Below are 52,765 nucleotides of genomic sequence, written 5' to 3' on the forward strand. Positions count from 1 at the left end.
GCGGTGCCAACCAGGCAGGCCACAAAAGGCATCCCAGCCCAGCACCAGGAACAGCTGGTCGTTGCCGGCCAGTTCGGCGCGGATCGATTCCAGCGTATCGATGGTGTACGACGGCTTGTCCCGTTCCAGCTCGCGGGCATCGACGCTCAGGCAAGCAACGCCTTGCACCGCTTCGCGGACCATGGCCAGGCGATCCTGCGCGGCCACCTGCGGGGTGTCGCGGTGCGGCGGCCGGGCATTGGGCAACAGGCGAAGCTCGTCCAGCCCCATGAACTCGGCCACTTCCAGCGCGCTGCGCAGGTGGCCGATGTGCACGGGGTCGAAGGTGCCGCCTAGAATGCCGATGCGCCGGACTGCCTGGGCCTTGCTCAACTCAGCAGGACTCCTGACCGCGCAGCTGGCCGTCGCCGATCACTACGTACTTCTCGCAGGTCAGGCCTTCCAGGCCGACCGGGCCACGGGCATGCAGCTTGTCGGTGGAAATACCGATTTCCGCACCCAGCCCGTACTCGAAACCGTCGGCGAAGCAGGTCGGGGTGTTGAGCATGACCGACGCCGAGTCGACCTCAGCCATGAACTGGCGGGCTTCACCCTGGTGTTCGCTGATGATCGAGTCGGTGTGGTGCGAGCCATAGTGGTTGATGTGCTCGATGGCCTGGTCCAGGCCATCGACGACACGGATCGACAGGATCGCGTCCAGGTACTCGGTGTGCCAGTCGTCTTCAGTGGCCGGCTTGGCCTCGATCAGCGCGCGGGTACGCTCGCAGCCACGCAGCTCCACGCCCTTCTCCTGGAAGCGGCGGGCCATTTCCGGCAGGAAGCGCTCGGCCACTTGCTGGTCGACCAGCAGGGTTTCCATGGCGCCACAGATGCCATAACGGTAGGTCTTGGCGTTGAAGGCCACGTTCCAGGCCTTGTCCAGGTCGGCATGCTGGCTGACATAGATGTGGCAGATGCCGTCCAGGTGCTTGATGACCGGAACGCGGGCATCGCGGCTGATGCGCTCGATCAGCCCACGGCCGCCACGCGGCACAATCACGTCGACAAACTGCGGCATGCTGATCAGCGCACCCACGGCTTCGCGGTCGGTGGTCTCGACCACCTGCACCACGGCGGCCGGCAGGCCCGCAGCAGCCAGGCCACGCTGGATGCAGGTGGCGATGGCGCGGTTGGAATGGATGGCTTCGGAGCCGCCACGCAGGATGGTTGCGTTACCCGACTTCAGGCACAGGCTGGCGGCATCGATGGTCACGTTCGGGCGCGACTCGTAGATGATCCCGATCACCCCCAGCGGTGCGCGCATCTTGCCGACTTGAATACCGGATGGGCGGTAGCTCATGTCGCGGATTGCACCGACCGGGTCCGGCAGGCTGGCGACCTGACGCAGGCCGGTGATCATGCCGTCGATGCGCGCGGGGGTCAGCGCCAGGCGGTCGAGCAGCGCCGGCTCAAGGCCATTGTCGCGGCCGGCGGCCAGGTCCAGCTCGTTGGCGGCAGTCAGTTCGGCACGGGCAGCATCCAGTGCATCGGCAGCGGCTTGCAGGGCGCGGTTCTTCTGCGCGGTGCTGGCACGGCCGATCACCCGGGAAGCCTCACGGGCAGCGCGACCCAAACGGGTCATGTAGTCAAGAACGGACTCAGTCATGGGTTCGGTGTCTTGGCGAAGGGGAAATCGGCTGATTATAACTGCCGCGCAGGTGTACGCCCAGCGGCGGGTGGCGGATGGTAGAAAATGGCTGGGGCAATGCGCAGGAAAGATGTAACCAGGGTTATCGAAATTTCTTTCTCCTGTTGCGGCCCTTTCGCGGGCGCGCCCGCTCCCACAGGGATTTCACAAGGCCTGGGGCTATGCAGTACCTGTGGGAGCGGGCATGCCCGCGAAGAGGCCGGCACTGCCAAGATCACACTCGATTCAGCCTCGATTAAGCCATTCATTGCTATCATCCCCGCCTCCCCAGCCACGAACTGCCCGCATGCCAGCCCTGCCCGACAGCTTTTTCAACCGTGATGCCCAGACCGTGGCCAAGGCACTGCTGGGCAAGGTAATCCGCCATCGCCACGGCGACCTGTGGCTGGCTGCGCGCATCATTGAGACCGAGGCCTACTACCTCACTGACAAGGGCAGCCACGCCTCGCTCGGCTACACCGAAAAGCGCAAGGCATTGTTCCTCGATGGCGGGCACATCTACATGTACTACGCCCGCGGCGGCGACTCGCTGAACTTCAGCGCCCAAGGCCCGGGTAACGCGGTGCTGATCAAGTCTGCCTACCCTTGGCAGGACGCCCGCTCGGGCCCCGACAGCCTGGCGCAGATGCAACTGAACAACCCCGACGCCAGCGGCAAGCTGCGCCCGGATGCGCGCCTGTGCGCCGGCCAGACCCTGCTCTGCCGGGCGCTGGGCCTGAAAGTGCCCCACTGGGACGCCCAGCGCTTTGACGCCGAGCGGCTGTACGTGGACGATTGCGGCAATGCCGTACCGAGGGTGATCCAGACCGCAAGGCTGGGCATCCCGCACGGGCGCGACGAACACCTGCCCTACCGCTTCGTCGACGCCGAGTACGCCCGGTTCTGCACGCGGAACCCGTTACGTCGCGGCCAAGTCGAAGGCCGTGACTTCTTCATTCTCGAACAAGGAAGCTGAACATGGGCCAATGGCTCGACAGCCTGACCGGCTGGCTCAGCGCCAACCCGCAGTGGCTTGGCCTGGCGATTTTCCTGGTGGCCTGCATCGAATGCCTGGCCATTGCCGGCATCATCGTGCCTGGCACCGTGCTGCTGTTCGCCGTCGCGGTACTGGCCGGCAGTGGCACCTTCAGCCTGGGCGAAACATTACTACTGGGTTTTCTCGGTGGTTTGCTGGGCGACGCGGTGTCGTACACGTTGGGCAAGTACTTCCACCAGAACATTCGCCGCCTGCCATTGCTGCGCCATCACCCTGAGTGGATCGGCAGCGCCGAAAGCTACTTCCAGCGCTACGGCATCGCCAGCCTGCTGGTCGGGCGCTTCATCGGGCCGCTGCGGCCCATGCTGCCAATGGTCGCCGGCATGTTCGACATGCCCCTGCCGCGCTTCATCGCCGTCAGCCTGGTGGCCGGCGCCGGCTGGTCGGTGGCCTACCTGCTGCCAGGCTGGGCCACCGGCGCGGCCATGCGCCTGCCGCTGCCGGAAGGCTTCTGGCTGGATGCGGGCATCCTCGCCGGCGCCCTGGCAGTCATCATCGGCCTTAGCCTGACCACCAGCATTCGCGACCAGCGCCATGGAACACGACTGATCGCCGGTATGAGCTTCGCTGCCCTGGCCGGGGTATTCCTTGGCTGGCCTTACCTGCACGAGTTCGACCAAGGCGTGATGACACTGGTACAGGAACATCGCAGCCAGGCCATCGATGGCGCCGTGGTACTGGTAACCCGGCTGGGTGACTTCCGCACGCAACTGTTTCTTGGCGGCCTGCTGACCGGCCTGCTGCTGCTTGCCCGGCAATGGCGGCACGCCTTTTTTGCCGCTGGCGCGCTGATGGGCACGGCAATCGCCAACGGTACGCTGAAATGGCTGTTCGCCCGCGCAAGGCCGGAAGTGTTGACCGACCCACTGACCAGCTACAGCATGCCCAGCGGGCACAGCTCGGCGTCGTTTGCGTTCTTTCTGGTGATGGCGGTGCTGGCAGGGCGCGGCCAGCCGCCACGGATGCGCCTGACCTGGGTGATGCTGGGTTGTATTCCGGCGCTGGCGATTGCCCTGTCACGGGTGTACCTGGGGGCGCACTGGCCGACCGATATCCTGGCTGGGGCGCTGCTGGCGTGCTGCGTGTGTGCGCTTAGCCTGGCAGTGGTGCAGCGCCAGCAAACACTGCCGGCCCTGCCGCTGCGGGTGTGGTGGCTGGTGTTGCCGGCATGTATCGCGCTGCTGGCGTTCTTTGCCATGCATGCGCTGCCGCAGGCTTTGCTCAGATACCAATATTGATATCGCCTGTGCTGGCCCCTTCGCGGGTAAACCCGCTCCCACAGGGGTTTCACCAGCCCCGAGACCTGCGCAGTACCTGTGGGAGCGGGTTTACCCGCGAACGGGCCGGCACAGACAACACATCAGTGTCAGGCAAACAGCTCACCCTGAATCCGCTCCAGCAATTTCTGAATCTCCCCCAATCGCTGCTGCGGCGAGTCAAGGGTCAGCAGGTCCAGCTTGTCTTCTTCCATGAATGGCAGCAGGTACGCCAGCTGATTGGCCAGCGCCTGGCGCCCGTCCACCGGGCGCGGCATGTCCAGCGCCTCGACCATCGGGTGCTCGCCCAGCGCCACCAGCAGCGCCAAGAGGTCGTCATCGGCCTCGAGCAACGGGCTGTCCGCCTGCTCCGGTAGCCATTGCACCTGCCCCAGCAGCAACTGGTCCTTCTGCACCTCGGTGCTTTCCAGGTTGAAGCGCCGTACGCCCTCGACGCGGATCCCCAGCAAACCGTTGTCCTGCTGCACGAAGTCGCGGATCACTGCTTCGCAGCCGATCGACGCGACCATCGGTGGCGCCTTGCCAACCTGCTCGCCCTCCAGGATGCAGACCACCCCAAAGCCTTCGCCCTGCTTCATGCAGCGCCCGATCATGTCCAGGTAGCGCGCCTCGAAAATCTGCAAATCGAGAAAGCAACCCGGGAACAGCACGGTATTGAGCGGAAACAGCGGTAGTGTCATCACAACTCCTCAAGCCACCAGGCTGACCGCCAACGGCAGGAACACTGCCGTGGCTACCCCCATCAAGCTCATCGCCAGCGCGGCAAAAGCGCCGCATTCGTCACCTTCCTGCAGGGCGACCGAAGTACCCACCGCATGCGCGGTCACACCCAACGACATGCCGCGCGCCTCAGGGCTGTGCACGCCGAAGCGGCTCAGCAGCGCCGGGCCGAAGATCGCGCCGATCACCCCGGTGATCAGTACGAACACTGCCGCCAGCGCCGCCACACCGCCAATCTGCTCTGCCACCAGCATGGCGATTGGCGAGGTCACCGACTTGGGTGCCATGGTCATCAGGATCATGTGCTCGGCACCGAACCACCAGCCGAGCAACAGGCAGCAGAGCGTGGCGAACAGCCCCCCGATTACCAGCGTAGTAAATGTGGGCCAGAACAGCTGCCGGATACGCCGCAGGTTGAGATAGAGCGGCACGGCCAGCGCCACGGTGGCGGGGCCCAGCAGGATGTTCATGATTTCGGTGCTCTTGCGGTACTCGCTGTATTCGATGCCGCACAGCAGCAACACGCCGATTACCAGCAACATCGACACCAATACCGGCTGCAGGAAGATCCAGCGGGTTTTCTCGTAGGCCGCCAGCACCACCTGGTAGGCACCGAGCGTGATACCGATACCGAACAAAGGGTGGTGCACCACGGCATTCAGCGCGCCTTGCCAATCGAGCATCATGGCTGCTCCTCGCGCTTGCCCTGGCGATGCATGAGCTTTTGCATCAGCACACCAACAAACACCAGCGTCACCAGGCAGGAAATCAGCAGGGCGCCGGCAATCGCCCAGAAGTCAGCGGCAATGTCCTTGGCGTATACCATCACCCCCACTGCCGGCGGCACCAGCAATAGCGGCAGGTAGCGCAGCAGGCTGCTGGCCGCCTCGTTCAGCGGCTTGCCCACCTCACCACGGGCCATCAGGAAGAACAACAGCAACACCAGGCCAATGATCGGCCCCGGCAGAAACGGCACCAACAGGTGATTGATCGCCGTCCCCAGCAGCTGGAACAGCACCAGCCAGGTCAAACCACGCAACAGCATAAGCATCTCCCTCGGGCATGGCCGCCATTATAAGCACGCGCAGCTATAGACCGATATTCGCCGAAAAGCAGACAACTTGACTGAAACGGTTCGCCGTGCTGATCTTGCACTTTCGTACCAACTGACAACCTGGAGAGTCCGCGATGCCCTATGTACCGGTTACAGAGCTTTCGCAATATGTTGGTAAGGAACTGGGCCGCTCCGCCTGGCTGAAAATCGACCAGCAGCGCATCAACCTGTTCGCCGAGGCGACGGGCGATTTCCAGTTCATCCATGTCGACCCTGAAAAGGCGGCCAAAACCCCGTTTGGCGGCACCATTGCCCACGGCTTCCTGACATTGTCACTGATCCCCAAGCTGATCGAGGACATTCTGGTCCTGCCTGAAGGGCTGAAGATGGTGGTGAACTATGGGCTGGACAGCGTACGGTTCATTCAGCCGGTCAAGGTCAACAGCCAAGTTCGGCTGAAAGTGGACCTGGCCGAAGTGGTGGAGAAAAAGCCGGGGCAGTGGTTGCTCAAGGCGATTGCCACGCTGGAAATAGAGGGTGAAGACAAACCTGCTTATATAGCTGAGTCGCTCTCGCTCTGTTTCGTCTGATTTATCCCCGGGGGCGCTATGCGCCCCATTCGCAGCACAAGGCTGCTACAGGGGTATGCGATCTCCTGTAGGAGTAGCCTTGTGCTGCGAATGGGCTGCACAGCAGCCCCCGATCCACAAATCTTCCGCACTCGCGTAGACTGCCAGCCTCCGCGCAGCCTAGGGCTGCCCCTGTCGATTTACCAAAGGTGCCCGCCATGCCCTGGCTGCAAGTACGCCTGGCCATCAGCCCGGAACAAGCCGAAACCTACGAAGATGCCCTGCTCGAAGTAGGCGCCGTCTCGGTCACGTTCATGGACGCCGAAGATCAACCGATCTTCGAACCAGACCTCAACACCACCCCGCTGTGGTCGCACACCCACCTGCTGGCCCTGTTCGAGGCCGATGCCGAGCCCGAGCAGGTGTTTGCCCACCTGCGCCTGCTGACCGGCGCCGAGCTGCCACAGCACCAGGCCGAGGTGATCGAGGACCAGGACTGGGAGCGCAGCTGGATGGACAACTTCCAGCCCATGCGTTTCGGCCGCCGCCTGTGGATCGTGCCAAGCTGGCACGAGGCCCCGGAAAAGGACGCCGTCAACCTGCTGCTGGACCCGGGCCTGGCCTTCGGCACCGGCACCCACCCCACCACGGCCCTGTGCCTGGAATGGCTCGACGGCCAGCAACTCGAAGGCACCCAGGTGCTGGACTTCGGCTGCGGCTCGGGCATCCTGGCCATCGCCTCGCTGCTGCTGGGCGCCCGTGAAGCAGTCGGTACCGACATCGACGTGCAGGCCATCGAGGCCTCGCGCGACAATGCCCAACGCAACGGCATCGCCGATGAAAAGCTGGCCCTGTACCTGCCCGAGCACATGCCGGCCATGCAGGCAGACGTGCTGGTCGCCAACATCCTCGCTGGCCCGCTGGTGTCGCTGGCGCCGCAGTTGTCCGGCCTGGTCCGCCCTGGCGGCCTGCTGGCACTGTCCGGCATTCTGGCCGAACAGGGCGAGGAGGTGGCCGCGGCCTACGCCGCCGACTTCGAGCTGGACCCGATCGTTGTCCGCGACGGCTGGGTGCGCATCAGTGGTCGTCGCCGCTAAGCGGGCCTAGAATATCTCTCTGCACAGCTCCCGGATTGCCGCATGACCGACAGTTTCGTCACCCAGTGCCCGCATTGCCAGACCAGCTTTCGCGTCACCCATCACCAGTTGAGCGTGGCCCGCGGCGTGGTTCGCTGCGGCCATTGCCTGCAGGTGTTCAATGCAGCCAAGCAACTGCTGGAACAGAACCGCGCAAGCGCACCTGAGGTGCCGGTACCGGCGCCTGTGCCAGCGGCACCTGCCGAGCCAGTGGTCGAGCCGCCGGTTACCCCCGAGCCTGTCACCCGCGAGCGCAGTATCACGCCTGACGAGGACTGGGCCCTGACCGCCCAGGCGCTGGACGCACTCGACCTCGACCAGGAACTGGCACGCCTGGAGCGGCGCGGTCAGCCGGCCCCGGCACGCCCCGCCAACCTGGATGGCGGGCTGCAAGCGCGGCGTGACGAACTGCACCCGGACGAGCATGCGGACGACCTGTTCGGCAACGCCACCGATGAGCCCTTCGAGCCGCAAACGCCAGCAGAGCCCGCACCTGTGTTGCTGGAGCCGCAGCCGCTGGAGCTGGACCTGGAGCCCGTACCCGGCGAGCGCACCGAGCCGACCCTGGGCCGTAACCTTGACCTAGACATCGATGACGAGCCGCCCGTACACCGCGCAGCTGAAATCGACGACCAGCCCGCCTTCAGCGAACCGCTGCGCACCCGTGATGACGAAATCCCGGAAAAAGGCCTGAGCGCCCGCGACGATGAACCGCTGGCGCTGCACCTGTCGGCGCGCGACGACGACCCTGTCGAGCCGCTGCCGGGTGAACGCCTGGAGCCAGGCCTTGCCAGCAAGCCCGAGCGCCCGGCGCGCAAGGAGCCGCTGGTCGATGTAGTCGACGACCCGCTGCAACTGGGCTGGGAAAAACCCGCGCCCAACTGGGGCAAGCGCCTGCTGTGGGGCTTCCTGGCCCTGCTGGCCGCTGGCCTGCTGGCGTTCCAGTATGTGTGGTTCCACTTCGACGAAATGGCCCGCCAGGACCAGTACCGGCCGATCTTCCAGCAAATTTGCCCGATCGTCGGGTGCCAGGTGCCGACCCGCGTCGATATCGCAAGAATCAAGAGCAGCAACCTGGTGGTGCGCAGCCACCCGGACTTCAAGGGCGCACTGATCGTCGATGCGATCATCTACAACCGTGCACCGTTCGCCCAACCGTTCCCGCTGCTGGAACTGCGTTTTGCCGACCTCAATGGCCAGCTGATCGCCAGCCGGCGCTTCAAGCCCAGCGAGTACCTGTCCGGCGAGTTGGCCGGGCGTGGCGACATGCCAAGCCAGACGCCGATCCATATCGCCCTGGACATCCTCGACCCGGGGCCAAAGGCCGTGAACTACAGCCTCAGCTTCCGCTCGCCGGAATAGTCAGCACAACCCAGTGGGAGCGGGCATGCCCGCGAACCCGGGCAAAGCCCGTGCCATGCACCGCGGCGTCTGCTTCGCGGGCGCGCCCGCTCCCACAGGGGTCCGCGCGATACCCGGGTCTTGGCTCATACCAAAAGTCATAAGCCGACAACTGTTCAGATTTTATCCAAATCCATCTTTATCCGGTCACCGAGAGCGGGTATCATGCCCACCCTTTTTCGAACTCCAAGATTCGGCCCCACAACAGGGATCACCTATGTCGGCGGTACGCATCGGCCCATACACACTACGTAACAACCTGATCCTCGCGCCCATGGCCGGGGTCACGGACCAGCCTTTCCGTACACTTTGCAAGCGCCTGGGCGCGGGCATGGTGGTGTCGGAGATGGTCTCCAGCGACATGAGCCTGTGGAACAGCCGCAAGTCGAGCCTGCGCCGCATCCATGAATGTGATCCCGAGCCACGCTCGGTGCAGATCGCCGGTGGTGATGCACAGATGATGGCTGCGGCAGCAAAGGCCAACGTCGAAGCGGGTGCCCAGATCATCGACATCAACATGGGCTGCCCGGCAAAAAAAGTCTGCAACAAAGCTGCAGGCTCTGCTTTATTGAGAGATGAAGCCTTGGTCAGCGAGATCCTCCACGCCGTGGTCGGCGCTGTGGACGTCCCGGTGACCCTGAAGATCCGCACCGGTTGGGACCGGGCAAACAAGAACGGCCTGAACGTGGCGAAGATCGCCGAACAGGCCGGCATCCAGGCGCTGGCGGTGCATGGCCGCACACGCGCCGACCTGTACACGGGCGAAGCCGAATACGACACCATCGCGGCCATCAAGCAAGCGGTGTCTATCCCGGTTTTTGCCAACGGCGATATCACTTCGCCAGAAAAGGCCCGGGCGGTGCTGGATGCCACCGGGGTCGACGGCCTGTTGATCGGCCGGGCTGCCCAGGGGCGGCCATGGATCTTTCGCGAGATCGAGCATTACCTGCGCACTGGCGAATACCTGCCAGCGCCGCAACTGGACGAAGTGGAACGCATCCTGCTGGAGCACCTGGCCGCGTTGCATGCCTTTTATGGCGATGTGATGGGCGTACGTATCGCCCGCAAGCACGTGGGCTGGTACCTGGCAACACGACCCGGCGGCAAGGAGTTTCGCTCCCGGTTCAACGCTTTGGAAGACACACAAGCGCAGTGCGCCAACGTTCGTGCATTTTTCAGCGAGCGTCGACAGAGCCTTGAGACAGAGGACGGACAAGGGGTGGCCGCATGACGATGATGACCGAGAATTTTGTGAGTGGAACAACGCCCGTGAGCGACAACGCCAACCTGAAACAGCACCTCAACACGCCGAGCGAAGAGGGCCAGACCCTTCGCGACAGCGTCGAGAAGGCGCTGCACAACTACTTCGCCCACCTGGAAGGCGCGACCGTGACGGACGTGTACAACCTGGTGCTCTCCGAAGTGGAGGCGCCCCTGCTCGAAAGCGTGATGAACTACGTGAAGGGCAACCAGACCAAGGCCAGCGAGATGCTCGGACTGAACCGAGGCACCCTGCGCAAGAAGCTCAAGCAGTACGACTTGCTGTAAGCCAGAATCCCAACCAGAAAAGGCGGCTCCCTGAACAGAGGCGCCTTTTTTGCAGACTCCACCGCGTTATTGGAACCCGAAATGACCGACCAGACTACCCGCCTGCCAGTCCGCCGCGCCCTGATCAGCGTCTCCGACAAGACCGGTATCCTCGAATTCGCCCGTGAGCTGCAGCAGCTCGGTGTCGAGATCCTGTCCACCGGCGGCACCTACAAGCTGCTCAAGGACAACGGCGTGAACGCGGTGGAAGTGGCCGACTACACCGGCTTTGCCGAAATGATGGATGGCCGGGTCAAGACCCTGCACCCGAAAATCCACGGTGGCATCCTCGGCCGTCGCGGCACCGACGACGCCATCATGAACGAGCACGGCATCAAGCCGATCGACCTGGTTGCGGTCAACCTGTACCCGTTCGAAGCCACCATTTCCAAGCCTGGCTGTGACCTGCCGACCGCCATCGAGAACATCGACATCGGCGGCCCGACCATGGTCCGTTCGGCAGCCAAGAACCACAAAGACGTCGCCATCGTGGTCAACGCCAGTGACTACGCCGGCATCGTCGAAGGCCTCAAGGCCGGCGGCCTGACCTACGCCCAGCGCTTCGACCTGATGCTCAAGGCGTTCGAGCACACTGCTGCCTATGACGGCATGATCGCCAACTACATGGGCACCATCGACCAGGCCAAGGACACCCTTTCGACTTCCGCACGCAGCGAATTCCCGCGCACCTTCAACAGCCAGTTCGTCAAGGCCCAGGAAATGCGCTACGGCGAGAACCCGCACCAGAGCGCGGCGTTCTACGTAGAAGCCAAAAAAGGCGAAGCCAGCATTTCCACCGCCACCCAGCTGCAGGGCAAGGAACTGTCGTTCAACAACGTGGCCGACACCGACGCCGCGCTGGAGTGCGTGAAGAGCTTCGTCAAGCCCGCCTGTGTCATCGTCAAGCACGCCAACCCGTGCGGCGTGGCCGTTGTGCCTGAAGACGAAGGCGGCATCCGCAAGGCCTACGACCTGGCCTACGCCACCGACACCGAGTCGGCCTTCGGCGGCATCATTGCCTTCAACCGCGAACTGGACGGCGAAACCGCCAAGGCCATCGTCGAGCGCCAGTTCGTCGAAGTGATCATCGCCCCGAAAATTTCCCAGGCTGCCCGCGACGTGGTAGCTGCCAAGCAGAACGTACGCCTGCTGGAGTGCGGCGAGTGGCCAGCTGAGCGCACTGCCGGTTGGGACTTCAAGCGCGTCAACGGTGGCCTGCTGGTGCAAAGCCGCGATATCGGCATGATCACCGCAGACGACCTGAAGATCGTCACCAAGCGTGCCCCGACCGAGCAAGAAGTCCACGACCTGGTGTTTGCCTGGAAAGTGGCCAAGTTCGTCAAGTCCAACGCCATTGTCTACGCCAAGCAGCGCCAGACCATCGGCGTCGGCGCTGGCCAGATGAGCCGCGTCAACTCCGCCCGCATTGCTGCAATCAAGGCCGAGCATGCTGGCCTGCAAGTGCAAGGCGCAGTCATGGCATCGGATGCGTTCTTCCCATTCCGTGATGGCATCGACAATGCGGCTAAAGTGGGTATCAGCGCCGTGATCCAGCCGGGTGGCTCGATGCGTGATGCCGAAGTCATTGCCGCTGCCGATGAGGCAGGTATCGCGATGGTATTCACCGGTATGCGCCACTTCCGCCACTGATTTACGGCAATCGGCCGCACTGAAGCAGGCATCTGCTGCGTTGGGGCCGGTTCCGCTGATGCTCATTGCCAGAAGGCAACTCCGCTCATCGGAACCGGCCCCGCCTTGCATCTACCTGCTTCATTGCGACCTCGTACAGCGTGAGGCTTCGCTTTGCGCCCGAAAGAATTCGAGGTTTTGACATGAAAGTTTTGATCATTGGCAGCGGCGGCCGTGAGCACGCCTTGGCCTGGAAAGTTGCACAGGACCCACGCGTCGAGAAAGTCTTCGTTGCCCCAGGCAACGCGGGTACCGCCATTGAAGCCAAGTGCGAGAACGTCGCCATCGACGTGTGCGCCCTGGAACAACTGGCCGATTTCGCCGAGAAGAACGTCGACCTGACCATCGTCGGCCCAGAAGCACCGCTGGTCATCGGTGTGGTCGACCTGTTCCGCAGCCGTGGCCTGGACTGTTTCGGCCCAACCAAGGGTGCGGCCCAGCTGGAAGGCTCCAAGGCCTTCACCAAGGATTTCCTGGCGCGTCACAAGATCCCGACCGCCGACTACCAGAACTTCACCGAAATCGAGCCGGCGCTGGCCTACCTGCAAGAAAAAGGTGCGCCGATCGTGATCAAGGCCGACGGCCTGGCTGCGGGCAAAGGCGTGATCGTCGCCATGACCCTCGAAGAAGCCGAAGCCGCCGTGCGTGACATGCTGGCCGGCAACGCCTTCGGTGAAGCCGGTTCGCGTGTGGTGATCGAAGAGTTCCTCGACGGCGAAGAAGCCAGCTTCATCGTCATGGTCGACGGCCACAACGTGCTGCCCATGGCCACCAGCCAGGACCACAAGCGCGTCGGCGACCAGGACACCGGCCCGAACACGGGTGGCATGGGTGCCTACTCCCCTGCCCCGGTCGTTACCGCCGACGTGCACCAGCGCGTGATGGACCAGGTAATCTGGCCAACCGTGCGCGGCATGGCCGAGGAAGGCAACGTCTACACCGGCTTCCTCTATGCTGGCCTGATGATCGACAAGGCAGGCAACCCCAAGGTCATCGAGTTCAACTGCCGCTTCGGCGACCCAGAGACCCAGCCAGTCATGCTGCGCCTGGAGTCGAGCCTGGTGCTGCTGATCGAAGCCGCCTTCGCCAAGGCGCTGGACAAGGTCGAAGCCCAGTGGGACCCACGTCCGAGCCTGGGCGTTGTGCTGGCGGCTGGCGGTTACCCGGGCGACTACGCCAAGGGCGACGTGATCAGTGGCCTGGACGCAGCAGCCAAGATCGAAGGCAAGGTATTCCATGCCGGTACTTCGCTCAAGGACGGCCAAGTGGCCACCAACGGCGGGCGCGTGCTGTGCGCCACGGCAATGGGCAGCACGGTTGCCGATGCGCAGCAGCAGGCTTACCGCCTGGCCAGGGAAGTAAGCTGGAACGGTAGCTTCTACCGCACTGACATCGGCTACCGGGCCATCGCCCGAGAGCGCGGTGAGCACCAGCAGTAAGCACTACCGGAGCGCCGTGCCGCCCAGGGCTGTCAACCGCCCGGCGTACGGCATCCGGCTCGTCGACAAGGCCCGGCACGGGCCTTGCCTTCGACTTGGCGCGCCGCGCATAGTTAGTATCCGGCACATCGGCTAAGAAGGGATTTCGTAGTGCGTCGGCTTCGGATTGCCTCAGCTCTGATCGTCACCTTGTTGACCTTGCTCTGCATGTTCCCGGCTGCAGCCGAACATGACGGAGGCTGGACCGTTTTGCTCGACGAACAGGCCAACCTGCAACTGAGCGATGTACGCTCGGAGCGCTACCGCAACCAGTTCAGCCCGCTGGTGCTTACCGAGCTGGATGCCGCCCCGCCGGAACAGGCCTTGTGGCTGCACTATCGCCTGGAGCCAGGCGACCAGGAACAACTCCTACGGGTATTCGCCCCCGACCTGTCTGGCCTTGATCTCTACGCCCTCGAAGGCGACCAACTTCTGCGTCAGCTGCACCACGGGCGCCAGGCCGGCAATGCCAGCCCGACCCTGCGTGGCAGCGACCATGTACTGCCCCTGCCCAACAGCAAGCAACCGCTGGATATCTACCTGCGCCTGGTCTCCGAGCACCAGTTGCGCCCAGCCATCAGCCTGGAACCTGCGGCCGTAGCCGCCTCGGACCAGAGCCAGCCACTGCTGTTCGGCATGCTGTTCGGCGGCCTGGTCATGTTGATCCTGCACAACCTGATCCGCTTCCTCTACAGCCGCTCGACCACCACCCTGATCCTGGCGCTGTACCACGGCCTGATGCTGCTCAGCGGCCTGATCCTGCTGAACCTCAGCGGCCCCTGGTGGCACGTATGGCACAACGCACAAACCCCGGCCGCCTACCTGACACTGGTACTGGCCGGCCTGGCGGGGCTGTATTTCACCCAACACTTCTTCAACCCGTGCAACTCACCCCGGCTTAACCGCCTGCTGCAGGGCGAAATGCTGGTGGTGGGGGTCAGCGGGCTGGTGCTGTTATTTGTCGACACCCTGCCCCTCAACCTTATGACCTACGCCCTGATGGCCCTGGGCAGCGTGAGCATGCTGCTGGTCAGCAGCTACCACTGGTACCGGGGTTACGCGCCTGGGCGCCTGCTCAGCCTGGCCATGGTGGTGTTCAACCTGGGCGGCCTGGTGCTGCTGCCGGCACTGCTGGGCCTGACCCGCACCTCGACGCCCTGGCTGCTGTGCGTGCTGCTGGGGCTGGCCGTTGCCAGCGGCCTGCTGCTCAACCTGGCAGTCAGCGAGCGCCTGCGCCGCATGAGCGAGGAGCGCTTCAGCGCCAGCCGCGCCCTGGCCGCCAGCGATGCCGAAATAAACGCCAAGGCCGAGTTCCTGGCCAAGATCAGCCACGAAATCCGCACCCCCATGAACGGCGTGCTGGGCATGACCGAGCTGCTGCTGGGCACACCGCTGTCCGTCAAACAACGTGACTACGTGCAGACCATCCACAGCGCCGGCAACGAGCTGCTGACGCTGATCAACGAGATTCTCGACATTTCCAAGCTGGAGTCCCGACAGATCGAACTGGATGACGTGCAGTTCGACCTCAACGCGCTGATTGAGGACTGCCTGAACATCTTCCGCGCCAAGGCCGAACAGCAGAACATCGAGCTGATCAGCTTTACCCAGCCGCAAGTACCGCGGGTGATCAGCGGCGACCCGACACGCCTGCGCCAAGCCTTGTCGAGCCTGCTGGAAAACGCCCTGAAAAACACCGACCAGGGCGAGATCCTGCTGGTCGTGGCACTGGACCAACGGGGTGAGCTACCGCGCCTGCGCATCGCCGTGCAGGACAGCGGCGAGCCGTTGGCCGCCGCAGACCGTGAAGCCTTGTTGCAGGCCGAGTTGCACAGCCACCACTTCCTGTCCAGCAACAAGCTGGGTGGCCATCTTGGGTTGGTCATCGCCAAACAGCTGATCGGCCTGATGCAGGGCGAGTTCGGCATCAAGAGCAGCACCGGCATGGGCAACACCCTGTGGCTGACCCTGCCGCTGGACCCTTCTCGCCTGGAACAGCCACCGACCGACCTCGACAGCCCGCTGCGCGATGCCCGCGTGCTGGTGGTGGACGACAATGACACCTGCCGCAAGGTGCTGGTGCAACAATGCAGCGCCTGGGGCATGAATGTCAGCGCAGTGCCCTCGGGCAAGGAAGCCCTGGCCCTTCTGCGCACCAAGGCCCACCTGCGCGACTACTTCGACGCGGTGCTGCTGGACCAGAACATGCCCGGCATGACCGGCATGCAGCTGGCCGCCAAGATCAAGGAAGACCCGAGCCTGAACCACGACATCCTGGTGGTGATGCTCACCGGCATCAGCAATGCGCCGAGCAAGGTCATCGCACGCAATGCCGGGGTGAAACGGATACTTGCCAAGCCGGTGGCCGGCTACACGCTGAAAACCACCCTGGCCGAAGAACTGGCCCAACGCGGCCGCGATCAGGCAGTGCCGGCCAGCCTGCCCGGTGTCCCGCAGGCACTGGACCTGCCCGGCGACTTCCGCGTGCTGGTTGCCGAAGACAACAGCATTTCCACCAAGGTGATACGCGGCATGCTTGGCAAGCTGAACCTTGAGCCGGACACCGCGTGCAATGGCGAAGAGGCCCTGCAGGCGATGAAAAACCAGCGCTATGACCTGGTGCTGATGGACTGCGAAATGCCGATTCTGGACGGTTTCTCGGCGACCCAGCAGCTGCGCGCCTGGGAAACCGCCAACCAGCGCCAGCGCACCCCGGTGGTGGCACTGACCGCGCACATTCTTACAGAACACAAGGAACGCGCCCGTCTGGCGGGCATGGACGGCCACATGGCCAAGCCGGTCGAGCTGTCGCAGTTGCGCGAGCTGATCCAGTACTGGGCCAATCACCGGGAAGCCAAGGTAGACCCGGCGCATACTTCCTAGACTACGCTGTCGAGCAGTGAACACTGCTCACAAGATATCTACGGCCCCTGTGGGAGCGGGCGCGCCCGCGAAGAAGCCACCTCGCTGTATGGCACCGGCTCTGCCGGTGTTCGCGGGCATGCCCGCTCCCACAGAGATAGCGCACTTGTGCACCGAGCGCGCATCCTTTTTAAGTTTCCGAGGATCAGCACTCATGCTCCATGAGTTGTTCAGCGTCTACCTGAAAATGCTTGTGCTCTACAGCCCGTTCTTCGTGCTGTCGTGCTTCATCAGCCTGACCCGCGGCCACTCCAGCAAGGAGCGCAAGCAACTAGCCTGGAAGGTCGCCTTCGCAGCCCTGCTCGCCAGCGTGCTGCTGTACCTGTTCGGTCGGGTGATCTTCGGCATTTTCGGCATCACCGCCGACGCCTTCCGCATCGGTGCCGGCAGCGTGCTGTTCATCTCGGCATTGGGTATGGCCCAGGGCAAGCCAGCGGTGCAGGCCGACAACGTGCAGCAGGATGTGACCATCGTGCCACTGACCATTCCGCTGACGGTTGGTCCCGGTACCATCGGGGCCCTGTTGGTGATGGGTGTGAGCCAGCCGCACTGGGACGACAAACTGCTGGCCATCGTCAGCATCGCGCTGGCCAGTTTCACTGTCGGCCTGGTGCTTTACCTGTCGCACGGTATCGAGCGGATCCTGGGCGACCAGGGCCTGCAGATCGTCAGCCGTCTGATGGGGCTGTTCGTCTGTGCCCTGGCGGCGCAGATCATTTTTACCGGGATCAAAGGGTACCTGGTGCCTTAGATGGCATAGTCATGAATGCGCGCCAGGGATACCTTGACGACGCTTTCCTGCACTTTTGGCATTACGCTGTTCTCGAAGGCCAGAATATTGAACCGGACCAGTTCCGCACGCACATTCTTGTAACTGCGCTTGCGGCTGATGAACCCTGCACTGAAAACAGACTGCTTGTCCGTTTCGTGGTAAATCACCATGTCGACACGGTTATTACCGGCCGGCGCGCAGGCCAACACTTGAAAGTGCTGCATCTCAAATGCCTTTTTCTCAAGTTCCTTCAGCACCGACGGCTTGGTCAGCAACGCTTGAATGGACACTTTGACCGACGACGCAAAGCTGTCCCCGGCAGTTTTGGACAGGGTCTGCAGAACGTGATCCGTCTGTTGCGTACGCGTCTTGTCCGGCCAATGGATCTGCTCAGCCGTTACCGCATCCCACCCCATGAATTTGAGCTGGTTACGGTAATAAGCGAACCAGTCTTTAATCAGCCCCTCTTTGAAAGCGGCCTCGGTGGCTCTTTCGGCCATTGCCAACGCCAGCTTTACCTTGTTTTTCTGCGCGGCGTCGACGCCCGGCAAGAACGAAACAATCCCAGCGCCGATCACGGCAGATGTGGCTTCACTCATGATGCTGCTCCTGTAGGTTGTGCGTAAGGGTCAAACCGGTAAACGGCCTGTGCATCCTTGGTTTTCATCAAGGCCTGCAATTCATCACGCTGGCGTTGGAAGCGTCCTTCATCCAATGCCAGAGAAACGCCGTTGAACTCGGCCTCGCCCTCAAGTACTTGTTCGCCCAGAAATGTCTCCAGCGAAACTAGCGAGAGTGGCTTGTCGATTTGCAGCGAGATGCTGCACAAGTCCAGCGCCGGGCCCGGCTTGAGTACGCCGAGTTCGATGACCAGGGTGGAGCACTGCGCCTGATCATGCGCGCAGAAACTCAGCAGGTGCCGGAAGCCTTCAGCAGACTGGCCAAGGCCCGTCTTTATCGCCGCCAGCACCGCCTCATGGCGAAGCGAACGCATCTTCAGCCACGCTTCAAGTGGCTGTATATGCGCGTTGCGCACAGGTCGCCCCAACGGTTTCAGGTCATGGGTACTGGCCAGCTTGATCCAGCCCAGTTGGCGGTAGGCCTCCCGATACGCGGCATACCAGTTTTCATAATTGTCCACGCGTGAACCGGCGTGCTTGTTGGCTACCAACTGCGCGTACAGGACTGAATCGAAAGCGGCCTGGCGTTGTGCCTCGACTGCGCCTGGCGAATACAACAATGCTGTTCCGCCAATCAACATCAGTTGCTCAGCTGCTCTATCCATCGTGTTACCTCGTCACAAAGAACCGAACAAGGCGGCGTTGCGACTACGCCGCCGAGCAATCAGATGTCGTACTCGAGCACGTTCTCGACACTGCGCACGCCGAGTTTGTTTTCTACGGTTTCGCGGACTTTGTCGTAGACAAAGTTATTGAGGGTGAGCACTGCCGTGCCGGCGTAGTAAGCGGACCTGTCCAGCTTCCACTGGATGCCGAGCACATCGTCGTCCAGTGCTGGGGCAGATGCCTGGATGCAGCTCACCACCATGACCACATCGTTTTCTTTGGTTTCAATGCAGGCGGCCAGGCCGACCAGGCCCCTGGCTTTGTTCTTGCGCTTGTGGTGGAGCACCTTGGCGTCGTTTTCGACTGTGGTCATTTTGTCAAACGCCCGCTTTGCCACTTCACCCAGCTTGGTGCCGCCCAGCATCGCATTGCCGACCACACCAATCGCGCGGATGGCCACGGCGCCTACGGTGACGGACAGTTCCACCGAGGTTTCAAGTTCGAAGGTACGGCGTGGGATGGTAAAGCCAAGGTCTCGCATGACATCGATGAATTTGTCGTACCACTCCCGGCTCTGCTTTTCAGCGTCAAAAGCTTTGTCGGCGACCAACGTGGCAAAGTGGAAGGCATTTTTCACATCATAACGGCTCTGCGCAGACATGCCCGCGCCGAAGGCAAGCAGGTTGCCGTCTACCAGGATGGCGGAATCGGTGGTGGTGATTTGGGTTGCATCGGACATTGGAAACTCCTTGATGGTTGCCCCTTGAGTCAGGGGCAATCACCTTAGCCAGCGCGCTGGCCACAAAGCGCGCTGAAGAGTTTCCGACGCAACTAGTTGGCGGTGGGGTACCAACGCGGCGTGTAGGCCCACACCCCACCCGACAGGCGAGGGAATACACAGGTTGTAGAGGAGCCAACCAGAACCATGGTGCGCATATCGACCATTTCCGGCAGCAGCTCGGCCAAGGTGACTACCTTAAGCGTCTGCCCCGGCCTACCGATGTCGCGCCCAAGGACTACAGGCGTGTTCCCCTCGCGGTGGCGACGCACAACTTCCAGGGCCACCCCGAGCTGGTGCGGCCTGGATTTGGAAATCGGGTTGTAGAAGGCCAGCACCAGGTCAGCCTGGGCCGCCAGGTCCAGGCGCTTTTCAATGATCGACCAGGGCTTGAGATTGTCCGACAACGACATCACACAGAAGTCATGGCCCAGCGGTGCCCCCGCCTGCGCAGCTGTAGCGAGCGAGGCCGACACCCCTGGCAGGATCTCGAGGTCGACGCGATGCCAGGCGGGGTCGCTGGATTCGTGCAGCGCTTCGAGCACTGCAGCGGCCATGGCGAACACGCCTGGGTCGCCCGACGAGACCACCACCACCGAACGGCCTTGTGCCGCCAGCTCGAAGGCATGCCGGGCGCGCTGCATCTCTTCACGGTTGTCGGTGCAGTGCATTACCTGGTCGTCACGGAACGGCCCGGCCATGCGCACGTAGGTTTCGTAGCCGAGGATGTCCTCGGCGCGTGCAAGTTCGGCCTTGACCGCCGGCACCATTAGCTCGGCAGCGCCGGGGCCGAGGCCGATCACCGCCAGCCGGCCACGACGGCGGCCGACCTGCGCGGCATCCACCGGCGCCGGGGCCACGGCGATGACGGTATCCGCCTGCTCGATCAGCTCGGCGCCGGGCAGCGCCTGGGCCAGCATGCCTCGCAAATCGCCAGGCTTGGCCGCAAAACGCAGCGCCACGCCAAGGGCCTGCGCGGCCTCGTGCAGGGCTGCATCAGCCATGGCGTGCTCGCCAGCCAGCAGGCAAGCCAGCGATTGTTCGGCGATACCCGCCGCCTGCAGCGCGGCGCGGATGCGTTGCAGGTCGGCGGTATCGACGCCCACCACCACCGAACGCGGGTGGATCAGCAGCTCATCACGGCTGCTCGGGCGTGCCTGATGGCCGACATGGATGGTGCGCCGGGCGCTCTCGCTGGCGGGGAGCTGCGCGTGCTCCAGCCAAGGTGCATCGCCTTCGACGCGCACCGCCTCGCCGGCCAGCAAATCGGAGACAAAGCGCTTGCCTTGCTCGATATCCGCCAGTGCATAACCCTGCGGCGGGTTCAGCAGGCAAGTGCCGAAACGCAGCTCGCCACTGGTGGTGATCGCAGCAGCAACGCCCAGAACCTCTGCGATTTCGCGTGCCATCACATTCACGCCAGCCAGGCCACCGAGCAGCGGCACCACCGCACTGCCATCTTCGGCCACGGCCAGAACCGGCGGCTCGCTGCCCTTCTCGCTGAGCAGGCTGGCCAGGCTACGGATGACAATGCCCGCAGCGCACAGGGCGATGATCGGCGTATCCTGCTGATACAACCCGCGCAGGGTGTCGCCGAACGTGCTGTAAGATTGGTCTGCACCCTCGACACGCCCCTCCAGGCCATGGATCGTGGCCTGTGGATAACAGTGCTGGATACGCTGCGCCGTCGCCAGGCTGCCCGGGCCAAGAATGATGATCGCCGGCGCCTTGTGGATGTTCAGCCCTGCCATTTTTCCCCCGGCACGATGATCAGCGAGAAGTACGGCGACGACTGTGGATCAACCTGATCCAGCGGCACGATCTTCTGGTTGGCCATGGTGGCCCGCTCCACATACAGCGCGCGCCCGTCCAGGCCCAGTTCGGTCAGTACTTCGCGTACTTTCGGGAAGTTGCGCCCAAGCTTCATGATCACTGCTGCATCGGCGTCGGCCAGGCGACGCTTGAGCTCCTCGGCGGGCAACACGCCAGACAAGACCGAGAGGCTCTGGTTGCGGTACACCAGCGGCGCACCCAGCACCGAGGCGCCACCGAGCATCGAGCACACGCCAGGGATCACTTCAGCCTCATAGCGCTGCGCCAGGCGGTCGTGCAGGTACATGTAGGACCCGTAGAAGAACGGGTCACCTTCGCAGATCACCGCCACGTCGCGACCGGCATCCAGGTGCTCGGCCACCTGCACGCTGGCTTCGTCGTAGAAGTCGCTGATCACCTGCTCGTAGGACAGCGGCGCCGGCAAGGCTTCGGTGGTGACCGGGTACACCAGCGGCAACAGCGTCTGCTGCGCTTGCAAGTGTGCCTCGATGATGCCGAAGGCATTGCCACGCTTGCCCTTGGCCACGAAGTAGCCGACCACTGGCGCTTCGCGCAGCAGGCGCAGGGCCTTGAGGGTGATCAGTTCAGGGTCGCCCGGGCCCACGCCCAGGCCAAGCAGACGTCCACGCGGCGCCATCACTCCACCTCCGTGGCCAGGGCGTTGACCGCGGCGGCGGCCATCGCGCTGCCGCCCAGGCGGCCTTGCATGATCACGAACGGCACACCACGGCTGTCGGCGGCGAGCATCGCCTTGGACTCGGCAGCACCGACGAAACCTACCGGGAAGCCGAGGATCAGCGCCGGCTTGGGTGCACCGGCGTCAATCATCTCCAGCAGGTAGAACAGGGCGGTGGGCGCATTGCCGATCACCACCACACTGCCTTCAAGGTACGGGCGCCACAGCTCAAGGGCTACGGCAGAACGGGTGTTGCCGGCGTCCTTGGCCAGGCCCGGTACGCTTGGGTCGCGCAGGGTGCAGATGACTTTGTTGTCGGCTGGCAGGCGGGCCCGGGTGATGCCTTCGGCGACCATGTGCGCATCGCACAGGATTGGCGCGCCGTTGAGCAGCGCCTCGCGCCCGGCCCGGCCGGCACCTTCGGAGAACTGCAGGCCATCAATGGCATCGACCATGCCACAGGCGTGGATAACGCGTACGGCGAGCTTTTCGAGGTCTGCGGGGATCCGCTCGAGTCGGGCTTCCTCACGGATGATCCGGAAGGAATTGCGATAGATCTCCTGACCATCGCGGATGTAGTCAATCATCAAGGTGCTCCGTCGGCAGGTCGAGCATGGCGCCTGCTTCATTCAAGGTAAGGTCGGTGGCGCGCAGGGCGCCGAAGCCCGGCTGGCGCGCGTCACGCAGATAGAGGTCATATCGGCCCGGCGAGCGGGCCAGCAGGGTGGCCGGGGCAACATGGGCCACGGCGCAGGAACGGGGGCAGCCAGACAAGTGCACGCTGGCAGGCACGCCAGGGCCCAGCAGCGCGGCAAGGGCAACGGCGTCGGCCTTGGTTTCGCCAAGGGCCTTGGCGCAGCCGCTGGCACCGGTGCAGGCGCTGATACGCGCCAGCGGCTCGTGGTCGTGGCACAGCAGGCCCAGGGCCGAGAGATCAGCCTGGGCCTGGTCGATGAAGTCGGCTTGCAGGTTGGTCAGCACCAGGCTTTGCCAGGGGCTGAGATGCAAGCTGCCATCGCCCCGCTCACGGGCAACCTGCGCGGCGCCGCGCAGCATGGCCGGGGTCAGGCGGCCTTGCGGCGGGGCGACGCCAAGGGCAACGCCATCTGCCTGTGGCAGCGTGCCCAGCCAGGAGGCGCGGTGATGTTCACGGCGCCAGGCAAGCACGGCGGCATCGCGGCGGATGCCCAGGCCGAGCCCATCGACGAAATCGCTTGCCGGGCACACCTCGAGCAGCTGGCGCATGCGCGATTGCATCGGGGTTGCCAGATCGAGAAAGCGCTCCAGCACCGCACGCACCAGCGCCAGGCCCTGCGCCAGCGGCACGGCGCCAAGCACCTGGCCGTCCGCCGGGCAGCCCGCCAGGCCGAACGCCAGCCAGGTCTGCTGCTCCAGACGCAGGGCCGATAGCCACAGGTCGTGGGGGTGTCGGAGCATGGCCAGGCGTTCGCCGGCATCCAGCTGCACGGCAAACTTGGCCGACAACTGGTGAAAGCGCGGGGTGCCTTCCAACAAGTCGAGGATCTGACCTGCCAAGGGCCGTGCGTCCAGCAGCATCGCCGGGTCATGCCCGGCCAGCGGGCTGAGCATCAGGTTGCGCACATCGTCACCGGCCGCGTCGCGCGGACCCAGGCCAGCGGCGAGCAGGGTCTCGACCAGGGCCCGATGCTCGTTGCCAATGCCGCGAATCTGCAAATTGCCACGGTTGGTGGCCTCGATCACGCCGCCGGCGAAGCGCTCGGCCGCCGTCGCCACCGCTTCGGCCTGGTCGGCCAGCAGCAGGCCGCCCGGCAGCTTGATGCGGCAAATGCCGCCATCACGGGCACTGACAATGCGCCACAACCCCGGGCAGGCCGAGGGGCGGGGCGAAACGTTGGGGGCATGGGCCTGCGTCAAAGGGGCGTCCGGCAATCTGTGAAAATGCGCTTGAGTGTAGAAGGCGCGGTATTATGCCTGCTTTGTCCGGCGGCATGAAAAGCCGGTGGTCGAGCATCCTCAGCGATTGAGGAGAAATCCAGGGCTGTGTCGCCCTCTTCGCGTGCACGCCCGCTCCCACAGGATCATCGCTACCCTCAATGGCTGCGCTGTACCTGTGGTAGCGGGCGTGCCCGCGAAGGGGCGCGAAGCGGCCCCAAAAAATGGCGGAATGAAATACATGGCACCCTGGCTGACAGTAGTAGGCATCGGCGAAGACGGCTTCAGTGGCCTGGGCAAGCAGGCCCGGCGCGCGCTGTTGGGCGCTGCGCGGGTCTTCGGCAGCCCGCGCCAGCTGGCCTTGCTGCCGCGCTGCGTGCCCGGCGAGCGGCTGGGCTGGCCAAGCCCGTTTTCCTTAGGTCCAGTGTTGGCCCTGCGCGGCGAGCCGGTGTGCGTGCTGGCCAGCGGCGACCCGATGTTCTTCGGCGTCGGCGCCAGCCTGGCGCGGCAGGTGCCCGCCGATGAAATGCGCGTGCTGTCGATGCCCTCCTCCTGCGCCCTGGCCGCCGCCCGCCTGGGCTGGCCGTTGCAGGAGGTGCAGGTTGTGTCGCTGGTGGCGCGGCCACTGGCGGCGTTGAATGCCCACCTGCACAGCGGCATGCGCCTGCTGGTGCTGAGCAACGATGGCGACAGCCCGGCGGCAATTGCTGCACTGCTGCGCGAACGTGGCTTCGGGCCAAGCCGCCTGCGGGTTTTCGAGCACCTGGGTGGCCAGGAAGAACGCGAGTTGCCCGGCACCGCCCAGGACTGGCCGCACGCCGATATCGCCACGCTCAACCTGGTGGCCATCGAGTGCCTGGCCGCGCCCGATGCGCCACGCCTGCACCGGCTGGCCGGGCTGCCCGACAGCGCCTTCCGGCACGACGGCCAACTGACCAAACGTGACGTGCGCGCCATCACCCTGGCGCGCCTGGCGCCCCAGCCCGGCGAACTGCTGTGGGACGTGGGCGCGGGCTGCGGCTCGATCGGCATCGAATGGATGCGCGCCCACCCGGCCTGCCGCGCCCTGGCCATCGAGGCCGACGAAGGCCGCCAAGGCTTCATCGAACACAACCGTGACGCGCTGGGTGTACCCGGCCTGCAACTGGTCTGCGGCAAGGCGCCTGCGGCACTGCAAGGCCTGGAGCAGCCCGATGCAATCTTCATCGGCGGGGGCGTCACCCGCGAAGGCGTGCTGGACCTGTGCTGGGCCAACCTGCGCCCAGGCGGGCGGCTGGTGGCCAATGCAGTGACCTTGCAAAGCGAACTGGCCCTGGCGCATTTCCGCGAGCAGCACGGTGGCGAGCTGACCCGCATCCATGTCGCCCATGCCCAGCCCCTGGGCGCGTTCGACACCTGGCGCCAGGCGCTGCCGATCACCCTGCTGGAAGTGGTGAAGCCCGTCGATGCGTGAAGAAACCCGCGAACAGCCCGCGCCCCTGCGCAGCGGCCTGACCACCGGCAGCTGCGCCACCGCCACAAGCCTGGCAGCCGCTCGCTTGCTGCTGAACGGCGAAAGCAGCGACGCCGTCAGCATTACCCTGCCCAAGGGCAAGGTGGTGCAGATGCGCCTGGAATTCTGCCGCCTGATTGACGAGCGTGCCGAAGCGGGCACCCTCAAGGATGCTGGCGACGACCCGGACGTGACCCACGGCGCCCTGCTCTACAGCCAGGTACGCCTGCTGGGCGAACCGGGTATCCGCTTTGTCGCCGGGGCCGGCGTTGGCACCGTGACCCGGCCGGGGCTGGTGCTGGCGGTGGGTGAGCCGGCCATCAACCCGGTGCCACGGCGCATGATCACTGAACACCTGCAACGCCTGGCCGACGAGTGCGGCTACCTCGGTGGCTTCGAGGTCACGGTCAATGTGCAGGGCGGCGACCAACTCGCTCTCAAGACCATGAACCCGCGCCTGGGCATCCTCGGCGGGCTGTCGATCCTCGGCACCAGCGGCATCGTGCGGCCGTTCTCCTGTGCGGCCTACATTGCTTCGATCCATCAGGGCATCGACGTGGCCCACACCAACGGCTACACGCACATCGCCGCCTGCACAGGCAACGCCAGTGAAGACACCATGCGCCGGGTCTACGGCCTGCCGGAAATCGCCCTGATCGAAATGGGCGATTTCGTCGGCGCAGTACTCAAGCACCTGCGCAAGGTGCCGGTGCCACGCCTGACCCTGTGTGGTGGCTTCGGCAAGATCAGCAAACTGGCCGCCGGGCACATGGACCTGCACAGCCGCCATTCCAGCATCGACCTGCCGCAACTGGCCGGCTGGGCGGCAGACATTGGCGCTGACGAAACGCTGCAAGCGGCCATCATCGGCGCCAACACCAGCCAGCAAGCGCTCGCCCTCGCGCATACTGCCGGTATCGCCTTGGGAGATGCAGTGTGTGCTCACGCCTTGGCCTTCGCCCGCAGCGTCGTGCCGGCGCAAGTGCAAGTGGAAGTGTTCGCCATCGACCGCCAGGGCGGCATCGTTGGCCAGGCAGGTGTGCAATGACCACGCGCATCCTGCTGCTGGGCGGTATTACTGAAGCCCTCGCCATCGCCCGCCGCCTCGGCCCACAGCATGTTTATAGCCTGGCCGGTATCGGCCGCGTGCCGCAGGACCTGCAATGCCAGGTGCGGGTCGGGGGCTTTGGCGGTGCCGAGGGCCTGGCCAGCTACCTGCGCGAGGCGGGCATCACCCTGCTGATCGATGCCACCCATCCCTATGCCGCGCAGATCAGCCGCAATGCCGCCAGCGCCGCACGCAACGCTGGCATCCCGTGCTGGGCCTTGCGCCGCCCGGCCTGGCAGGCGCAAGCGGGGGATGACTGGCGCGAAGTCGAGGACTGGGCGGGGCTGATCGACGCGCTCAAACCGTTCCGCAGGCCGCTGTTTACGCTGGGGCGTGAGCCACTGCAGCACCTGGACGAGATCCCACCGGAGCAGTTCTGGACGCTGCGTGCGCTGGAAGCGTGCCCTGGCAACGAGCGCTGCGAAGTGATTGGCGCGCGCGGGCCATTCCACATTGTGGATGAACGGGCGTTGTTCCAGCGCCGCACTATCGATGTGCTGATCAGCAAGAACAGCGGCAGTGTGGCGACCGAGCCGAAGCTCGAGGTGGCGCGGGAGCTTGGGGTGCCGGTGCTGATCCTCAAGCGCCCGGCGTTGCCGGATGTTGACCGCGCATTCGAATCGCAGGCTGACATGGCAGCAGCACTCGACTTGCATCAACACATCTCGCAAGCACGCTAGGGGCCCCTGTGGGAGTGGGCAAGCCCGCGAACACCGGCCAAGCCGGTGCCATACACCGAGTCGTCTTCTTCGCGGGCACGCCCGCTCCCACAGAAGACCGTGCCAGGCTTAAAACCTGTATCGGACCATTACCCTACAGCCCTTTCGGATTTTTCTTTCAGGCCCACACGTGGTCCCAGGTCGTACTGCTGCCGTAAACTCAACTTCCCCTCCCCCGGAAGGTTTCACCCATATGGAAATGCAATGGTGGATCTGGCTGGTCTTTGGCATCGCGCTGATCCTGCTCGAACTGGTCCTGCCGACGTTCTTCATCCTCTGGTTCGGCATCGGTGCCGTGCTGGTCTCGCTCATCTCGCTCGCCGCCCCCAGCCTGCAACTGGACATGCAGGTGCTGCTGTGGGTACTGCTGTCGTCTGTCACCACCGCGCTGTGGTTCAAGGTATTCCGGCGCAAGCAGCCAGACGTGCGCTGGACTGCCGACAGCGTGATCGGCGAGGTGGGCTTGCTGACCGCTGGCGTTTCAGAGTTTCAGAAAGGCCGCGTGCGTTTCCAGAAGCCGATTCTTGGCAGCGAAGAATGGATCTGCATTGCCGACAGCGAGATCCCGGTTGGCGAGCGGGTGCGCCTTACCGCCATTGAGGGCAACACTGCCCGTGTCATCCGGGCCTGAATCCGCACTAAAAGGAATTTCGCATCATGACCAGCCTCATCGTTGTCGCCGCCATCGCCCTGTTCGTCCTGATCACCGTGTTCAAGGGGGTACGTATCGTGCCCCAGGGCGAGGAATGGATCGTCGAGCGCCTGGGCCGCTACCACAGCACCCTCAAGCCCGGCCTGAACATCCTCATCCCGTACATGGATGTGGTCGCCTATCGCCTGCCGACCAAGGACATCATCCTTGATGTGCAGCAGCAGGAAATCATCACCAGAGACAACGCCGTGATCGTCGCCAACGCCCTGTGCTTCGCCAAGGTGGTCGACCCGCAGAAAGCCTCCTATGGCGTGCAGAACTTCTCGTTCGCCGTCACCAGCCTGACCATGACTTCGCTGCGCGCCATCGTCGGTGCCATGGACCTGGACGAAGCGCTGTCCAGCCGCGAGCAGATCAAGGCACGCCTGCGCGAGGCGATGTCGGAGCAGACCGAAGACTGGGGCGTGACCGTGCGCTCGGTGGAAATCCAGGACATCAAGCCTTCGGAAAACATGCAACTGGCCATGGAGCGCCAGGCGGCGGCCGAGCGTGAGCGCAAGGCCGATGTAACCCGCGCCGAAGGTGCCAAGCAGGCCGCGATCCTGGAAGCGGAAGCACGCCTGCAGGCGGCCAGGCTGGATGCCGAAGCACAGATCAGCCTGGCCGAGGCCTCGGCGCGGGCGATTTCGCTGGTCAAGGAAGCGGTGGGCAACGAGACCGTGCCGGCGATGTATTTGCTGGGTGAGCGTTATGTCGGGGCCATGGAGAACCTGGCGAGCAGCAACAACGCCAAGGTGGTGGTGTTGCCGGCGGATCTGCAAGAGACCGTACGCGGGCTGATGGGCCGAAACAAGGCTTGAGATTGATTTCACCCTCTTCGCGGGCACGCCCGCGAAGCCGGCGACACCGATTCAACTGCCTGCCTGCGTCACTTCACCGCACCCCGCCATTTTTACCTATACTCCGCCTTACAATAGCCACCACGATTCCTGACCGGATCTCTCCATGCCCCCACGTCGGCACATCGCCTGGATAGCCTGCCTTGCAGTGCTGTTCAACCTGCTGGCCATGCCGCTGGCCTCTGCCGTGCCCAAGGGCCCGGCCGAGCAGCTGCTGTGGGGGGCTTTCTGTTCCAGCATGGCCAACAAGGCCAAGGTCGACGTCCAGGCCCTGGCCAAGATCGACCTCGGCCCGCAAAGCGACGACAGCGCCAGCATGATGAATTGCTGGTGCTGCTCGGGCGCTGCACCACTGCTGGCCCTGCCCGGCTACCCGCCGCAGCTGCACAACCCGCCAACACTGTTTGCCGGCCTGCTGCCGCCCCCCGCCGACTACCAGCCCACGCCGCGCCAGCTCTGGCCAGCGTTAAATCCCCGTGCCTCTCCGCTGGCCTGAGTTCATCTCGCTGTCTGCCTGAACCTGAACAGAACGGAGATTCACCATGCTCAAGCACGCCCTCGTCATGGCCGCCCTGCTGCTGCCCGGCGCCTTTGCCAATGCCCACGAATACAGCGTGGGCGACCTGCACATCGCCCACCCCTGGTCGCTGCAGCTGCCGCCCAACGCCCCCAATGTCGCCGCGTATTTCGTGGTGCACAACAATGGCCAGGCCGATGACCGCCTGTTGAGTGTCGACAGCCCCATCAGCGATGACGCGCAACTGCACGAGCACGCCATGAGCGCCAGCGGTGCCATGAAGATGCAGCAAGTACCCAGCGTTGTAGTGCCTGCCGGCAAGGACCTGACCTTCGCCCCCAGCGCCTACCATGTGATGCTGATGCAGCCCAAGGACCGCAGCCTGCTCAGCGACGGCAAGCGCTTCCCGTTGACCCTGCACTTCGAGAAGGCCGGCGACGTCACCGTCGAAGTGGCCGTGCAGAAGCAGGCGCCAACGGACCAGCCGCAAGCCCACGAACACGCGCACTGACACCTGCTGACAGGCACTCGCCATGAGCCTGCCGCGCAACAGCATCAGCCGTACCACCCGCCCTGACCGCAGGCGCGCCGGTGGCGGATGGCTGAGCCTGTTCGCCATGTGGATGATCTTCATCGGCCCGCTGATTTCCCAGTCGATGCCGATGGACCACCACGCCGGTATGAGCATGCCGATGGACATGCCGATGGCGGCTGCCCATGAGCATGGCGGAGACGCCCATCACGGCCACGGCGGCGATGGCCAGCTGCATGTGATGTGGGAAAAGTGCGGTTATTGCAGCCTGTTGTTCAACTGCCCGGCCCTGCCCCAGGCCCTCAGCCCGCTCAGCGCCGGCAGCGTCGTCCCCACCACCCACCTGCTTGCGCCAACGCACCAGGGCCATGCCCGGCAGGCTGTATTCCCCGGTGCGCGCAGCCGCGCCCCACCCTCCTCGATCAGCGTCTGAACCCACATTTTGCGCACGGAGCCAGGAGGCTTCGCGCTAACTCATGACTGATCGACTGGAATCATTATGTCCGGCTGTACCCCTGTTTTTGCCTTGTCCCTGCGTGGGGCCCTCGCCGCCGTGTGCGGCTCGCTGCTCGCGCCCGTGGCCCTGGCCGCCGACCCTGGCCATGAAGGCCATGCGCACGACGCACCCGAGCTGAGCCCGACGGTAATCACCGCCGTGGCCCCGAGCTCGCCGCTGACCGTGGTCACCAACCCGAAAGACCCGCGCCAGCCAGTGCCGGCCAGCGACGGCGCCGACTACCTGAAGACCATCCCCGGCTTCTCGGCGATCCGCGCCGGCGGCACCAACGGTGATCCGGTGTTGCGCGGCATGTTCGGCTCGCGCCTGAATATCCTCACCAATGGCGGCCTGATGCTGGGCGCCTGCCCCAACCGCATGGACGCGCCCACGTCCTATATTTCGCCGGAAACCTACGACCGCCTGACCGTGATCAAAGGCCCGCAAAGCGTGATCTGGGGCCCGGGCGGTTCGGCAGGCACCATTCTTTTCGAACGCGAACCCGAAAAGTTCGGCACCCTCGGCAGCCGGGTAAACGCCAGCCTGCTGGCCGGCTCCAACGGCCGCTTCGACAAGGTGCTGGATGCCGCCGCCGGCAACAGCCAGGCCTACGCCCGCTTCGTCGGCAACCAGTCGCGCTCGGATGACTACCACGACGGCAACAACGACACCGTGCCGTCGCGCTGGGAAAAATGGAACGGCGATGTCGCCCTCGGCTGGACGCCCGACCAGGACACCCTGCTGGAGCTGACGGCCGGCAAGGGCGATGGAGAGGCCCGCTATGCCGGGCGCGGCATGGACGGCTCGCAGTTCAAGCGTGAAAGCCTGGGCCTGCGCTTTGAAAAGTCCAACCTTGGCGAGGTGCTCGACAAGGTCGAGGCGCAGGTCTACTACAACTACGCCGACCATGTGATGGACAACTACAGCCTGCGTACCCCATCGGGCAGCGGCATGATGGGCATGCCGATGGTCAGCAACGTCGACCGTCGCACCATGGGGGCACGCATCAAGGCCACCTGGCGCTGGGCCGATGTGCAGCTGATCAGTGGCATCGACGCGCAAACCAACGAACATCGCCAGCGTGGGGGCATGGGCGTAGACGCACACAAGGGCCAGGCCTGGACCAAGGACGCCGACTTCCACAACTACGGTGCCTTCAGCGAACTGACCTGGTACGTCAGCGGTGACGACCGGCTGATCACCGGTGCCCGCCTGGACCGCGCCTCGGCCCGAGACTTCCGTAAAGGCAGCGCCACAGAAGGTGATAGCCGCGCCGACACCCTGCCCAGCGGTTTCATACGCTATGAGCACGACCTGGCAGCCATCCCGGCCACCACCTATATCGGCCTCGGCCATGCCCAGCGTTTCCCCGATTACTGGGAGCTGTTCTCGCCCAAGCTGGCACCGCCCGGTGCAGCAAATGCCTTTGACGGCATCAAGCCAGAGAAGACCACCCAGCTCGACTTCGGCATCCAGTACCGCACCGAGCGCCTGGAAGCCTGGGCTTCGGGCTATGTCGGGCAAATCCGCGACTACATCCTGTTCGACTACCGCACGGGCATGATGGGCATGAGCACCTCGCAGGCACAGAACATCGACGCCCGCATCATGGGCGGCGAACTGGGTGCCGCCTACCAGCTGACCGAAAACTGGAAGGCCGACGGCACGCTGGCCTACGCTTGGGGCAAGAACAGCAGTGATGGCAAAGCGCTACCGCAAATGCCACCCCTGGAAAGCCGCCTCGGCCTGACCTACAGCCGCGATGTATGGAGCGTCGGTGCACTGTGGCGGCTGGTGGCGGCGCAAAACCGCATTGCCGAGAACCAGGGCAACGTGGTCGGCAAGGACTACGACAAGAGCGCCGGCTTCGGCGTGTTCTCCCTGAACGGCGCCTACAAGGTGAACAAAAACCTCAAGCTCAGCGCAGGGGTCGACAACCTGTTCGACAAAACCTACGCCGAGCACTTGAACCTGGCCGGGAACGCCGGGTTCGGCTACCCGGCTACCGATCCACAGTCGGTCAACGAGCCAGGCAGGACCTTCTGGACCAAGGTCGACTTCAGCTTCTGACAACAACCACGGGCGCAGCTTCGGTTGCGCCCATCTGCTGGTCAAACAGGAGGTTCCCATGAGAGGAACACGCACCAATTTCTATAACCTGGCCTGGCGTTGGCACTTTTATGCGGGGCTGTTCGTGGCCCCGTTCATGATCCTGTTGGCGATCACCGGGATCATCTACCTGTTCAAGCCGCAGCTCGACCCGCTGCTGTACCGCGACCTGATGGTGGTCGAAGCCGGCCACCACCGACAGGGCGCCGATGCGATGCTGGCGCAAGTGCGCCAGGCTTACCCCAAAGGCCACGTCGGCCAGTACCTGCCGCCCATCAACGCCGAGCGCAGTGCGCAGTTCGTGGTGCATGACAGCGGGCGCGAACTGAACGTGTTCGTCGACCCGTATAGCGGCAAGGTGCTCGGCGAGCAGGACGCCAAGCAGAATCTGCAGGCCATCGCCCGCGCCCTGCATGGCGAGCTGATGGTTGGCACGGTCGGTGACCGCCTGGTGGAGCTGGCCGCAGGCTGGGGCATCGTGCTGGTGGTGTCGGGCCTGTACCTCTGGTGGCCACGCGGGCGCAATGGCGCTGGCGTGCTGTGGCCACGGCTGTCGGCACGCGGCCGGTTGTTCTGGCGCGACCTGCACGCAGTTACCGGCTTCTGGGGCTCGGCCTTGCTGTTGCTGATGCTGGTCAGCGGCATGACCTGGACCGGGCTTTGGGGCAAGCAGTACGCCGATTTGTGGAACCGTTTCCCGGCAGCCATGTGGAACGACGTGCCCAAGTCGGACCAGCAGGCGGGTGAGCTTAATAGTGCCCACCGCCAGACCGTGCCCTGGGCGATGGAAAACACGCCGATGCCGCAGTCCGGCGCACACGCCGAACACGCCGGGCACCACATGATGTCGGACCTGCCCGCAGCGCCCCAGGTGAGCGTGCAGCAGGTCGAAGACATCGCCACCTCCCGCCAGGTCGAGCCGGGCTACAGCATTACCCTGCCGACCACGGCTGACGGAGTGTTCACCATTGCCGTGTTCGCCGACGACCCTCGCAACGACGCCACCCTGCATGTGGACCAGTACACCGGCAAGGTCCTGGCCGATGTGCGCTGGCAGGACTACAGCCCGGTCGCCCGCGCCACCGAGCTGGGGGTGATGCTGCATGAGGGCAAGATGTTCGGGGCGTTCAACCAGATCATCATCCTGCTGGTGTGCCTGATGATCCTGCTGGGGTCGGTGAGCGGGCTGGTGATGTGGTGGAAGCGCCGGCCTGAAGGCGGGCTGGGTGTGCCGCCGCTGCGCCATGACCTGCCGCGCTGGAAGGCGGCGGTGGGGGTGATGCTGGTGCTGGGGCTGATGTTCCCGTTGGTGGGCGTATCGATGGTGGTGATGTGGGTGGTGGACAGCCTGGTGGTGCGCCGCCGCCGGGAGCTGGCCAGCGCCTGAGCCCTGCATAACCTGCACTGGCCTCTTCGCGGGCTTGCCCGCTCCCACAGGATCTCTGCCGCCCTCAGGCGTGGCGCGATACCTGTGGGAGTGGGCATGCCCGCGAAGAAGCCGGTGAAGGTCTCGAACTTTTCCTGCGAAAGCACGGCTGCCATCTGAAAATCGTGGCGATCTGTCGCGATCTCGAATTGGAACGCCCGTGTTAGCCTAGCCGGCGACTTTCAAGGGAATGCAGCTTATGACCGCAATTTCACCAAAACCACAAGAAGAGCAGCACCTGCAACGCAACCTGACCAACCGCCACATCCAGCTGATCGCCATCGGCGGCGCGATCGGTACCGGCCTGTTCATGGGGTCGGGCAAGACCATCAGCCTGGCGGGCCCGTCGATCATCTTCGTCTACATGATCATCGGCTTCATGTTGTTTTTCGTCATGCGCGCCATGGGCGAACTGCTGCTGTCGAACCTGAACTACAAATCGTTCATCGACTTCTCGGCCGACCTGCTCGGCCCCTGGGCCGGTTACTTCACCGGCTGGACCTACTGGTTCTGCTGGGTGGTCACCGGTATCGCCGACGTGGTCGCCATCGCCGCTTACACGCAGTTCTGGTTCCCCGACCTGCCGCAGTGGATACCGGCGCTGACCTGCGTAGGGCTGCTGCTGTCGCTGAACCTGGTGACGGTAAAAATGTTCGGCGAGATGGAGTTCTGGTTCGCCCTGGTCAAGATCATCGCCATTCTCGGCCTGGTCGCCACCGGCCTGTACATGGTCATCACCGGCTTCACCTCGCCCAGCGGGCGCACTGCACAGCTGGCCAACCTGTGGAATGACGGCGGCATGTTCCCCCATGGGCTGATGGGTTTCTTCGCCGGGTTCCAGATCGCCGTGTTCGCCTTCGTCGGTATCGAGCTGGTGGGCACCACCGCCGCCGAAGCGAAAAACCCGGAGCGCACCCTGCCGCGGGCGATCAACTCGATCCCGATCCGCATCATCGTGTTCTATGTGCTGGCGCTGATCGCGATCATGGCCGTGACACCTTGGCGCGACGTGGTCCCGGGCAAGAGCCCGTTCGTCGAGCTGTTTGTGCTGGCCGGCCTGCCGGCGGCGGCGAGCATCATCAACTTCGTGGTGCTGACCTCGGCGGCCTCGTCGGCCAACAGCGGCGTGTTCTCCACCAGCCGCATGCTCTTCGGCCTGAGCCAGGAGGGTGATGCACCCAAGGCGTTCGAGAAGCTTTCGAGCCGCTCGGTGCCGGCCAACGGCCTGTACTTCTCCTGCACCTGCCTGTTGCTCGGTGCAGTGCTGATCTACCTGGTGCCGAACGTGGTCGAGGCGTTCACCCTGGTGACCACGGTTTCGGCGGTGCTGTTCATGTTCGTGTGGACGCTGATTTTGCTGTCGTACCTGAAGTACCGCAAAAACCGTGCGGCGCTGCATCAGGCGTCGAAGTACAAGATGCCGGGCGGGCGCTTCATGTGCTACGTGTGCCTGGTGTTCTTTGCCTTCATTCTGGTGTTGCTGAGCCTGGAGGCGGACACGCGTTCAGCGCTGGTGGTAACGCCGATCTGGTTCGTATTGCTGGCGGTGACCTATCAGTTTGTACGCAGCAGGCGCCATCCGCGTTCGGCTGTGCGCAACGGCTGATAGCCTCGGGGGCTGCTCTGCAGCCCCAATCCTGTGCACATCAATGTCCCAGGCACCAACCTGGACCTCGCAAACGCCCCAACACCTCGCACAACCCCTCTATTACGCCCATTTCGCCACTAGGCACACCCCTTGCAACGCCCCTCCCCGCTTGCCCAACACTCTAAAAAACTCAGCGGAGAGAGCACATGAAGCGTCGCAGTCTGATCAAGGCTTTTACCCTCAGCGCATCGATTGCGGCGATGGGCCTGAGCTGGAGCATCCAGGCCGCCGAGACCATCAAGGTTGGCATCCTGCATTCGCTGTCGGGGACCATGGCCATTTCCGAGACCTCGCTCAAGGACATGGCGCTGATGACCATCGACGAGATCAACGCCAAGGGCGGCGTGAACGGCAAGATGCTCGAACCGGTGGTGGTCGACCCGGCCTCCAACTGGCCGCTGTTCGCTGAAAAGAGCCGCCAACTGCTGACCCAGGACAAGGTCGCGGTGGTGTTCGGCTGCTGGACCTCGGTGTCGCGCAAGTCGGTGCTGCCAGTGTTCGAAGAGCTCAACGGCCTGCTGTTCTACCCGGTGCAGTACGAGGGTGAAGAGATGTCGCCGAACGTGTTCTACACCGGCGCCGCCCCCAACCAGCAGGCCATTCCTGCCGTCGAATACCTGATGAGCGAAGATGGCGGCAGCGCCAAGCGGTTCTTCCTGCTGGGCACCGACTACGTCTACCCGCGCACCACCAACAAGATCCTGCGCGCTTTCCTGCACAGCAAAGGCGTGGCCGACAAGGACATCGAAGAGGTGTACACGCCGTTCGGCCACGCCGATTACCAGACCATCGTCGCCAACATCAAGAAGTTCTCCGCCGGCGGCAAGACGGCGGTGATTTCCACGGTCAACGGCGACTCCAACGTGCCGTTCTACAAAGAACTGGCCAACCAGGGCCTGAAGGCCACCGACGTACCGGTGGTGGCGTTCTCGGTAGGCGAAGAAGAACTGCGCGGCATCGACACCAAACCGCTGGTGGGGCACCTGGCCGCGTGGAACTACTTCGAGTCGGTGGATAACCCGGTGAACCAGAAGTTCGTCGCCGACTGGAAGGCCTACGCCAAGGCCAAGGGCCTGCCAGGCGCTGACAAGGCGGTGACCAACGACCCGATGGAAGCCACCTACGTGGGCATCCACATGTGGGCGCAGGCCGCCGAGAAGGCCAAGTCCACCGACGTCGACAAGGTGCGTGAAGCACTGGCCGGGCAGAGCTTCAAGGCACCGTCGGGCTTCACCCTGACCATGGACAAAACCAACCACCACCTGCACAAGCCGGTGATGATCGGCGAGATCCAGGATGACGGGCAGTTCAGTGTGGTGTGGGAAACCGAGCAGCCGCTGCGGGCGCAGCCTTGGAGCCCGTTCATTCCAGGGAATGACAAGCGACCTGACTACGCAGTGAAAGGTAACTGAGTGCACTGGGGCCGCTATGCGGCCCATTCGCGGGCTTGCCCGCTCCCACAGGTCCCCACTGCCCTCTGGACCAGTGAAATACCTATGGGAGCGGGCAAGCCCGCGAAGAATCCACCACTGTATTCCAGGATTGCCCGCATGCTCAGAATGCTGCTCACCCTGCTTCTGCTACTCCCCATGGCCACCCAGGCCAGCGAGGGCGAATTCTTCCTCACCGCCAAGCCCGCCGAGCAGGCCCGCCTGCTCGAAAGCTGGGCGGCGCAACCCGATGCCGCGCGCCTGCCACTGCTGGACAACCTGCGCCAGGGCCGCATTGCCACTGACGACACCCGCAAGGTGCGCCTGAACAACCGCCTGCGCGGCCTGATCGACAACGCCCTGGCCAGCCACCAGCTGCTCAGCGACAACAGCGAAACGCGCCTGGCCGCCGCCCAGCAACTGCAAAAAAGCGCACAACCCGCGCAAATGGCCTTCCTCGACCGGCGCTTCGCCAGCGAGCCGGATGCTGCCGTGCACGCCGCCATCGGCCTGGCCCTGGCCAACCTGCAACTGGGCGCCAGCGAACCGGCAGTACGCCTGGCCGCCGTGCGCCTGCTGGGCGAAACCGGTGACCCGCTGGCCCGCACCCGCCTTGAAGCGCTGCTGCAACCCGACGCTGAAGCCGACCCGGGGGTGCGCACCGCTGCCGAAACCAGCCTGGCCCAGGTCAAACGCAAGCTGCTGGTGGGCGAACTGCTCGGCCAGGCCTTCAGCGGCCTGTCGCTGGGCTCGATCCTGCTGCTGGCGGCGCTCGGCCTTGCCATCACCTTCGGCCTGCTCGGGGTGATCAACATGGCCCACGGCGAGATGCTGATGCTGGGCGCCTACAGTACCTATATGGTCCAGGTGCTGGTGCAGCGCTACGCCCCGGGTGCCATCGAGTTCTACCCGCTGATTGCCCTGCCGGTGGCCTTCGCTGTGAGTGCCGGGGTCGGCATGGCGCTGGAACGCACCGTGATCCGCCACCTGTACGGCCGCCCGCTGGAAACCCTGCTGGCCACCTGGGGCATCAGCCTGATGCTGATTCAGGCCATCCGCCTGCTGTTTGGCGCGCAGAACGTCGAGGTGAGCAACCCGGCGTGGCTCTCGGGTGGCATTCAGCTGCTGCCCAACCTGGTGCTGCCGTACAACCGCCTGGTCATCATCGGCTTCGCCTTGGCCGTGGTGCTGCTCACCTGGCTGCTGCTCAACCGCACACGGCTGGGCCTGAACGTGCGCGCAGTCACCCAGAACCGCAACATGGCCGCCTGCTGCGGCGTGTCTACCGGGCGCGTCGACATGCTCGCCTTTGGCCTGGGCTCTGGCATCGCCGGCCTCGGCGGCGTGGCCCTGAGCCAGGTCGGCAACGTCGGCCCGGACCTGGGCCAGAGCTACATCATCGACTCGTTCCTGGTGGTGGTGCTGGGCGGTGTCGGGCAGCTGGCCGGCAGCCTCTGGGCCGCGTTCGGCCTTGGCATCGCCAACAAGCTGCTGGAGCCGCAGATCGGTGCCGTGCTCGGCAAGATCCTCATCCTTGCGTTGATCATTCTGTTCATACAGAAGCGCCCGCAAGGCCTGTTCGCCCTCAAGGGACGGGTAATCGACTGATGAACCAGCCACTGCTTGTCACCGCTACGCAAAAGGCCGGGCCGCGCCTCACACTGGCCATCGGCGCCGTCGTCGTCCTGTTGTTGCTGGCCCTGCCGCTGCTGTCGCTGCTGCCGGCGGATCACGCGCTGCAGGTGTCGGCCTACACCCTGACCCTGGTCGGCAAGATCCTCTGCTACGCCATCGTCGCTCTGGCCCTGGACTTGGTCTGGGGCTACGCCGGCCTGCTGTCGCTGGGCCACGGCCTGTTCTTCGCCCTGGGCGGCTACGCCATGGGCATGTACCTGATGCGCCAGGCGGCCGGTGACGGCCTGCCGGGGTTCATGACTTTCCTGTCATGGACCGAGCTGCCGTGGTACTGGGCCGGTACCCAGCATTTTGCCTGGGCCATGTGCCTGGTGGTGCTGGCGCCTGGGCTGCTGGCACTGGTGTTTGGCTGGTTCGCCTTCCGCTCGCGGATCAAGGGCGTGTACTTCTCGATCATGACCCAGGCCCTGACCTTCGCTGGCATGTTGCTGTTCTTCCGCAACGAAACCGGCTTCGGCGGTAACAACGGCTTCACCAGCTTTCGCACCATCCTCGGCTTCGACATTGCCGCACAAGGCACCCGCGCGGTGCTGTTCCTGCTCACCGTCGGGCTGCTGCTGGCCAGCCTGTACCTGTGCTGGCGCCTGACCCGCAGCAAGTTCGGCCGCCTGCTCACCGCCGTGCGCGACGCCGAGAACCGCCTGATGTTCTGCGGCTACGACCCACGCGGCTTCAAGTTGCTGGTGTGGGTGCTCAGCGCCGTCCTGTGCGGCCTGGCGGGCGCGCTGTATGTGCCGCAGGTGGGCATCATCAACCCCAGCGAAATGTCGCCGACCAACTCCATCGAAGCCGCCGTGTGGGTAGCCTTGGGCGGGCGCGGCACGCTGATCGGCCCGCTGCTCGGCGCCGGCCTGGTCAATGGCATGAAAAGCTGGTTCACCGTGGCCTTCCCGGAGTTCTGGCTGTTCTTCCTTGGCGCGCTGTTCATCCTCGTCACCCTGTACCTGCCCAAGGGCGTGGTCGGCCTGTTGAAGAAAAGGAGCCAGCCATGAGAGGCGTGCCCCCGGTCCACCCTGAATTCATGCTCGAACCGGTGTTCGACACCCTCGGCGCCAGTCGCGACGCAATCGGCCTGGGCCAAAGCCGCAAGGCCGGCCTCGACACCCGTCACGGCACAGTGCTGAGCCTGGAGGACATCAGCGTCAGCTTCGATGGTTTCAAGGCGCTCAACGGGCTGAACCTGTACATCGGCGTGGGCGAACTGCGCTGCATCATCGGCCCCAACGGCGCCGGCAAGACCACGATGATGGACGTGATCACCGGCAAGACCCGCCCCGACACTGGCAGCGCCTACTTTGGCGACACCCTCGACCTGACCCGCATGAGCGAATACCAGATCGCCCAGGCCGGCATTGGCCGCAAGTTCCAGAAGCCCACGGTGTTCGAGGCACTGACGGTGTTCGAAAACCTGGAGCTGGCGCTGAAGACCGACAAGTCGGTGTGGGCCAGCCTGGCCGCGCGCCTGGGTGGCGAGCAGCGCCAGCGCATCGAAGAAGTGCTGACCACCTTGCGCCTGCTGCCCCTGGCCCAGCGCCAGGCCGGCTTGCTGTCGCACGGGCAGAAGCAGTTTCTGGAAATCGGCATGTTGCTGGTGCAAGAGCCGCAATTGCTGCTGTTGGATGAGCCAGTGGCCGGCATGACCGACGCCGAGACCGAATTTACCGCCGAGCTGTTCAAGGGCCTGGCTGGCAAGCATTCGCTGATGGTGGTGGAGCATGACATGGGCTTTGTCGGCAGCATTGCCGACCATGTGACCGTGCTGCACCAGGGCAGTGTGCTGGCAGAAGGGTCGCTGGAGCAGGTGCAGGCAGATGAGCGGGTGGTCGAGGTGTATCTGGGCCGCTAGACATTGAAGCCTGTACCGGCCCTATCGCCGGCAAGCCAGCTCCCACAAGCCCGCGAAAGGGCCAGCACAGGCACAGTAACTCTTTCAGGAACACTCACATGCTCAAGATCGACTCCCTGCACCAGTACTACGGCGGCAGCCATATCCTGCGCGGCCTGTCCTTCGAAGCCAGGGTCGGCGAAGTCACCTGCCTGCTGGGCCGCAATGGCGTGGGCAAGACCACCCTGCTGCGCTGCCTGATGGGCCTGGTACCCGCCCGTGACGGCAGCATCGAATGGGAAGGCAAAACCATCACCAGCCTCAAACCGCAGCAACGGGTCCAGGCTGGGATCGCCTATGTACCCCAGGGCCGCGAAATTTTCCCGCGCCTTACCGTCGAGGAAAACCTGCTGATGGGCCTGTCACGCTTCCCGGCCCGTGAAGCCCGCGAAGTCCCTGCCTTCATCTACGAACTGTTCCCGGTGCTGGAGCAAATGAAGCAGCGCCGTGGCGGCGACCTGTCTGGTGGCCAGCAGCAACAGCTGGCCATCGGCCGCGCCCTGGCCAGCCGCCCACGGCTGCTGATTCTCGACGAGCCCACCGAAGGTATCCAGCCCTCGGTGATCAAGGAGATCGGCGCGGTCATCCGCCGCCTGGCCCAGCGTGGCGACATGGCGATCCTGCTGGTGGAGCAGTTCTACGACTTTGCCGAAGAACTGGCCGACCAGTACCTGGTCATGGCCCGTGGCGAGATCGTGCAACATGGCCGCGGCGAAAACATGCAAGCCGAAGGTGTGCGCGGGCTGGTAACCATTTAATCTGCGAGCAACGACCCTGCGAGACGCTGTCATGAGTTACGAAATCCGCGACGCCCTGCCCACCGACGTGCCGGGCATCCTCGACATCTACAACGACGCGGTGCGCAACACCACGGCGATCTGGAACGAAACGCCGGTTGACCTCGGCAACCGTCAGGCCTGGTTTGAAGCGCGGGCGCAGCAGGGGTATCCCATTTTGGTGGCAGTGGATGAGACGGGTGTACTGGGGTATGCCTCGTTTGGCGACTGGCGGCCGTTTGAAGGGTTTCGTAACACCGTTGAGCACTCGGTGTATATCCGCGCAGACCAGCGTGGCAAAGGGCTGGGGCCGGTGTTGATGGCAGCGCTGGTGGAGCGTGCGCGCGGGTGTGGCAAGCATGTGATGGTGGCGGCCATCGAGAGTGGCAATGCAGCGTCGGTGCGCCTGCATGAGCGGCTGGGCTTCGTGGTGACCGGGCAGATGCCGCAGGTGGGGGTGAAGTTTGGCCGCTGGCTGGACCTGACCTTCATGCAGCTGGTGCTGAACCCCCGGGCCGAACCGACCTGAAATTGATGTCGGCTGTGCTGGCCTCTTCGCGGGTAAACCCGCTCCCAAAGGGACCTCACATGTCTTGGGCAATGTGGGATCTCTGTGGGAGCGGGTTTACCCGCGAAGAGGCCGGGCCCTGCAAACCTTACATCTGGGTAAACCTGCCCAGCCGCTGGCGCAGCATGGTGTTCTCGCTGCGCAACTGCTGCACTTCCTGCAACAGCTCCAGCGCCAGCGCCACCCCTTCCCACTCCAGTTCCAGCTCCTGGTGCAGCTTCGCCGCGCGCTTGGCCACCAACGGCGCCTGATCGTCGAACAACCAGTCCTCAGGCGTTCGCCCGGAGGGTTCGACAATGCCGTGTTCGACGATCTCGATCACGCAGTCCGCCGTGACATCGGCTTCCTGACACAAGGTACGCATGTCCAGTTGAACGATCAGGGTGCTGCTCATGATCACTTACTCCATTGTGTCCTCGGGTTGAACGCCGCTTTCTCGGAAAGCTTGGTCCACAGTTCGCGGGCAGCCTCGTCGGAGGTCGGCGGCATGACCACTTTCAGTTGCGCATAAAGGTTGCCGCGCTCACCGCTCTTGTTCGCCAGGCCCTTGCCCGGTACACGCAGGCGCTGGCCGCTCTGGCTGTCGGGGCGGATGGTCAGGTTGATCTTGCCTTCCAGGGTCGGCACCGCAACCTTGGTGCCCAGCGCCGCCTCCCACGGTGCCAGCGGCACAGTGATGATCAGGTCATGTCCTTCGACATCGAACAGCGGGTGCGGTGCCATGCGGATGGTCAGGAACAGGTCACCATTGGCCCCACCACCGCTGCCCGGCGCGCCCTGGCCCTTGAGGCGGATACGCTCACCGTCGGTCACACCGGCCGGGATCTTCACGTTCAGGGTCTTGGTGGTGAAGCCGGTGCGTTGGCCCAAGGCATTGGTTTGCGGCACCTGGAAGCTGATCTGCTTGGACTCCTTGCTCAGGGTCTCTTCAAGGAACACAGCCAGTTCAAGCTCCACATCCTGCCCTCTCCTGCCGGCACTGCGTTGCTGCTGCCGGGCACCACCGAAGGGGTTGCCACCCCGCCCACCGAAGACCGAACTGAAGAAGTCGGAGAAGTCGCCGCCCTCGAAGCCGCCGCCACCGCCGCGGCTCTCCCAGCCCGGTGGTGCCTGGAACGGCCGGCCATGTTGGCCGCCGTACTTGCGAATTTCGTCGAACTCGGCACGTTTTTGCGCGTCGCCCAGCACTTCGTAGGCCTCGTTGGCCTCCTTGAACTTGTCCTCGGCGTCGCGCTCCTTGCTGACATCGGGGTGATACTTGCGCGCAAGCTTGCGGTACGCGGCCTTGATCGCCTTCTCGTCCGCCGTGGGCTCTACGCCGAGTATCTTGTAATAGTCTTTGAAGTCCATCTGTGGATCACCAATGTGAATGTGCGTGTTGCAACAGAAGATAGGGGTCAAGCATAGCCTTTCAAGACCGCCTTGGGTTTGCGTCATGGCAGACGACTGGTCTTGATTCTGTAGCCAAGTGGCATAAACTGCGCGGCCGTTTTCCTTCCGGAAGCTGATTTCCCATGTCTGACGTATCCCCGGCCCGCGCCCTGGGCATCGACTTTGGCACCTCCAACTCCACGGTCGGCTGGCACCGCCCTGGCGTGGAGTCGCTGATTGCCCTGGAAGACGGCAAGATCACCTTGCCCTCGGTGGTGTTCTTCAATATCGAAGAGCGGCGCCCGGTGTATGGCCGCCTGGCACTGCACGAATACCTGGAAGGCTACGAAGGCCGCCTGATGCGCTCGCTGAAGAGCCTGCTGGGCTCCAAGCTGATCAAGCACGACACCAGCGTGCTGGGCAGTGCCCTGCCGTTCAAGGACCTGCTGGGCATGTTCATCGGTGAGCTGAAAAAGCGCGCCGAAACCGCCGCTGGCCGCGAATTCGACCAGGTGGTGCTGGGCCGCCCGGTGTTCTTCGTCGACGAAGACCCGGCTGCCGACCAGGAGGCCGAGGACACCCTGGCCGACGTGGCGCGCAAGATCGGCTTCAAGGATGTGTCGTTCCAGTACGAGCCGATTGCCGCGGCCTTCGACTACGAGTCGGGCATCAGCCGTGAAGAACTGGTGCTGATCGTCGACATCGGTGGTGGTACTTCGGACTTCACGTTGATCCGCCTGTCGCCCGAGCGCCACCTGATCGCCGAGCGCCAAAGCGACATTCTCGCGACCGGCGGCGTGCACATCGGCGGTACCGACTTCGACAAGCAGCTGAGCCTGCAAGGCGTGATGCCGCTGTTCGGCTACGGCAGCCGCATGAAAAGCGGCGCGCTGATGCCCACCAGCTACCACCTTAACCTGGCCACCTGGCACACCATCAACGCCCTGTACTCGCAGAAGTCGCAGCTGGCGCTGGGCAGCATGCGCTATGACATCGAGGACAGTTTCGGCATCGACCGCCTGTTCAAGCTGATCGAGCAGCGCGCCGGGCACTGGCTGGCGATGGAAGTGGAGGCCAGCAAGATCGAACTGACCGAGCAAGACAGCCGCCACATCGACCTGCGCCGTGTCGAGCCCGAACTGACCGCAGCGCTGACCCGGGCGCTGTTCGAAGAGGCGATCGAAGGCCTGCTGGAGCGCGTACGCGGCAGTGTGACCGAGCTGCTGGCCAAGGCTGGCGTGAGCGAAAGCCAGGTTGACACCGTGTTCTTCACGGGCGGTTCCAGCGGCATTCCGGCGCTGCGCAACAGTGTGTCGGCGATGTTGCCGAATGCGCGGCATGTGGAAGGCAACATCTTTGGCAGCATTGGTAGCGGCCTGGCCATCGAAGCCCGCAAGCGTTACGGCGCAGCCTGATTCATCTCTATGGCCTGGACTGGCCTCTTCGCGGGTAAACCCGCTCCCACAGGGATCGCACAGTACTTGAGACTTGTGCAGTACCTGTGGGAGCGGGTTTACCCGCGAAGAGGCCGCTACAGGCTAATGAAGAATCAGACCAGCTCTTCGCGCTTCAGCTCGCTCTTGAGGTAGGCATAGTAGATCGGCCCCGCCACTACCCCCGGCAGCCCGAATGCCGCCTCGAACACCAGCATCGCCAGCAGCAGTTCCCAGGCCTTGGCACTGATCTGCCCGCCAACGATCCGCGCGTTGAGGAAGTACTCGACCTTGTGGATGACGATCAGGTAACCCAGCGCTGCCGCCGCCACCCAGATCGACAGCGACAGGCCGACAATGGTGATCAGGGTGTTGGACATCAGGTTGCCGATCACCGGCAGCAAGCCCAGCAGGAAGGTCAGCACGATCAGCGTCTTGGTCAGCGGCAGATGCACGCCGAACAGCGGCATCACCACTGCGAGGAAGATGCCGGTAAAGGCCGTGTTGAGCAGCGAGATCTTGATTTGCGCGAACACGATGTTGCGAAACGCCTTCACCAGCAGGTTCAACCGTTCGAACAGCGCTGCCGCCAGCGGCTTGCGCCGGGAAACATCGGGGATGCGCTGCAAGGCGATGATCGCGCCGAGGATCATGCCGATCAGCAGCGTCACGAACATGTGCGCCATGCCCTTGCCCACCAGTTGCAGGTCGCTCAGGTGGCTCTTGATCCAGTCACCGATGGCCACCTTGAACTCAGCGGCACTGGCGGGCAGGTAGCCCTCGATGAAGGGCGGCAGCTGACCGCGGGCACGCTCCACCAGGGCCATGAACTTGTCCAGCGAGGCGCCGGGGTTTTCCGCCTCGTGCAACAAAAAGCTGAAGGCACCGGCAATCAACAGCGTCAAGGTAATGACCACCAGCGTACCGAGCAGCGCTACGGCCAGCCAGCGCGCGCGTTGGCCGGCCAGTAGCGGTTGCAGGCGCGGGGTCAGCATGTTGACCAGTTCGAACACCAGCAGGCCGGCCAGCAGGCTGGGCAACAACTTCAGGGGCAAAGCCAGCAGCAGGCCAGCCATGACGATGATCAGGCTGGCCAGAGTGATCTGACGGGGGGTAAAGGTCATACAGCCTCGACGGCAGACAGCGGGAATGCCCGCAGTCTGCCAGCCTTGGCGGCGCAGGCATAGGCGCAGGTCATTTCTTCTTCAGGCAGTCGCTCATGTACGCCTTGCGCTCGTCACCCTTCAGGGCTTTGGTGGTGGCGTCGGCGTTGCAGGTCTTCATCTTCTCCTGCTGGGTTTGTGGCACGTCCTTCTTCAGGCAGGTGCTCATGAAGGCTTTGCGTTCATCGCCCTTCAGGGCTTTGGTGGTGGCGTCGGCGTTGCAGGTTTTCATTTTTTCCTGCTGCGCGGTATTGGCCGCGAAGCCTTGGGCGCTGAACAACACCGCCAACGCCAGCAATGGAATTTGCAGCACTTTCATGGAGTGGTCTCCTTGGCTCCGTGCCCGACGCACGGGGGTCGAGCTGAGTGTAGCCAAGAATTTCAGCGCCCCGCCCGTGCCTGCCGACGGTACTGCTCGGGGGTGCACTGGGCCTGGCGCTGGAACATGGCGATGAACGCCGACGCGCTGCTGTAGCCAAGGTCGAAAGCAATGGCCTGAATCGGCAGGCCAGCCTCCAGCGCTTCGATGGCCCGCAGAAAACGCAGGCGCAGGCGCCATTCGCCAAAACTGATGCCCAGTTCGCGCAAGAACTGGCGGGCCAGGGTGCGTTCGCTGACATGCACACGGGCGGCCCAATCGGCCAGCGGGCGATTGTCACCGGGCTCGGCACCAAGGCCGTCGAGTACCTGGCGCAGGCCATCGCTGTGGGCAAACGGCAGGTAGCAGGCCTGGGTGGGCGCCAGCAGCAACTGGTCGAGCAGTACCTGCACCAGGCGCTGGTCGCGCTCGTCCTCGGCTACCTTCAGGTCACGCCGGGCGAAGTCGCCAAGGATGGCCTTGAGGATATCGCTGATCATCAGGCTGCACGGTTGCTGCGGCAGGGCTGTGCACAGGCTGCGGTCAAGATAGATGGAGCGGTAGACGATGGCCTGCGGGTTGTAGCAGCCATGCGCGGTGTCGGGCGGTACCCAAACGGCGTATTGCGGCGGCGACAGGAAACGCTGGCCGGCCACATCCAGGTGCATCACGCCGTGAGCGGAGTAGTTGAGCTGGCCCCAGGCGTGGCAGTGCACGGCGCTGTGGGTGTCGGCAACGAACTCGTCGTGGCGGAAGTACACCGGGGCCGGCAGTTGGGTGAACTGGGGGATATCGAGGAGTTTGCGCGGCATGCTGTCTGCTTTGCGGGGCGGTTTGTCTGGATAGGAGTATAGGCTTATGAACAGACAGTTGATAATGGCTGGTACCGGGGCCTGCAGCCACATCGAGCCCCTGTAGGAGCAGCCTTGTGCTGCGAAGAGGCCGGCACCGTCGTGAAAGATCTTTCGCCCACACAGGCCCTTTCGCAGCACAAGGCTGCTCCTACAGGGACCGCGCAAGCAGTACGACTCGCCCCAAAACCGCCATACCGAGTACCTGCAACATGAATTACCTTTTCCCCCTCACCGCCATCCTCATCTGGGCCGGCAACACCGTGGTCACCAAGATGTCCGCTGGCGCCATCCACCCTGCCGAAATCGGCTTCTACCGCTGGCTGCTGGCCGGCTTGCTGTTCACGCCGTTCCTGTTGCCCGCCGTGTGGCGCAACCGCGCAGCCATTCGCCCGCACCTGGGCAAAGTGTTCGTGCTGGGCGTGCTGGGCATGGCGATGTACCAGAGCCTGGCCTACTTCGCCGCCGGCATCACCAGCGCCACCAACATGGGCATCATCCTCTCGCTGATGCCGCTGATGTCGCTGGCGCTGTCCATCGCCTGGCTGGGCCAGCGCCTGAGCTACGGCGCCCTGCTGGGGGCGGTGGTGTCATTTTTCGGCGTGCTGGAAGTGGTCAGTGCCGGCCACCCCGCCAGCCTGCTGGAACAGGGCCTGAACGGTGGTGACCTGTTGATGCTGGTGGCCACCCTGGCCTACGCGCTGTACAGCTTCCTGCTGAAGAAATGGCAGTTGCGCCTGCCACCGCTGCAGTTGCTGTACTTGCAGGTGCTGGTGGCAATCGTGGTGCTGCTGCCGCTGTACCTGCTGTCGGAAAAGACGGGCCTGCACAGCCATAACATCGGCCTGGTGCTGTACGCCTGCGTGCTGGCTTCGATGATCGCGCCGCTGCTGTGGATGCAGGCCGTGCACCGCCTGGGCCCAAGCCGCACCACGCTGTTTTTCAACCTGCTGCCGCTGGTCACCGCACTGATCGCCGCCGTGGTGCTGGACGAGCAACTGGCCAGTTACCACTTGGTCGGCGGCGTGCTGACCCTGGTCGGTGTGGTGCTGGCTGAGCGCTGGACCACGCCGATACGCCGCTAAAGCCCGGCTGCCTTGAGCCGGGCTGCATGCTCGGTGAACAGCCGCACCGGCTCGGCGCCCTTGCCCACGGCGCCGAGCGACTGGTTGACGATATCCAGGTGATCAAGTGGATAGTCATCGCCGATCACCTGCCCCAGGTGCGAACTGAAACGCCCGACCATGCCGTCGCACTGGCCCTTTTCCTTGACGAAGCTGCGCGCGAACAGGCGGCAGAAGCGGTTGCTGCCGTCAAAGCGGTTGCGTCCCTGGTCAGTCAACCCGGGCTGCAACGTGCCGGACCACGAGTAGTAGCGCACGCCATTGACCTCATAGGCCCCTTCCCCGCCCCAGGTGTTCGGCAGGCCCTGTGGATAAGCCTGGTTGAACAGCGCGACCCCGGCGCTGGTCAGTGCCTGGTGCGAGGCATGCACATCAACCGGCAGCGGGTCGCGGCGCCAGCCGGTTTCCAGCCACACCAGCAACACGGCAAAGCCATGCAGCACGGCCTTCAGGATACGCCCCTGGGGTGAATGGCCCGGTGCCGTGCGCTCAAGGTGGTCGGCCAGTTCCGAGCCGTGATTGGGGCCGGCCACCGAGGTGACCGAAGCCACCCGACCAGGCCGCTTGGCCGCTGCGTAACGGGCGCTCAGTGCACCCTGGCTGTGGCCGATGAGGTTGACCTTGTCGGCGCCGGTGCGCTGGCAGATGTCTTCGATGATCGCCAGCAACTGCTCGCCGCGCACCTCGCTGGAATGCAGCGGCGAAACCTGCACCGGGAACACCTGCGCCCCGCCCTTGCGCAGGGCAGGCACGATGCCGAACCAGTAGGGGTAGAGCACTAGCCGGACAAACCCGAGCATGCCCGGCACCAGCACCAACGGGTATCGCGTGGCCAATTCCTGCTGCATTGCCCCAGCCCCTTTCCGTGGACGACCGGCCAACACTACAGCGCCAATCATGACCATCGCAATCGAACTCCCGGCGCGCGCTGTGGTTCCAAACCACACAGACCCTTTGCAAGGAGCGGGACCATGTACAAGCAGACCCTGGCAATCCTTCTGGCAAGCGCCACCCTGGCCGCCTGCGGCAGCCGCCCGGAAAACCCGGTGGACTACGTCACCTACCGCGACGAACCGCTGGTCAAACAGGTGGAGCACGGCATGACCATGCAGAAGGTCATCGCCATCGGCGGCAGCCCGTCGAACGTGATCGACCTGCCGCACGGGGGTACCTGCAACGACTACATCCTCAACCGTGACGGCAAGCAACAGCCCTACTACGTGCGCTTCGATGCCACCGGCCACGTCGATGCCAAAGGGTTCAAGACCTGTAAACAACGCCAAGAGGACAGCGACGCCGTCCCCGGCGCGTAAGCCTGCGTCCCCACCCTGACCCTGATCCGCCTGGAGATAAACATGAGCAACGTTGAACTGACCGATGTGAAAACCCTGCGCGAACGTGCCCGCCAGCATGTGGAGCAAGGCGCGGTGACCGAGGGTTACCACGCCGACCGTCAGGAAATCCTGCGCCTGCTGAATGAATCGCTGGCCACCGAGCTGGTGTGCGTGCTGCGCTACAAGCGCCACTACTTCATGGCCAGTGGCATCAAGGCCAGCGTGGCTGCCGAGGAATTTCTGGAGCATGCAAACCAGGAAGCCGAACATGCCGACAAGCTGGCCGAGCGCATCGTGCAGCTGGGCGGCGAGCCGGATTTCAACCCCGATAACCTGACAAAAAACTCCCATGCCCAATACGTGGCGGGTAATTCGTTGAAGGAGATGGTGCTGGAAGACCTGGTGGCTGAGCGGATTGCCATTGATAGCTACCGCGAGATCATCCAGTACATCGGCGACAAGGACCCGACCACCCGACGCATCTTCGAAGACATCCTGGCCCAGGAAGAAGAGCACGCGGACGACATGTCCGACCTGCTGCAAGGGCTGTAATCGCAAGGGCTGCCTTGCAGCCCGTTCGCGGCACAAGGCCGCTCCTACAGGGGAAAGCGATCCCTTGCAGGAGCGGCCTTGTGCCGCGAATGGGCCGCAGCGCGGCCCCCATCATTTCTTGCCTTTCACTGCAGCCGGCGCCTTGCCAGCCTTCATCTGCTGCAACAGCGGCGTACACTGGTTGGGATCATCCCCGCTGCTGGGCGCAATCAGCGCCAGCAACCCCGCCGCCGGCCCGGCCACGACACCCAGCGCCACCATTCCCGCCCCGCGCAGTGCCAGCGGCAACGCCTGCACGCCGGCATTGGGCTTGGCAAACGGCCCACGCACATACAGCGGCGAACGCAGCGAGAACAGACGCAGCCCTTTCGATTCCGGAGTGATCTTCAAGTCCAGCTGCTCGCTGGCGAAGTTGGCGGTGCCGTTGATGTAGATGATCGCGTTCTCAGTGTCGAAGATGAACAGCCGCGTAGTCGCCAGGCCGTCTTTGAGCCCGACATCGGCCGCTGCGCAATTGATCTTCACATCCTCATCACCAAACAGCTTGCCGACCACATAGTTGCCCACGTTCAAGCCGGCGATCTCCATCAGGCTGCGGCTGATCGCGCCATCGTTGATCAGCATGCGCAGGTCGCCATTGGCCGTCCCCAGCAAGGCCGCAACCGAATTGCCGCGACCGCTGATGTCGGCATCGCCGTTCAGCTCGCCAAAGCTGGTCTGCATCGGCGCGAAACTGGGGAACAGCTGCTTGAGCTTAAAGCCCCGGGCAGTCAACTGGGCGCGGCCCTGCAAAGGCACGCTGCGACCGTCCAGGCGGATTTTGGAGGCCAGGTTGCCGCCTGCCACGCCAAACCGCAGGGGCTCCAGGCGCAGCAGGCCGTCTTCAAGCATCACGTGGGCCGAAAGGTCGTTGAACGGCAGTTGCGTGCTGTGCACGATGCGCTTGCCGGCAAAGGTGACGTCGGCGTCCATCGCGCGCCAGCGCTCTGTGCGGAATTCTTCAACCGGCAGCACCTTGCCCGTTGGCTGCTTGCTGGCACCACCACGGGCCTTCTGCTCGGCGTTGGAGTCGGCGCCGATAAGTGGCGCCAGGTCCTTGAACAGCAACTGGTTGGACACCAGGTTGCCGGACAGCTTGGGCCGTGGCTGGCTGGCGACAAAAGCCAGGTCACCGTGGATGTCGCTGTCACCGATCTTGCCGTTGAAGCCCTGGTAGTTGAACGTCGCGCCTTGCGGCGCATGCAGGTTGGCGCTGAGACGACCGTCGGTCGAGTAGGCCGGGGTGTCTGGCAGGGTTACCCCGGTCAATGGGTAGAGGTTGCCCAGGCTGGCACCGGACAGGCGCAGGCGCAGGTCGAGCGCGCCGAGGTTGCGCGGGTCGGTCAGGGTGCCGGCGAGCACTACATGGGTGTCGGCGATGCGCACGTCGGCTTGCAGCGGAAAAGGCTGGCTGGCGTCCTGCAGGGCCAGCAGGCCGCCGATCTTGCCGGTGCCGGACACCGGCTGGCCTTTGTAGCGGCCTTGGGCCTTGAGCCCGAAGGCGTAGTCCTGTGCACCGCCGGCCTTCTCGGCGCTGGCCTTGCCGACAATGTCGCTGAACGGGATCGGCTTGCCCAGCGGGTCGATCTGCACCTTCATGCTGGTTTTCAGGGTCTGGTCGTCGAAGCTGACATTCCCCTGGTCGAAACCGATCGCACCGATATCCAGCTGCCATTTGGACGGTTCTGCGTTTTCATCCTTGGGGCCGAAGTCGAACGTCCAGTTGGCACGGCCATCGGCCAGGCGGGTGAGGCTGGCAGTGGGCTTGGTCAGGTCGATGCGCGGGATGCTGATCTGCTGGAACAGCAGCGGCAACGGCGCCAGGCGGAACTCCACGCGCTCCAGGCCGACCATCTTCGGCTCTTTGAGCCAGTCCGGGTTGCCCAGGGTCAGGTCCTCGGCGGTGAAATGCGGCCATGGTACCCAGGCACGCCAGCCGCCCTCTTCAGGCTCGGTGCGCCAGTGAAGGGCCAGGTTGCCGTTGATTGCGAAGGGCCGCTGCAGGGCCTCGGAAACCTTTTCGTTGAGCAGGGGTTTTACGCGGTTCCAGTCGAAGGTAGCGATCACCACCACCAGAATCGCCAGCAGGGTGAGCAGGGTGGCGAGGGTCCAGACGAGGATTCTGGCGGGACGCGTCATTGCGTGATTCTCCTTGCGGCATGGCACAAAACGGGTGCAGCGATGGCAGTCAATATGTCGGACTGTGGAAAACCCGTGGGGTTTTATCGAGAGCGGCATGATAGCGAAGTTTTCCTGGCCTTTTGCTCAGCAATACGTCGCGCCAAGCGATGCCTGCTACCCGGCAACAGCCCAACCAAATCGTCATCAGCCGGCCTGTATGGCGCTGCCTAGAGCGCTTGCAAACCTCTATCAATGCGGTCGATTGTTACCATTACCCGTATGAACTTCTCTCTGGCGTTACCGAGCGTAGCATTGGCTCCGTACCCACTTTCCAGCCCCCGAGAGGAGCACCGAAATCATGAAACGCCACCTGCTGACCCTGACCCTGTCCATCCTGGCTGCCAACGCTTTTGCCCTGCCAGCCGACGAACAACACCTGACCGCCGAATCCCGCTCCAGCGCTGCCGAAATCGCCCAGCCGCTGAAAACCGTTGCCGAAGGGGGTTCTGACCGCCTGATCGAACGCAGTGGGCGTGTTGCCGAAGGTGGCTCGGATCGCCTGATCGAACGCACTGGCCGCGTCGCTGAAGGTGGCTCGGATCGCCTGATCGAACGCAGTGGCCGCGTCGCTGAAGGTGGCTCGGATCGCCTG

Annotated in this window: 52 protein-coding genes (1 of these 52 cut by a window edge); 33 read left to right on the forward strand and 19 right to left on the reverse strand. The window is 64.0% G+C overall.

From position 1 onward, the window contains the following. Together nadD and E8E78_RS04690 are read right to left on the reverse strand one after the other, a co-directional pair. A protein-coding gene (gene nadD / locus E8E78_RS04685) for a nicotinate-nucleotide adenylyltransferase (RefSeq protein ID WP_043200783.1) crosses the window boundary here: on the reverse strand, positions 1-372 show its 5' portion. Its footprint begins 288 nt before the window's first position; only the first 372 of its 660 coding nucleotides appear in the window; it begins with the start codon at positions 370-372; its stop codon lies off the left edge, out of view. 1 nt (position 373) lies between these two features. After that, positions 374-1,645 carry a glutamate-5-semialdehyde dehydrogenase gene (locus E8E78_RS04690; protein WP_280311931.1) on the reverse strand — a complete coding sequence of 424 codons (1,272 nt, stop codon included), beginning with the start codon at positions 1,643-1,645 and terminating at the stop codon, positions 374-376. 328 nt (positions 1,646-1,973) lie between these two features. Here E8E78_RS04690 and E8E78_RS04695 point away from each other — a divergent pair, with 328 nt between their 5' ends. Beyond that, complete coding sequence (locus E8E78_RS04695; protein WP_016501810.1) at positions 1,974-2,642, forward strand: DNA-3-methyladenine glycosylase; 669 nt, start codon at positions 1,974-1,976, stop codon at positions 2,640-2,642. Between the two features lie 2 nt (positions 2,643-2,644). Beyond that, positions 2,645-3,961, forward strand: coding sequence for a bifunctional DedA family/phosphatase PAP2 family protein (locus tag E8E78_RS04700; RefSeq protein WP_049275588.1), 1,317 nt, complete (start codon positions 2,645-2,647; stop codon positions 3,959-3,961). 128 nt (positions 3,962-4,089) lie between these two features. Here the strand turns inward: E8E78_RS04700 and E8E78_RS04705 are convergent, their stop codons facing one another. From E8E78_RS04705 to E8E78_RS04715, 3 genes are read right to left on the reverse strand one after another with little or no spacing between them, the layout of a single operon-like run. Next, positions 4,090-4,680: an LON peptidase substrate-binding domain-containing protein gene (locus tag E8E78_RS04705; protein WP_049275587.1), complete on the reverse strand. Its 591-nt coding sequence runs from the start codon at positions 4,678-4,680 to the stop codon at positions 4,090-4,092. A gap of 9 nt (positions 4,681-4,689) precedes the next feature. Then, positions 4,690-5,406: an LrgB family protein gene (locus E8E78_RS04710; protein ID WP_016501813.1), complete on the reverse strand. Its 717-nt coding sequence runs from the start codon at positions 5,404-5,406 to the stop codon at positions 4,690-4,692. Then, positions 5,403-5,765: a CidA/LrgA family protein gene (locus E8E78_RS04715; RefSeq protein ID WP_016501814.1), complete on the reverse strand. Its 363-nt coding sequence runs from the start codon at positions 5,763-5,765 to the stop codon at positions 5,403-5,405. Before E8E78_RS04715 ends, E8E78_RS04710 begins: the two co-directional genes overlap by 4 nt. Positions 5,766-5,908: 143 nt before the next feature. Between E8E78_RS04715 and E8E78_RS04720 the strand changes: the two genes are divergently transcribed. The 9 genes from E8E78_RS04720 (at position 5,909) to E8E78_RS04760 (ending at position 17,307) form a co-directional block, all read left to right on the forward strand. Continuing rightward, positions 5,909-6,364, forward strand: coding sequence for a MaoC family dehydratase (locus tag E8E78_RS04720; RefSeq protein ID WP_063422762.1), 456 nt, complete (start codon positions 5,909-5,911; stop codon positions 6,362-6,364). A 197-nt stretch (positions 6,365-6,561) separates the two neighbouring features. Continuing rightward, positions 6,562-7,440, forward strand: a complete 879-nt coding sequence (prmA, locus tag E8E78_RS04725) for a 50S ribosomal protein L11 methyltransferase (protein ID WP_234229143.1) — start codon at positions 6,562-6,564, stop codon at positions 7,438-7,440. Positions 7,441-7,482: 42 nt separating this feature from the next. Next, entirely contained in the window at positions 7,483-8,841 is a 1,359-nt protein-coding gene (locus E8E78_RS04730) for a DUF3426 domain-containing protein (RefSeq protein WP_280311924.1), read from the forward strand. Between the two features lie 256 nt (positions 8,842-9,097). Then, positions 9,098-10,111, forward strand: a complete 1,014-nt coding sequence (gene dusB / locus E8E78_RS04735) for a tRNA dihydrouridine synthase DusB (protein WP_280311922.1) — start codon at positions 9,098-9,100, stop codon at positions 10,109-10,111. After that, a complete protein-coding gene (gene fis / locus E8E78_RS04740; RefSeq protein WP_003249693.1) occupies positions 10,108-10,428 on the forward strand; it encodes a DNA-binding transcriptional regulator Fis in 321 nt (106 codons plus the stop codon). The genes dusB and fis overlap by 4 nt, the downstream gene beginning before the upstream one ends. 81 nt (positions 10,429-10,509) lie before the next feature. Next, positions 10,510-12,117, forward strand: a complete 1,608-nt coding sequence (gene purH / locus E8E78_RS04745) for a bifunctional phosphoribosylaminoimidazolecarboxamide formyltransferase/IMP cyclohydrolase (RefSeq protein WP_049277730.1) — start codon at positions 10,510-10,512, stop codon at positions 12,115-12,117. 182 nt (positions 12,118-12,299) lie between these two features. Then, on the forward strand, positions 12,300-13,595 hold the full coding sequence (gene purD / locus E8E78_RS04750) for a phosphoribosylamine--glycine ligase (RefSeq protein WP_016501820.1): 1,296 nt from the start codon (positions 12,300-12,302) through the stop codon (positions 13,593-13,595). A 150-nt stretch (positions 13,596-13,745) separates the two neighbouring features. Further along, positions 13,746-16,517, forward strand: coding sequence for a hybrid sensor histidine kinase/response regulator (locus E8E78_RS04755; RefSeq protein WP_280311919.1), 2,772 nt, complete (start codon positions 13,746-13,748; stop codon positions 16,515-16,517). 193 nt (positions 16,518-16,710) lie between these two features. After that, a complete protein-coding gene (locus tag E8E78_RS04760) occupies positions 16,711-17,307 on the forward strand; it encodes a MarC family protein (protein WP_016501822.1) in 597 nt (198 codons plus the stop codon). Here E8E78_RS04760 and E8E78_RS04765 read toward each other — a convergent pair. The 7 genes from E8E78_RS04765 to cobG all read right to left on the reverse strand — a co-directional run bounded on the left by E8E78_RS04765 (position 17,304) and on the right by cobG (position 23,812). Further along, positions 17,304-17,927 (reverse strand): hypothetical protein, encoded by a 624-nt coding sequence (locus E8E78_RS04765; protein WP_016501823.1) that lies wholly within the window; start codon positions 17,925-17,927, stop codon positions 17,304-17,306. The two genes, E8E78_RS04760 and E8E78_RS04765, sit on opposite strands and share 4 nt — an antisense overlap. Further along, entirely contained in the window at positions 17,924-18,589 is a 666-nt protein-coding gene (locus E8E78_RS04770; RefSeq protein ID WP_041168535.1) for a hypothetical protein, read from the reverse strand. The genes E8E78_RS04765 and E8E78_RS04770 overlap by 4 nt, the downstream gene beginning before the upstream one ends. An 83-nt stretch (positions 18,590-18,672) precedes the next feature. Then, on the reverse strand, positions 18,673-19,353 hold the full coding sequence (locus E8E78_RS04775; RefSeq protein ID WP_049277728.1) for a hypothetical protein: 681 nt from the start codon (positions 19,351-19,353) through the stop codon (positions 18,673-18,675). Between the two features lie 92 nt (positions 19,354-19,445). Then, positions 19,446-21,143 carry a precorrin-3B C(17)-methyltransferase gene (cobJ, locus tag E8E78_RS04780; protein WP_049277727.1) on the reverse strand — a complete coding sequence of 566 codons (1,698 nt, stop codon included), beginning with the start codon at positions 21,141-21,143 and terminating at the stop codon, positions 19,446-19,448. Beyond that, entirely contained in the window at positions 21,131-21,862 is a 732-nt protein-coding gene (locus E8E78_RS04785; RefSeq protein WP_016501827.1) for a precorrin-2 C(20)-methyltransferase, read from the reverse strand. Before E8E78_RS04785 ends, cobJ begins: the two co-directional genes overlap by 13 nt. Further along, the gene (locus E8E78_RS04790) at positions 21,862-22,488 is read right to left on the reverse strand and encodes a precorrin-8X methylmutase (protein WP_016489386.1); all 627 of its coding nucleotides are present in this window, start codon (positions 22,486-22,488) and stop codon (positions 21,862-21,864) included. Before E8E78_RS04790 ends, E8E78_RS04785 begins: the two co-directional genes overlap by 1 nt. Then, positions 22,481-23,812, reverse strand: a complete 1,332-nt coding sequence (gene cobG / locus E8E78_RS04795) for a precorrin-3B synthase (RefSeq protein ID WP_016501829.1) — start codon at positions 23,810-23,812, stop codon at positions 22,481-22,483. Before cobG ends, E8E78_RS04790 begins: the two co-directional genes overlap by 8 nt. 244 nt (positions 23,813-24,056) lie before the next feature. On the opposite strand from cobG, the gene cbiE reads away from it, so the two are divergent. The 17 genes from cbiE to E8E78_RS04880 all read left to right on the forward strand — a co-directional run bounded on the left by cbiE (position 24,057) and on the right by E8E78_RS04880 (position 41,728). Then, positions 24,057-25,268: a precorrin-6y C5,15-methyltransferase (decarboxylating) subunit CbiE gene (cbiE, locus tag E8E78_RS04800; RefSeq protein WP_049277724.1), complete on the forward strand. Its 1,212-nt coding sequence runs from the start codon at positions 24,057-24,059 to the stop codon at positions 25,266-25,268. Then, a complete protein-coding gene (locus E8E78_RS04805) occupies positions 25,261-26,355 on the forward strand; it encodes a cobalt-precorrin-5B (C(1))-methyltransferase (RefSeq protein ID WP_016501831.1) in 1,095 nt (364 codons plus the stop codon). Before cbiE ends, E8E78_RS04805 begins: the two co-directional genes overlap by 8 nt. Beyond that, entirely contained in the window at positions 26,352-27,095 is a 744-nt protein-coding gene (locus tag E8E78_RS04810; protein WP_061202525.1) for a cobalt-precorrin-6A reductase, read from the forward strand. The genes E8E78_RS04805 and E8E78_RS04810 overlap by 4 nt, the downstream gene beginning before the upstream one ends. 232 nt (positions 27,096-27,327) lie before the next feature. Next, positions 27,328-27,765: an NfeD family protein gene (locus E8E78_RS04815; protein WP_016501833.1), complete on the forward strand. Its 438-nt coding sequence runs from the start codon at positions 27,328-27,330 to the stop codon at positions 27,763-27,765. A 26-nt stretch (positions 27,766-27,791) separates the two neighbouring features. After that, positions 27,792-28,646, forward strand: coding sequence for an SPFH domain-containing protein (locus E8E78_RS04820; protein ID WP_016501834.1), 855 nt, complete (start codon positions 27,792-27,794; stop codon positions 28,644-28,646). A 145-nt stretch (positions 28,647-28,791) separates the two neighbouring features. Next, positions 28,792-29,181, forward strand: coding sequence for a DUF2946 domain-containing protein (locus E8E78_RS04825; protein WP_041167905.1), 390 nt, complete (start codon positions 28,792-28,794; stop codon positions 29,179-29,181). A gap of 46 nt (positions 29,182-29,227) precedes the next feature. Further along, the gene (locus tag E8E78_RS04830; protein ID WP_016501836.1) at positions 29,228-29,713 is read left to right on the forward strand and encodes a copper chaperone PCu(A)C; all 486 of its coding nucleotides are present in this window, start codon (positions 29,228-29,230) and stop codon (positions 29,711-29,713) included. A 22-nt stretch (positions 29,714-29,735) separates the two neighbouring features. Next, positions 29,736-30,167 carry a DUF2946 domain-containing protein gene (locus tag E8E78_RS04835; RefSeq protein ID WP_084966621.1) on the forward strand — a complete coding sequence of 144 codons (432 nt, stop codon included), beginning with the start codon at positions 29,736-29,738 and terminating at the stop codon, positions 30,165-30,167. A 66-nt stretch (positions 30,168-30,233) separates the two neighbouring features. After that, a complete protein-coding gene (locus E8E78_RS04840; protein WP_084966622.1) occupies positions 30,234-32,300 on the forward strand; it encodes a TonB-dependent copper receptor in 2,067 nt (688 codons plus the stop codon). 58 nt (positions 32,301-32,358) lie between these two features. Continuing rightward, the gene (locus E8E78_RS04845; RefSeq protein ID WP_084966623.1) at positions 32,359-33,726 is read left to right on the forward strand and encodes a PepSY domain-containing protein; all 1,368 of its coding nucleotides are present in this window, start codon (positions 32,359-32,361) and stop codon (positions 33,724-33,726) included. Positions 33,727-33,964: 238 nt separating this feature from the next. Next, a complete protein-coding gene (gene cycA / locus E8E78_RS04850) occupies positions 33,965-35,371 on the forward strand; it encodes a D-serine/D-alanine/glycine transporter (protein WP_016501840.1) in 1,407 nt (468 codons plus the stop codon). 188 nt (positions 35,372-35,559) lie between these two features. After that, positions 35,560-36,825, forward strand: a complete 1,266-nt coding sequence (gene urtA / locus E8E78_RS04855; protein WP_016395201.1) for an urea ABC transporter substrate-binding protein — start codon at positions 35,560-35,562, stop codon at positions 36,823-36,825. 177 nt (positions 36,826-37,002) lie between these two features. Continuing rightward, positions 37,003-38,451, forward strand: coding sequence for an urea ABC transporter permease subunit UrtB (gene urtB, locus E8E78_RS04860; RefSeq protein ID WP_232099868.1), 1,449 nt, complete (start codon positions 37,003-37,005; stop codon positions 38,449-38,451). Next, positions 38,451-39,530 carry an urea ABC transporter permease subunit UrtC gene (gene urtC / locus E8E78_RS04865; RefSeq protein ID WP_280311908.1) on the forward strand — a complete coding sequence of 360 codons (1,080 nt, stop codon included), beginning with the start codon at positions 38,451-38,453 and terminating at the stop codon, positions 39,528-39,530. The genes urtB and urtC overlap by 1 nt, the downstream gene beginning before the upstream one ends. Continuing rightward, positions 39,527-40,384, forward strand: a complete 858-nt coding sequence (urtD, locus tag E8E78_RS04870; protein WP_016501843.1) for an urea ABC transporter ATP-binding protein UrtD — start codon at positions 39,527-39,529, stop codon at positions 40,382-40,384. The genes urtC and urtD overlap by 4 nt, the downstream gene beginning before the upstream one ends. Before the next feature lie 98 nt (positions 40,385-40,482). Then, positions 40,483-41,181 carry an urea ABC transporter ATP-binding subunit UrtE gene (urtE, locus tag E8E78_RS04875; RefSeq protein ID WP_061202531.1) on the forward strand — a complete coding sequence of 233 codons (699 nt, stop codon included), beginning with the start codon at positions 40,483-40,485 and terminating at the stop codon, positions 41,179-41,181. 31 nt (positions 41,182-41,212) lie between these two features. Next, the gene (locus E8E78_RS04880; protein WP_197864401.1) at positions 41,213-41,728 is read left to right on the forward strand and encodes a GNAT family N-acetyltransferase; all 516 of its coding nucleotides are present in this window, start codon (positions 41,213-41,215) and stop codon (positions 41,726-41,728) included. Between the two features lie 127 nt (positions 41,729-41,855). On the opposite strand, the gene E8E78_RS04885 is transcribed toward E8E78_RS04880, so the two are convergent. Then, positions 41,856-42,161, reverse strand: coding sequence for a chaperone modulator CbpM (locus tag E8E78_RS04885; RefSeq protein ID WP_016501846.1), 306 nt, complete (start codon positions 42,159-42,161; stop codon positions 41,856-41,858). A gap of 2 nt (positions 42,162-42,163) precedes the next feature. After that, complete coding sequence (gene cbpA, locus E8E78_RS04890; protein WP_016501847.1) at positions 42,164-43,117, reverse strand: curved DNA-binding protein; 954 nt, start codon at positions 43,115-43,117, stop codon at positions 42,164-42,166. A 164-nt stretch (positions 43,118-43,281) separates the two neighbouring features. Between cbpA and E8E78_RS04895 the strand changes: the two genes are divergently transcribed. Beyond that, a complete protein-coding gene (locus E8E78_RS04895) occupies positions 43,282-44,553 on the forward strand; it encodes an Hsp70 family protein (RefSeq protein WP_016501848.1) in 1,272 nt (423 codons plus the stop codon). A 134-nt stretch (positions 44,554-44,687) separates the two neighbouring features. On the opposite strand, the gene E8E78_RS04900 is transcribed toward E8E78_RS04895, so the two are convergent. From E8E78_RS04900 to E8E78_RS04910, 3 genes are all read right to left on the reverse strand, one after another. Then, complete coding sequence (locus E8E78_RS04900) at positions 44,688-45,695, reverse strand: hypothetical protein (RefSeq protein ID WP_016501849.1); 1,008 nt, start codon at positions 45,693-45,695, stop codon at positions 44,688-44,690. Between the two features lie 70 nt (positions 45,696-45,765). Then, the gene (locus E8E78_RS04905; protein ID WP_016501850.1) at positions 45,766-46,053 is read right to left on the reverse strand and encodes a PsiF family protein; all 288 of its coding nucleotides are present in this window, start codon (positions 46,051-46,053) and stop codon (positions 45,766-45,768) included. 62 nt (positions 46,054-46,115) lie between these two features. Next, positions 46,116-46,904 (reverse strand): helix-turn-helix transcriptional regulator, encoded by a 789-nt coding sequence (locus tag E8E78_RS04910; protein ID WP_016501851.1) that lies wholly within the window; start codon positions 46,902-46,904, stop codon positions 46,116-46,118. 251 nt (positions 46,905-47,155) lie between these two features. Here E8E78_RS04910 and E8E78_RS04915 point away from each other — a divergent pair, with 251 nt between their 5' ends. Further along, entirely contained in the window at positions 47,156-48,028 is an 873-nt protein-coding gene (locus E8E78_RS04915) for a DMT family transporter (RefSeq protein ID WP_016501852.1), read from the forward strand. Here E8E78_RS04915 and E8E78_RS04920 read toward each other — a convergent pair. Then, positions 48,025-48,915 carry a triacylglycerol lipase gene (locus E8E78_RS04920; RefSeq protein ID WP_016501853.1) on the reverse strand — a complete coding sequence of 297 codons (891 nt, stop codon included), beginning with the start codon at positions 48,913-48,915 and terminating at the stop codon, positions 48,025-48,027. The genes E8E78_RS04915 and E8E78_RS04920 overlap by 4 nt on opposite strands. 123 nt (positions 48,916-49,038) lie before the next feature. Here E8E78_RS04920 and osmE point away from each other — a divergent pair, with 123 nt between their 5' ends. Together osmE and E8E78_RS04930 are read left to right on the forward strand one after the other, a co-directional pair. Next, complete coding sequence (osmE, locus tag E8E78_RS04925) at positions 49,039-49,380, forward strand: osmotically-inducible lipoprotein OsmE (RefSeq protein ID WP_016501854.1); 342 nt, start codon at positions 49,039-49,041, stop codon at positions 49,378-49,380. A 42-nt stretch (positions 49,381-49,422) separates the two neighbouring features. After that, positions 49,423-49,953, forward strand: coding sequence for a ferritin-like domain-containing protein (locus tag E8E78_RS04930; protein WP_049274600.1), 531 nt, complete (start codon positions 49,423-49,425; stop codon positions 49,951-49,953). A 111-nt stretch (positions 49,954-50,064) separates the two neighbouring features. Here E8E78_RS04930 and E8E78_RS04935 read toward each other — a convergent pair whose 3' ends face one another. After that, complete coding sequence (locus E8E78_RS04935) at positions 50,065-52,131, reverse strand: AsmA family protein (protein WP_049274174.1); 2,067 nt, start codon at positions 52,129-52,131, stop codon at positions 50,065-50,067. 340 nt (positions 52,132-52,471) lie between these two features. Between E8E78_RS04935 and E8E78_RS04940 the strand changes: the two genes are divergently transcribed. Further along, positions 52,472-52,765, forward strand: a 294-nt coding sequence (locus E8E78_RS04940; protein ID WP_280311897.1) for a hypothetical protein, incomplete at its 3' end; no start/stop codon positions are given.

Source organism: Pseudomonas sp. BN505, from assembly GCF_029873175.1.
GTDB lineage: Bacteria > Pseudomonadota > Gammaproteobacteria > Pseudomonadales > Pseudomonadaceae > Aquipseudomonas > Aquipseudomonas putida.

What these genes read in the sequence shown, in the direction of transcription:
- E8E78_RS04710 (WP_016501813.1), bottom strand. Translation starts at nt 5,406, where the DNA reads ATGATGCTCGATTGGCAAGGCGCGCTGAATGCCGTGGTGCACCACCCT.
- urtC (WP_280311908.1), top strand. Translation starts at nt 38,451, where the DNA reads ATGAACCAGCCACTGCTTGTCACCGCTACGCAAAAGGCCGGGCCGCGC.
- E8E78_RS04900 (WP_016501849.1), bottom strand. Translation starts at nt 45,695, where the DNA reads ATGACCTTTACCCCCCGTCAGATCACTCTGGCCAGCCTGATCATCGTC.
- E8E78_RS04830 (WP_016501836.1), top strand. Translation starts at nt 29,228, where the DNA reads ATGCTCAAGCACGCCCTCGTCATGGCCGCCCTGCTGCTGCCCGGCGCC.
- purH (WP_049277730.1), top strand. Translation starts at nt 10,510, where the DNA reads ATGACCGACCAGACTACCCGCCTGCCAGTCCGCCGCGCCCTGATCAGC.
- urtE (WP_061202531.1), top strand. Translation starts at nt 40,483, where the DNA reads ATGCTCAAGATCGACTCCCTGCACCAGTACTACGGCGGCAGCCATATC.
- E8E78_RS04885 (WP_016501846.1), bottom strand. Translation starts at nt 42,161, where the DNA reads ATGAGCAGCACCCTGATCGTTCAACTGGACATGCGTACCTTGTGTCAG.
- E8E78_RS04840 (WP_084966622.1), top strand. Translation starts at nt 30,234, where the DNA reads ATGTCCGGCTGTACCCCTGTTTTTGCCTTGTCCCTGCGTGGGGCCCTC.
- urtD (WP_016501843.1), top strand. Translation starts at nt 39,527, where the DNA reads ATGAGAGGCGTGCCCCCGGTCCACCCTGAATTCATGCTCGAACCGGTG.
- E8E78_RS04915 (WP_016501852.1), top strand. Translation starts at nt 47,156, where the DNA reads ATGAATTACCTTTTCCCCCTCACCGCCATCCTCATCTGGGCCGGCAAC.
- cobJ (WP_049277727.1), bottom strand. Translation starts at nt 21,143, where the DNA reads ATGGCAGGGCTGAACATCCACAAGGCGCCGGCGATCATCATTCTTGGC.
- E8E78_RS04765 (WP_016501823.1), bottom strand. Translation starts at nt 17,927, where the DNA reads ATGAGTGAAGCCACATCTGCCGTGATCGGCGCTGGGATTGTTTCGTTC.
- E8E78_RS04895 (WP_016501848.1), top strand. Translation starts at nt 43,282, where the DNA reads ATGTCTGACGTATCCCCGGCCCGCGCCCTGGGCATCGACTTTGGCACC.
- dusB (WP_280311922.1), top strand. Translation starts at nt 9,098, where the DNA reads ATGTCGGCGGTACGCATCGGCCCATACACACTACGTAACAACCTGATC.
- E8E78_RS04810 (WP_061202525.1), top strand. Translation starts at nt 26,352, where the DNA reads ATGACCACGCGCATCCTGCTGCTGGGCGGTATTACTGAAGCCCTCGCC.
- E8E78_RS04760 (WP_016501822.1), top strand. Translation starts at nt 16,711, where the DNA reads ATGCTCCATGAGTTGTTCAGCGTCTACCTGAAAATGCTTGTGCTCTAC.
- osmE (WP_016501854.1), top strand. Translation starts at nt 49,039, where the DNA reads ATGTACAAGCAGACCCTGGCAATCCTTCTGGCAAGCGCCACCCTGGCC.
- E8E78_RS04905 (WP_016501850.1), bottom strand. Translation starts at nt 46,053, where the DNA reads ATGAAAGTGCTGCAAATTCCATTGCTGGCGTTGGCGGTGTTGTTCAGC.
- E8E78_RS04835 (WP_084966621.1), top strand. Translation starts at nt 29,736, where the DNA reads ATGAGCCTGCCGCGCAACAGCATCAGCCGTACCACCCGCCCTGACCGC.
- E8E78_RS04825 (WP_041167905.1), top strand. Translation starts at nt 28,792, where the DNA reads ATGCCCCCACGTCGGCACATCGCCTGGATAGCCTGCCTTGCAGTGCTG.
- E8E78_RS04785 (WP_016501827.1), bottom strand. Translation starts at nt 21,862, where the DNA reads ATGGCGCCGCGTGGACGTCTGCTTGGCCTGGGCGTGGGCCCGGGCGAC.
- E8E78_RS04700 (WP_049275588.1), top strand. Translation starts at nt 2,645, where the DNA reads ATGGGCCAATGGCTCGACAGCCTGACCGGCTGGCTCAGCGCCAACCCG.
- E8E78_RS04690 (WP_280311931.1), bottom strand. Translation starts at nt 1,645, where the DNA reads ATGACTGAGTCCGTTCTTGACTACATGACCCGTTTGGGTCGCGCTGCC.
- E8E78_RS04730 (WP_280311924.1), top strand. Translation starts at nt 7,483, where the DNA reads ATGACCGACAGTTTCGTCACCCAGTGCCCGCATTGCCAGACCAGCTTT.
- E8E78_RS04880 (WP_197864401.1), top strand. Translation starts at nt 41,213, where the DNA reads ATGAGTTACGAAATCCGCGACGCCCTGCCCACCGACGTGCCGGGCATC.
- prmA (WP_234229143.1), top strand. Translation starts at nt 6,562, where the DNA reads ATGCCCTGGCTGCAAGTACGCCTGGCCATCAGCCCGGAACAAGCCGAA.
- E8E78_RS04845 (WP_084966623.1), top strand. Translation starts at nt 32,359, where the DNA reads ATGAGAGGAACACGCACCAATTTCTATAACCTGGCCTGGCGTTGGCAC.
- E8E78_RS04695 (WP_016501810.1), top strand. Translation starts at nt 1,974, where the DNA reads ATGCCAGCCCTGCCCGACAGCTTTTTCAACCGTGATGCCCAGACCGTG.
- E8E78_RS04790 (WP_016489386.1), bottom strand. Translation starts at nt 22,488, where the DNA reads ATGATTGACTACATCCGCGATGGTCAGGAGATCTATCGCAATTCCTTC.
- cbpA (WP_016501847.1), bottom strand. Translation starts at nt 43,117, where the DNA reads ATGGACTTCAAAGACTATTACAAGATACTCGGCGTAGAGCCCACGGCG.
- E8E78_RS04770 (WP_041168535.1), bottom strand. Translation starts at nt 18,589, where the DNA reads ATGTTGATTGGCGGAACAGCATTGTTGTATTCGCCAGGCGCAGTCGAG.
- cbiE (WP_049277724.1), top strand. Translation starts at nt 24,057, where the DNA reads ATGGCACCCTGGCTGACAGTAGTAGGCATCGGCGAAGACGGCTTCAGT.
- E8E78_RS04705 (WP_049275587.1), bottom strand. Translation starts at nt 4,680, where the DNA reads ATGACACTACCGCTGTTTCCGCTCAATACCGTGCTGTTCCCGGGTTGC.
- E8E78_RS04935 (WP_049274174.1), bottom strand. Translation starts at nt 52,131, where the DNA reads ATGACGCGTCCCGCCAGAATCCTCGTCTGGACCCTCGCCACCCTGCTC.
- E8E78_RS04720 (WP_063422762.1), top strand. Translation starts at nt 5,909, where the DNA reads ATGCCCTATGTACCGGTTACAGAGCTTTCGCAATATGTTGGTAAGGAA.
- E8E78_RS04910 (WP_016501851.1), bottom strand. Translation starts at nt 46,904, where the DNA reads ATGCCGCGCAAACTCCTCGATATCCCCCAGTTCACCCAACTGCCGGCC.
- E8E78_RS04920 (WP_016501853.1), bottom strand. Translation starts at nt 48,915, where the DNA reads ATGCAGCAGGAATTGGCCACGCGATACCCGTTGGTGCTGGTGCCGGGC.
- fis (WP_003249693.1), top strand. Translation starts at nt 10,108, where the DNA reads ATGACGATGATGACCGAGAATTTTGTGAGTGGAACAACGCCCGTGAGC.
- urtA (WP_016395201.1), top strand. Translation starts at nt 35,560, where the DNA reads ATGAAGCGTCGCAGTCTGATCAAGGCTTTTACCCTCAGCGCATCGATT.
- urtB (WP_232099868.1), top strand. Translation starts at nt 37,003, where the DNA reads ATGGCCACCCAGGCCAGCGAGGGCGAATTCTTCCTCACCGCCAAGCCC.
- E8E78_RS04715 (WP_016501814.1), bottom strand. Translation starts at nt 5,765, where the DNA reads ATGCTGTTGCGTGGTTTGACCTGGCTGGTGCTGTTCCAGCTGCTGGGG.
- E8E78_RS04820 (WP_016501834.1), top strand. Translation starts at nt 27,792, where the DNA reads ATGACCAGCCTCATCGTTGTCGCCGCCATCGCCCTGTTCGTCCTGATC.
- E8E78_RS04930 (WP_049274600.1), top strand. Translation starts at nt 49,423, where the DNA reads ATGAGCAACGTTGAACTGACCGATGTGAAAACCCTGCGCGAACGTGCC.
- E8E78_RS04815 (WP_016501833.1), top strand. Translation starts at nt 27,328, where the DNA reads ATGGAAATGCAATGGTGGATCTGGCTGGTCTTTGGCATCGCGCTGATC.
- cycA (WP_016501840.1), top strand. Translation starts at nt 33,965, where the DNA reads ATGACCGCAATTTCACCAAAACCACAAGAAGAGCAGCACCTGCAACGC.
- E8E78_RS04805 (WP_016501831.1), top strand. Translation starts at nt 25,261, where the DNA reads ATGCGTGAAGAAACCCGCGAACAGCCCGCGCCCCTGCGCAGCGGCCTG.
- purD (WP_016501820.1), top strand. Translation starts at nt 12,300, where the DNA reads ATGAAAGTTTTGATCATTGGCAGCGGCGGCCGTGAGCACGCCTTGGCC.
- E8E78_RS04775 (WP_049277728.1), bottom strand. Translation starts at nt 19,353, where the DNA reads ATGTCCGATGCAACCCAAATCACCACCACCGATTCCGCCATCCTGGTA.